52 protein-coding genes and 1 pseudogene (1 of these 53 running past the window's edge) are annotated in these 57,671 nt (G+C 62.7%); 31 read left to right on the forward strand and 22 right to left on the reverse strand.

Translation table 11 applies throughout. The features are described from left to right. Positions 1-120: 120 nt before the first annotated feature. Together EU811_RS09570 and menD are read left to right on the forward strand one after the other, a co-directional pair. Complete coding sequence (locus EU811_RS09570) at positions 121-696, forward strand: SOUL family heme-binding protein (RefSeq protein ID WP_142938237.1); 576 nt, start codon at positions 121-123, stop codon at positions 694-696. Between the two features lie 149 nt (positions 697-845). Beyond that, positions 846-2,555, forward strand: coding sequence for a 2-succinyl-5-enolpyruvyl-6-hydroxy-3-cyclohexene-1-carboxylic-acid synthase (gene menD / locus EU811_RS09575; RefSeq protein WP_142938238.1), 1,710 nt, complete (start codon positions 846-848; stop codon positions 2,553-2,555). Between the two features lie 261 nt (positions 2,556-2,816). On the opposite strand, the gene EU811_RS09580 is transcribed toward menD, so the two are convergent. From EU811_RS09580 to EU811_RS09595, 4 genes are all read right to left on the reverse strand, one after another. After that, positions 2,817-3,611 (reverse strand): amino acid ABC transporter ATP-binding protein, encoded by a 795-nt coding sequence (locus EU811_RS09580; protein WP_142938239.1) that lies wholly within the window; start codon positions 3,609-3,611, stop codon positions 2,817-2,819. An 11-nt stretch (positions 3,612-3,622) separates the two neighbouring features. Next, positions 3,623-4,414 (reverse strand): amino acid ABC transporter permease, encoded by a 792-nt coding sequence (locus tag EU811_RS09585; RefSeq protein WP_142938240.1) that lies wholly within the window; start codon positions 4,412-4,414, stop codon positions 3,623-3,625. A 93-nt stretch (positions 4,415-4,507) separates the two neighbouring features. Further along, positions 4,508-5,305 (reverse strand): ABC transporter substrate-binding protein, encoded by a 798-nt coding sequence (locus tag EU811_RS09590; protein WP_142938241.1) that lies wholly within the window; start codon positions 5,303-5,305, stop codon positions 4,508-4,510. Positions 5,306-5,463: 158 nt separating this feature from the next. Continuing rightward, a complete protein-coding gene (locus EU811_RS09595) occupies positions 5,464-6,819 on the reverse strand; it encodes an isochorismate synthase (RefSeq protein WP_142938242.1) in 1,356 nt (451 codons plus the stop codon). 91 nt (positions 6,820-6,910) lie between these two features. Between EU811_RS09595 and EU811_RS09600 the strand changes: the two genes are divergently transcribed. The 5 genes and pseudogenes from EU811_RS09600 (at position 6,911) to EU811_RS24650 (ending at position 11,576) form a co-directional block, all read left to right on the forward strand. Next, positions 6,911-7,672 carry a demethylmenaquinone methyltransferase gene (locus EU811_RS09600; protein WP_142938243.1) on the forward strand — a complete coding sequence of 254 codons (762 nt, stop codon included), beginning with the start codon at positions 6,911-6,913 and terminating at the stop codon, positions 7,670-7,672. Between the two features lie 27 nt (positions 7,673-7,699). Continuing rightward, a complete protein-coding gene (locus EU811_RS09605) occupies positions 7,700-9,043 on the forward strand; it encodes a geranylgeranyl reductase family protein (protein ID WP_142938244.1) in 1,344 nt (447 codons plus the stop codon). A gap of 9 nt (positions 9,044-9,052) precedes the next feature. Beyond that, positions 9,053-10,156 carry a polyprenyl synthetase family protein gene (locus tag EU811_RS09610; RefSeq protein ID WP_142938245.1) on the forward strand — a complete coding sequence of 368 codons (1,104 nt, stop codon included), beginning with the start codon at positions 9,053-9,055 and terminating at the stop codon, positions 10,154-10,156. A gap of 553 nt (positions 10,157-10,709) precedes the next feature. Then, a pseudogene (locus EU811_RS24645) lies at positions 10,710-10,790 on the forward strand (hypothetical protein); the annotation flags it as partial. A 267-nt stretch (positions 10,791-11,057) separates the two neighbouring features. Beyond that, a complete protein-coding gene (locus EU811_RS24650) occupies positions 11,058-11,576 on the forward strand; it encodes an endonuclease domain-containing protein (RefSeq protein WP_342211719.1) in 519 nt (172 codons plus the stop codon). 183 nt (positions 11,577-11,759) lie between these two features. Here the strand turns inward: EU811_RS24650 and EU811_RS09620 are convergent, their stop codons facing one another. Together EU811_RS09620 and EU811_RS09625 are read right to left on the reverse strand one after the other, a co-directional pair. Further along, a complete protein-coding gene (locus EU811_RS09620) occupies positions 11,760-12,185 on the reverse strand; it encodes a hypothetical protein (protein WP_062073394.1) in 426 nt (141 codons plus the stop codon). A gap of 13 nt (positions 12,186-12,198) precedes the next feature. Then, positions 12,199-12,870 (reverse strand): trimeric intracellular cation channel family protein, encoded by a 672-nt coding sequence (locus EU811_RS09625; protein ID WP_142938247.1) that lies wholly within the window; start codon positions 12,868-12,870, stop codon positions 12,199-12,201. On the opposite strand from EU811_RS09625, the gene EU811_RS09630 reads away from it, so the two are divergent. Next, positions 12,871-13,635: a sirohydrochlorin chelatase gene (locus tag EU811_RS09630; protein WP_142938248.1), complete on the forward strand. Its 765-nt coding sequence runs from the start codon at positions 12,871-12,873 to the stop codon at positions 13,633-13,635. Between the two features lie 9 nt (positions 13,636-13,644). Here the strand turns inward: EU811_RS09630 and EU811_RS09635 are convergent, their stop codons facing one another. From EU811_RS09635 to EU811_RS09650, 4 genes are all read right to left on the reverse strand, one after another. Next, positions 13,645-14,121 (reverse strand): hypothetical protein, encoded by a 477-nt coding sequence (locus EU811_RS09635; protein WP_142938249.1) that lies wholly within the window; start codon positions 14,119-14,121, stop codon positions 13,645-13,647. An 11-nt stretch (positions 14,122-14,132) separates the two neighbouring features. Further along, the gene (locus EU811_RS24175) at positions 14,133-14,333 is read right to left on the reverse strand and encodes a hypothetical protein (protein WP_238703380.1); all 201 of its coding nucleotides are present in this window, start codon (positions 14,331-14,333) and stop codon (positions 14,133-14,135) included. A 271-nt stretch (positions 14,334-14,604) separates the two neighbouring features. Further along, positions 14,605-16,725, reverse strand: coding sequence for a DNA/RNA non-specific endonuclease (locus EU811_RS09645; protein WP_142938251.1), 2,121 nt, complete (start codon positions 16,723-16,725; stop codon positions 14,605-14,607). A gap of 6 nt (positions 16,726-16,731) precedes the next feature. After that, positions 16,732-17,136: a DUF6507 family protein gene (locus EU811_RS09650; protein ID WP_142938252.1), complete on the reverse strand. Its 405-nt coding sequence runs from the start codon at positions 17,134-17,136 to the stop codon at positions 16,732-16,734. 259 nt (positions 17,137-17,395) lie between these two features. Here EU811_RS09650 and EU811_RS09655 point away from each other — a divergent pair, with 259 nt between their 5' ends. From EU811_RS09655 to EU811_RS09695, 9 genes are all read left to right on the forward strand, one after another. Next, positions 17,396-19,132: a nitrite/sulfite reductase gene (locus EU811_RS09655; protein WP_142938253.1), complete on the forward strand. Its 1,737-nt coding sequence runs from the start codon at positions 17,396-17,398 to the stop codon at positions 19,130-19,132. Next, a complete protein-coding gene (locus EU811_RS09660; protein WP_142938254.1) occupies positions 19,129-19,881 on the forward strand; it encodes a phosphoadenylyl-sulfate reductase in 753 nt (250 codons plus the stop codon). The genes EU811_RS09655 and EU811_RS09660 overlap by 4 nt, the downstream gene beginning before the upstream one ends. Beyond that, on the forward strand, positions 19,878-20,837 hold the full coding sequence (gene cysD / locus EU811_RS09665; protein ID WP_142938255.1) for a sulfate adenylyltransferase subunit CysD: 960 nt from the start codon (positions 19,878-19,880) through the stop codon (positions 20,835-20,837). Before EU811_RS09660 ends, cysD begins: the two co-directional genes overlap by 4 nt. Further along, positions 20,838-22,241: a sulfate adenylyltransferase subunit 1 gene (locus tag EU811_RS09670; protein ID WP_142938256.1), complete on the forward strand. Its 1,404-nt coding sequence runs from the start codon at positions 20,838-20,840 to the stop codon at positions 22,239-22,241. Positions 22,242-22,340: 99 nt separating this feature from the next. After that, positions 22,341-23,294, forward strand: a complete 954-nt coding sequence (gene mmuM, locus EU811_RS09675) for a homocysteine S-methyltransferase (protein ID WP_142938257.1) — start codon at positions 22,341-22,343, stop codon at positions 23,292-23,294. A 155-nt stretch (positions 23,295-23,449) separates the two neighbouring features. Then, positions 23,450-24,595 (forward strand): ABC transporter substrate-binding protein, encoded by a 1,146-nt coding sequence (locus EU811_RS09680; RefSeq protein ID WP_142938258.1) that lies wholly within the window; start codon positions 23,450-23,452, stop codon positions 24,593-24,595. Between the two features lie 92 nt (positions 24,596-24,687). Continuing rightward, complete coding sequence (locus EU811_RS09685) at positions 24,688-25,419, forward strand: ABC transporter ATP-binding protein (RefSeq protein WP_142938259.1); 732 nt, start codon at positions 24,688-24,690, stop codon at positions 25,417-25,419. After that, positions 25,409-26,353, forward strand: a complete 945-nt coding sequence (locus tag EU811_RS09690; RefSeq protein WP_011775722.1) for an ABC transporter permease — start codon at positions 25,409-25,411, stop codon at positions 26,351-26,353. Before EU811_RS09685 ends, EU811_RS09690 begins: the two co-directional genes overlap by 11 nt. 144 nt (positions 26,354-26,497) lie before the next feature. Beyond that, complete coding sequence (locus EU811_RS09695; protein WP_142938260.1) at positions 26,498-27,055, forward strand: dihydrofolate reductase family protein; 558 nt, start codon at positions 26,498-26,500, stop codon at positions 27,053-27,055. A gap of 238 nt (positions 27,056-27,293) precedes the next feature. Here the strand turns inward: EU811_RS09695 and EU811_RS09700 are convergent, their stop codons facing one another. From EU811_RS09700 to EU811_RS09710, 3 genes are all read right to left on the reverse strand, one after another. After that, on the reverse strand, positions 27,294-27,905 hold the full coding sequence (locus EU811_RS09700; RefSeq protein WP_142938261.1) for a DUF305 domain-containing protein: 612 nt from the start codon (positions 27,903-27,905) through the stop codon (positions 27,294-27,296). A 158-nt stretch (positions 27,906-28,063) separates the two neighbouring features. Then, a complete protein-coding gene (locus tag EU811_RS09705; RefSeq protein ID WP_142938262.1) occupies positions 28,064-28,612 on the reverse strand; it encodes a hypothetical protein in 549 nt (182 codons plus the stop codon). Between the two features lie 43 nt (positions 28,613-28,655). Next, positions 28,656-30,785, reverse strand: a complete 2,130-nt coding sequence (locus EU811_RS09710; RefSeq protein WP_142938263.1) for a heavy metal translocating P-type ATPase — start codon at positions 30,783-30,785, stop codon at positions 28,656-28,658. 196 nt (positions 30,786-30,981) lie between these two features. On the opposite strand from EU811_RS09710, the gene EU811_RS09715 reads away from it, so the two are divergent. The 6 genes from EU811_RS09715 to EU811_RS09740 all read left to right on the forward strand — a co-directional run bounded on the left by EU811_RS09715 (position 30,982) and on the right by EU811_RS09740 (position 38,290). Further along, positions 30,982-32,025, forward strand: coding sequence for an LLM class flavin-dependent oxidoreductase (locus EU811_RS09715; RefSeq protein WP_142938264.1), 1,044 nt, complete (start codon positions 30,982-30,984; stop codon positions 32,023-32,025). Positions 32,026-32,188: 163 nt separating this feature from the next. Then, positions 32,189-33,100 carry a glutaminase gene (locus EU811_RS09720; protein ID WP_142938265.1) on the forward strand — a complete coding sequence of 304 codons (912 nt, stop codon included), beginning with the start codon at positions 32,189-32,191 and terminating at the stop codon, positions 33,098-33,100. Between the two features lie 15 nt (positions 33,101-33,115). Then, complete coding sequence (locus EU811_RS09725) at positions 33,116-33,967, forward strand: DNA alkylation repair protein (RefSeq protein WP_238703381.1); 852 nt, start codon at positions 33,116-33,118, stop codon at positions 33,965-33,967. Between the two features lie 90 nt (positions 33,968-34,057). Beyond that, positions 34,058-35,335 carry a uroporphyrinogen-III C-methyltransferase gene (gene cobA, locus EU811_RS09730; protein ID WP_142938266.1) on the forward strand — a complete coding sequence of 426 codons (1,278 nt, stop codon included), beginning with the start codon at positions 34,058-34,060 and terminating at the stop codon, positions 35,333-35,335. Positions 35,336-35,355: 20 nt separating this feature from the next. Further along, the gene (locus tag EU811_RS09735; RefSeq protein WP_142938267.1) at positions 35,356-36,822 is read left to right on the forward strand and encodes an FAD-dependent oxidoreductase; all 1,467 of its coding nucleotides are present in this window, start codon (positions 35,356-35,358) and stop codon (positions 36,820-36,822) included. 88 nt (positions 36,823-36,910) lie between these two features. After that, a complete protein-coding gene (locus EU811_RS09740) occupies positions 36,911-38,290 on the forward strand; it encodes an MBL fold metallo-hydrolase (RefSeq protein ID WP_142938268.1) in 1,380 nt (459 codons plus the stop codon). A gap of 97 nt (positions 38,291-38,387) precedes the next feature. Here EU811_RS09740 and EU811_RS09745 read toward each other — a convergent pair whose 3' ends face one another. The 4 genes from EU811_RS09745 to EU811_RS09760 form a co-directional block, all read right to left on the reverse strand. After that, positions 38,388-38,765 carry a hypothetical protein gene (locus EU811_RS09745; RefSeq protein ID WP_142938269.1) on the reverse strand — a complete coding sequence of 126 codons (378 nt, stop codon included), beginning with the start codon at positions 38,763-38,765 and terminating at the stop codon, positions 38,388-38,390. A 103-nt stretch (positions 38,766-38,868) separates the two neighbouring features. Then, positions 38,869-39,549, reverse strand: coding sequence for a FadR/GntR family transcriptional regulator (locus tag EU811_RS09750; RefSeq protein ID WP_142938270.1), 681 nt, complete (start codon positions 39,547-39,549; stop codon positions 38,869-38,871). Next, complete coding sequence (locus tag EU811_RS09755; protein ID WP_142938271.1) at positions 39,546-40,832, reverse strand: MFS transporter; 1,287 nt, start codon at positions 40,830-40,832, stop codon at positions 39,546-39,548. Before EU811_RS09755 ends, EU811_RS09750 begins: the two co-directional genes overlap by 4 nt. A 77-nt stretch (positions 40,833-40,909) precedes the next feature. After that, positions 40,910-42,352 carry a PucR family transcriptional regulator gene (locus tag EU811_RS09760; protein ID WP_142938272.1) on the reverse strand — a complete coding sequence of 481 codons (1,443 nt, stop codon included), beginning with the start codon at positions 42,350-42,352 and terminating at the stop codon, positions 40,910-40,912. Between the two features lie 144 nt (positions 42,353-42,496). Between EU811_RS09760 and EU811_RS09765 the strand changes: the two genes are divergently transcribed. Next, positions 42,497-43,927 carry a gamma-aminobutyraldehyde dehydrogenase gene (locus tag EU811_RS09765; protein WP_142938273.1) on the forward strand — a complete coding sequence of 477 codons (1,431 nt, stop codon included), beginning with the start codon at positions 42,497-42,499 and terminating at the stop codon, positions 43,925-43,927. A gap of 59 nt (positions 43,928-43,986) precedes the next feature. Beyond that, positions 43,987-45,342, forward strand: coding sequence for a 4-aminobutyrate--2-oxoglutarate transaminase (gabT, locus tag EU811_RS09770; protein WP_142938274.1), 1,356 nt, complete (start codon positions 43,987-43,989; stop codon positions 45,340-45,342). 144 nt (positions 45,343-45,486) lie between these two features. Here the strand turns inward: gabT and rarD are convergent, their stop codons facing one another. Next, positions 45,487-46,575: an EamA family transporter RarD gene (gene rarD / locus EU811_RS09775; RefSeq protein ID WP_142938275.1), complete on the reverse strand. Its 1,089-nt coding sequence runs from the start codon at positions 46,573-46,575 to the stop codon at positions 45,487-45,489. An 85-nt stretch (positions 46,576-46,660) separates the two neighbouring features. Between rarD and EU811_RS09780 the strand changes: the two genes are divergently transcribed. The 6 genes from EU811_RS09780 (at position 46,661) to EU811_RS09805 (ending at position 54,502) form a co-directional block, all read left to right on the forward strand. Then, on the forward strand, positions 46,661-48,133 hold the full coding sequence (locus EU811_RS09780) for an FAD-dependent oxidoreductase (protein ID WP_284705278.1): 1,473 nt from the start codon (positions 46,661-46,663) through the stop codon (positions 48,131-48,133). A 150-nt stretch (positions 48,134-48,283) separates the two neighbouring features. Further along, positions 48,284-49,627, forward strand: coding sequence for a GAF domain-containing protein (locus EU811_RS09785; RefSeq protein WP_142938277.1), 1,344 nt, complete (start codon positions 48,284-48,286; stop codon positions 49,625-49,627). Between the two features lie 96 nt (positions 49,628-49,723). After that, a complete protein-coding gene (exaC, locus tag EU811_RS09790; RefSeq protein ID WP_142938278.1) occupies positions 49,724-51,247 on the forward strand; it encodes an acetaldehyde dehydrogenase ExaC in 1,524 nt (507 codons plus the stop codon). 95 nt (positions 51,248-51,342) lie between these two features. Next, positions 51,343-52,365, forward strand: a complete 1,023-nt coding sequence (gene adhP / locus EU811_RS09795) for an alcohol dehydrogenase AdhP (protein WP_187697113.1) — start codon at positions 51,343-51,345, stop codon at positions 52,363-52,365. Further along, positions 52,365-52,781, forward strand: a complete 417-nt coding sequence (locus EU811_RS09800; protein WP_142938279.1) for a DUF779 domain-containing protein — start codon at positions 52,365-52,367, stop codon at positions 52,779-52,781. Before adhP ends, EU811_RS09800 begins: the two co-directional genes overlap by 1 nt. 167 nt (positions 52,782-52,948) lie before the next feature. Next, entirely contained in the window at positions 52,949-54,502 is a 1,554-nt protein-coding gene (locus EU811_RS09805) for an amino acid permease (protein WP_142938280.1), read from the forward strand. Between the two features lie 199 nt (positions 54,503-54,701). On the opposite strand, the gene EU811_RS09810 is transcribed toward EU811_RS09805, so the two are convergent. From EU811_RS09810 to EU811_RS09825, 4 genes are all read right to left on the reverse strand, one after another. After that, positions 54,702-55,337 carry a DUF2461 domain-containing protein gene (locus EU811_RS09810; protein ID WP_142938281.1) on the reverse strand — a complete coding sequence of 212 codons (636 nt, stop codon included), beginning with the start codon at positions 55,335-55,337 and terminating at the stop codon, positions 54,702-54,704. A gap of 130 nt (positions 55,338-55,467) precedes the next feature. Beyond that, positions 55,468-56,949 (reverse strand): catalase, encoded by a 1,482-nt coding sequence (locus EU811_RS09815; protein WP_026539710.1) that lies wholly within the window; start codon positions 56,947-56,949, stop codon positions 55,468-55,470. 14 nt (positions 56,950-56,963) lie between these two features. Further along, complete coding sequence (locus tag EU811_RS09820; RefSeq protein WP_142938282.1) at positions 56,964-57,440, reverse strand: Fur family transcriptional regulator; 477 nt, start codon at positions 57,438-57,440, stop codon at positions 56,964-56,966. A gap of 30 nt (positions 57,441-57,470) precedes the next feature. Next, positions 57,471-57,671 carry the end of a hypothetical protein gene (locus EU811_RS09825; RefSeq protein WP_142938283.1) on the reverse strand. The gene runs 573 nt beyond the window's last position, so 201 of the gene's 774 nt are visible here — the last part of the coding sequence; its start codon lies beyond the right edge, outside the window — the gene reads right to left on this strand; its stop codon occupies positions 57,471-57,473.

Genomic DNA, 57,671 nt, shown 5'->3' on the forward strand with positions numbered 1-57,671 from the left:
CAAAAACTTGACGACCGCACAAACCCTCTATCACGTCCCGCGTGCTTGCGGCGGGACCTTCTCTCACATTCCACTGCTCTCTGGCGGCTAGTGCCGCGGCGGCGTAGGGTCGATTGGACCATGACTGAACAGCAGCCGTACGATCTGGTCCAGCAGTATCCGCACTTCGAGCTTCGTCGCTACCCCGCGCATGTCCTCGCGGAGGTGCAAGTCCACGCGGCGTTCGATCGCGCCGGGAACGAGGCCTTCCGTTACCTTTTCAACTACATCAGCGGCAACAACACCAGCAGGCAGAAGCTGTCCATGACCGCGCCTGTCATTCAAGAAAGCGGAACGTCGGAGGAACTGGTCATGACGGCGCCGGTCCTGCAAAGCGGACCGATCTCTGGGGCTGCAGATGATGACTACGTTGTTGCTTTCGTCCTGCCAGCAGGACTGACAGCAGAGACTGCTCCAAAACCTGAAGAGCCCAGGGTCAAAATCCGTGAGGTACCGGGGGCGTTATCTGCTGTAGCACGATTCACAGGCAATGGCTCAGCCGCGGCCTTTCAACGCCATACTGTAGCGCTGATGGAGGCTCTTCAACTGGCTGATCTGACTCCCATCGGTTCGCCCAGGTTCGCGCGCTTCGACCCACCTTTCAAACCTTGGTTCCTCCGCCACAACGAGGTAGTCCTTGACGTTAAGGAACCCTAACCTGACCGATGTGAGAGATGGTTGGCCGGGAGGGCTCGGGATGTGAGAGACGGTTGGCCGGGAGGGCTCGGGATGTGAGCGATGGTTGGCCGGGAGGGCTCGGGATGTGAGAGAGGGTTTGGGTCCGGACGCCCCAATAGACTGGAACGGTGACTTCCCAGGACTCTCTGACATCCATTGGCGCCGCCCGGATCGCCGTTACGGCACTGCTCGACGGCGGTGTGCGGCACGTGGTGGTGGCGCCTGGTTCGCGTTCGGCGCCCATGGCCTACGCGCTCGCGGAAGCTGAAGCTGAAGGCCGGGTTCGGATCCACGTCCGCATCGATGAGCGGGATGCAGGGTTCACCGCGCTGGGCCTTGCCCTCTCCACAGAGGCTCCCGTGGCGGTGGTGACAACCTCCGGGACGGCGGTCGGCAACCTCCTGCCCTCGGTCATGGAAGCCAATCATTCGGCTGTCCCCGTGGTGGTGATCTCAGCTGACCGTCCCCAGGAACTTCACGGCACCGGGGCGAACCAAACCACCACCCAACTGGACCTTTTCGGCGATCACGTGAGATTCGCCGTCGACGTCCCGGCAGGTGATCACCCCCAAAAGGCGGTTGCCACGGCACTTTACGCCGCCACGGGGGCCCTCGAAGACACCCCGCCCGGCCCTGTCCAGGTGAACCTCGCGTTCCGGGATCCGCTGGTTCCGGACGCAGGCGACGCTCTTCCCGAGACCGCCGGTCGCGGGGTTTTCCATTACGACGCCGGTCCCCTGGCACTGGATCTTCCGGCAGCTTCCCGGCAACTCGCCGAAAGACGAACCGTGGTCCTTGCCGGGCATGACGCCGGCCCCGTAGCTGAAGCCTTTGCCCGCGCCCACGGTCTGCCACTGTTGGCGGAACCTTCGTCCAACGCACGCTTCGGGCCGAACGCTATTGGACCTTACCGGGTCTTGCTGGCCCACTTTGGTCCGGATTCACCCACGCCGATCGAACGCGTTGTCCTGTTCGGACGGGCAACGCTCTCCCGTCCTGTGGCTGCCCTGCTGGCGCGTGAGTCTGTTGAATCCGCCATCTACCAGCCCGTCCCGGTTGCTTGGTATGAAGCAGGGCGGCGCCGCGAAACACCCATCGAGACTCTTCCCGAGCTCGCCGACTTTGCCGGACGTGGGTCTGCCGAATGGCTCGATTCCTGGCTGCTCGCCGGCGCGGCCGCACAGCATGGCCTCGACGGGGTGCTCGCGGGGGAGAGCCTTGCAACCGGTCCCTCGGTTGGCGCTACCGTCTGGGAGCACTCCCGCGGTCAGTTGGTGCTGGGTTCTTCCAACGGCATCCGCGACGTCGACCTTGCGGGAGCACCTCACCCCGAACCCATTGCTACGGTTCACGCCAACCGCGGCCTCGCCGGCATCGATGGAACCATCGCCACAGCCACCGGAATTGCCCTGGGCAGTGGCCGCGAGACCACGGTCCTGCTTGGCGATGTCACCTTCCTTCACGATGCCGGGGGACTCCTTATCGGTCACGGAGAACCCGTGCCGGATCTCCGGATCGTGGTGCTCAACGACTCCGGCGGTGCCATTTTCGGCCTTCTCGAGCACGGTGCTGTGGAGGATTCGGGAGCCTACGGCACCGCCGTCGAGCGCCTTTTCGCTACCCCGCACTCAGTGGACATTGCGGCACTCGCGGCGGCTTACGGCGTCGGGCACCAAGCGGTAAGCACGACGGCGGAACTCGCCGCGGCCCTCAAGTCGCCTGTGAAGGGCCGCACCATTGTTGAAGTGCGCGTGGACCGGGCAGGCCTCCGCCAGCTCCATGCACGGATCAAAGAAGCCATATCGGCTGCGGTGGGCCAAGTCCTGACGGCGGGCTAACCCGCTCCGCCCCACCTCGCTACCGTTACCGCCGATCGCACCCGTAACCGCTGGTGCGAATGGCGCGAAGGGGTGCGCCGCGGGTGAAGGAGTGGTGCGCCGAGCGGGAAGGGGTGCGCCGCCGCCGTCGTACTTCACGCCGCCGTCGTACTTCACTAGGGACAGACACCCACAATTCGACGGTGACGCAAAACGGGAGGGCGACACCCAAATGTGGGTGTCGCCCTCCCGTTTGGGTGGTGTTAACGACTATGCGCGGGGTTAGTCCTCCACCACGTCAATGTGCGTGGGATCGAGGACGCGGCGCAGGAATTCCTTGGTGCGCGGCTGGGTGGGAGCACTGATGACGTTCTCCGCCGGCCCTTCTTCCACCACAACACCGGCGTCCATGAACACCACGCGGTCTGCCACTTCGCGGGCGAAGCCCATCTCGTGGGTGACCACCAACATGGTCATGCCTTCCTGGGCCAGCTTGCGCATGACGGCCAGGACGTCGCCCACGGTTTCGGGGTCAAGAGCGGACGTGGGCTCATCGAAAAGCATGAGCTGCGGGTCCATGGAGAGGGCCCGGGCAATAGCCACACGCTGCTGCTGGCCACCGGAGAGCTGGTCCGGGAAACGGTCGGCAAGGTGACCCAGGCCGACGCGCTCGAGGTTGTGGCGCGCTACGTCGCCGGCCTCGGACTTGGACCGTTTGAGGACCTTCACCTGCGAGATGGTGCAGTTGTCCAGCACGCTCAAGTGCGGGAACAGGTTGAAGTGCTGGAACACCATCCCAACGTTCCGGCGCATCCTGTTGAGGTCCACGTCCGGGTCTGTTGCCTCGAACTCACCCACGTTGATGGTGCCGCCGTTGGGCTGTTCGAGCAGGTTGACGCAGCGCAGGAGGGTGGATTTACCCGAACCCGAAGGCCCAATCAGGCAAACAACCTGGCCTGGTTCAACTGTCAGCGAGATGCCTTTGAGGACCTCGTTGCTGCCGTAGGACTTGCGCAGATCCTTGATGTTTACGCCGGCGGCTTGAACGGTGGCCGTGCTCCCAGTGGAGTTATTCATGACTGTCCTGCCTATCGCTTAGTCCGCGCGGAGCGGCTTTCGAACTTCCGTGCCAGGAGGCTCAACGGGATGGTGATGACCAGGTAGAAAGCACCGGCTACGAGCAGCGGCGTGAGGCCGGCGCCGAGGCTGGAGATGCCGTCACGGCCAAACTTGGTGAGCTCGTACTGGGACGCGGTGAGACCCAGAACGTAGATCAGCGAGGAGTCCTTGGTGAGCAGGATGATCTCGTTGGTCAGCGGCGGCAGGACGATTTTGAATGCCTGGGGGATGACGATTGAGATCATGGCCCGCCAGTGCGGCATGCCCAGTGAGCGGGCTGCTTCCATCTGGCCCTTGGGCACAGCCTGAAGGCCGGCGCGGAGTGTTTCAGCGATATAGGCCGAGGCCACCATGCCCAACGAAACCATGACCACGATGTTGACGTCCCACTGCACGCCGAACGCCAGCGGAACGCCGTAGCCGAACGCGATGAAGACCAGCAGGGCGGGAACGCCGCGGAAAAACTCGATGTAGCCGGTGGCCAGCCAGCGGTACAGAGGGAAGGAGGAGAGCTTCATCAGGGCCAGCAGAAGGCCGCCGGACAAGCCCACTATGAAAGCCAGCGCCGTGTAAATGAGGGTGTTCTTGAGGCCCACCAGGAAGATGTCCGGGAACATCGGCCCGATCTTGGCGAAGTTGAAGACGCTGGTACCAATGGTCTTCCAGTCCACAGCAAGGATCACTGCGACCACGGCCACTACGAAGATTCCGGCCTGGACGTACAAACTGACTTTGGCTCGTTGACGTGCAGTCATTGCCATGGGGTTCTCACATTCATGTTGCGCAGGTGGGGCCCCGAAACAACATGTGGTTTCGGGGCCCGCCTGCGTGGATCTGGGGAGCCGGGGCTCGGACTACTTGCTGGCTTCGCCGAACCAGGTGGTCTCGAACTTCTTCATGGATCCGTCGTCGGTGATGCGCTTGAGGGTGGCGTTCACGGCATCAGCCATGGCGGTGTTCCCCTTCTTGATGGAGATGCCCAGCTTCTCACCCGTTGCAAAGTCTTCAACGCGCTTGAGGTTGGAGTCGTCCTTGATGGCGTAGCCCAGGACGGAGCCGTTACCTACTGCGGCGTCGATGGTGCCGGCCTTGAGGGCCTGAACCAGAAGGCCGGAATCTTCGAACTGCTGGGCGTCGATTCCCTTGTCCTTGGCGTACTGGGCGCCGGTAGTGGCCTGCTGGACGCCTACCTTCTTGCCCTTGGCGCCGTCGAGGTTGTTGATGCCGGAGGAGGACGTGGCCACGAGGGTCAGGTCGTCGTCCAGGTAGGGGTTGGAGAAGTCCATGACGTTCTTGCGGACGTCCGTAATGGAGATCGAGGAGATGGAGACATCGCAGCCGGTCAGTGCGGTGCCGGTCTCGATTGCTTCGAAGGAGCTGTCCACCACGTTGAGTTCGGCCTTGACGTCCTTGGCGATCTCGGCGGCGATGTCCATGTCGAAGCCCACGATCTTGCCATCCTTCTGGAATTCGAAGGGCTCGTAAGGCACGTCCGAGCAAACGGTCAGCTTGCCGGCGTTGATGAGCTTAAGGCCGGAGTCCGAGGACGCAGCCGGGGTGGAGGAACCACCACAGGCGGTGAGGGCCAGGGCGCCGGCGGCGAGCACGGCGGCAATCTTGGTGCCGGACAGAACCGAACGGGAGATCTGCATGTTGTTTACCTTTTGTTGCAGTGGATGCTGAACTGAGTCGGTTTTAGTGTAGCGCCGAACGTGAGATGTGCATCACAGGAAACGAAGTTTCACTATTGGATAACAAGTTTACGCACTAATCAACCACTGCAGAAGTGATGGTGTCTGAAATCCCAGATTCAGCGCTTGATGCCCAGGGCTTCCAGCATCGGCCGGAATTTGGCCCACGTTTCGGCCAGTTCGGCCTCCGGCACGGAGCCTTCCACGATCCCGCAGCCCGCATACAGGCGCACGGTATTGGCGTCCTCAATCACAGCGCCACGGAGTGCGATGCCCCATTCACCATTCCCGGCAGCGTCCAGCCAACCTACGGGTCCGGCGTAAGGGCCGCGGTCCAAATGCTCCAGTTTGCGGATCAGGGCACCGGCTACCAACGTGGGTGTTCCGCAGACTGCGGCGGTCGGATGCAGTGCATTGATCAAGGCCAGGCAGGTAGGAACGTGTCCCTCAATGTCCGCCAGTTCAGCTTTCACGTCCGAGGCCAGATGCCACACATTGGGCAGCTCCAGAATAAAAGGCTCGCTATGGGAATTCATTGCTTCGGAGAACGGCGCAAGCTGCCGCGTCAGTGAGTCAATGGCGATCTCGTGTTCGTGGCGCTGCTTTTCCGAACCGGCCAGGACCCGCTCGGCGTACTCCATGGGGGACCCGTCCATGCCGTCCGCGTCGCGGCGATCCAAGGTTCCAGCCAGCACACGGGCCTGCGCAGTGCGGCCCTCCACCTGAATCAGCATCTCCGGAGTAGCACCCACCAGTCCGTCGACGCCGTACGTCCAGCATTCGCGGTACCTCGCCGCGAGCTGACGAAGAACCTCAGCAGCGTTGACGCCCTCAGGAAGGTTAGCCACGACGTCGCGCGCCAGCACCAGCTTCTCCAGTTTTCCGGCTCGGATCTCCTCCACACCGTTGGAAACGGCCTGCATCCAAGCGGCCTCACTCAGGGACCCGCGGCTGAGGTGACCGGCGGAACCGTCCGCATTAACAGCCTCCGGTGAGAGTCCGACGTCGGGCCCTCCGGTGGCTGGAGCGTCGCCGTTGGGCTCCGGCTGAGTAAGCCAGCGGTCCACGGAGGCGAGGACGCCGGCCTCGGTGAGGGGGCCGTCGTCGAACGTCAACTGGGTGGCCCAGGCGCTACCGTCGCGGATTCCAATCACGAGTTCGGGAAGGATCAGGCGGGAAACGTGGGGTGAGGTTTTGGAGAACCCGAAGGATCCAAAAGCCACCGGACCAGTGCCCGGAACCTCCACCAGATCCGTGATGTCCGCCTCAATAATGAGGTGTCGCCACCAGATATCGGCCTCAAGGAATCGCTCGGGCCCGGTGGCGTTGAAACGGGTCAGCTCGCCATAGCCAACCAGGCCGGCTTCCCTGCGGGACCAGCACAGGACGTCGTCCCGCACCAGAAACGACGGCAGCCCCCCGGAGGATGATTCAACATTCAGGGGGACTGTCAAGGTGCGGAGCGTGCTCGTCATGATGGAACAACAGTACTCCCGTGCCCAGCCAGAATCTGAGCCGACTTCTACAGCGCAGCAAAGTCGGTTGAATGTCTGAGACAATTACAGGGTGAACCGAGCATCCTTGGAAAAGCGTCCGGACGAAGTTGCGACGATGTTTGATGATGTCGCCCCAAAATACGACGTCGTCAATGATGTCCTGTCCATGGGACAGACCCGGCGTTGGCGCCGGATCGTGGTGGACGCCATGGATGTGAAAAAAGGCCAGAAGGTCCTGGACCTCGCCGCCGGAACGGGAACATCCAGCGAACCCTACGCCGATGCCGGTGTGGACGTTGTGGCCTGCGACTTCTCCCTGGGCATGCTCAAAGTAGGCAAGCGCCGCCGCCCGGACATCGACTTCATTGCCGGCGACGCCACTAACCTGCCGTTCGCTGACAACAGCTTCGATGCCTCCACCATCTCCTTCGGCCTCCGCAATGTGGTGGAACCGCGCAAGGCTCTTGAAGAGATGCTGCGCGTCACCAAGCCTGGCGGGCGGCTGGTCATCGCCGAGTTCTCGCACCCCGTGGTTCCCTTGTGGCGCAACCTCTACACCGAGTACCTGATGCGTGCGCTTCCGGCCATCGCCACCAAGGTCTCCTCCAACCCGGACGCCTACGTGTACCTCGCCGAATCCATCCGCGCCTGGCCGGACCAGGACCACCTGGCCCAGTGGCTCAGCGACGCCGGCTGGACGGACGTAACTTACCGGAACCTCAGCGGCGGCATTGTTGCCGTGCACCGTGCGCAGAAGCCCGCCGATCACCGCGAAAGTGTTCCCGTGGCAAAGCTTCGCCGCCAGATCAAGCCGCGCCACCAGGCCGGCTAACCAGCACAGCCCGTTGATTAGGACGTCGTGAAAGTACTGATTGTTGGCGCGGGCCCTGCCGGGTCCACCGCCGCGTATTACCTCGCCCAGCAGGGCATCGATGTCACGGTGCTGGAAAAGACCTCTTTTCCCCGTGAAAAAGTCTGCGGCGATGGGCTCACTCCACGCGCGGTCCGCGAGATCCAGAAGCTTGGGCTGCCCCATGCTGTCTCGGAGGGTTGGCGCCGGAACAAGGGCCTTCGCCTTATTGCCGGTGGCCGCACCATCGAATTGCCGTGGCCCGAGGTTGCCGACTTCCCCACCTACGGCCTGATCCGGACCCGACTCGGTTTTGACGAGGACCTGGCCCGCCACGCCGAGTCCGCGGGCGCCGTCGTGCTTGAACGCCACAGCGTCACCTCCGCGTTGACTGCAGAAGACGGCCGCGTGATCGGCGTCCAGGCTTCCGTCCTTGACGAGTCCGGACGCAAGACGGGCGAAACGCGCGACTTCCACGCCGACGTCGTCCTCGCCGCGGACGGCAACTCAACGCGAACTGCGGTGTCGTTGGGTATGCACAAACGCGACGACCGTCCGCTGGGCGTCGCAGTGCGCACCTATTTCACTTCGCCCAGGCATGACGATGACTGGATGGAGGGCTGGCTGGAACTCCCCGGCAAGTCCGGTAAACCGCTGCCCGGATACGGTTGGGTGTTCGGGGTTGGCGACGGAACCTCCAACGTGGGCCTGGGGATACTGAACTCGTCCAAGGAATTCGGCAAACTCGACTACAAGCAGGTCCTGCGCGAATGGACCGCCGGCATGCCGTCCGATTGGGGCTTCACACCGGAAAACCAGGTGGGGGAGATCCGCGGTGCCGCGCTGCCCATGGGCTTCAACCGCACCCCGCACTACTCACCCGGGCTTCTCCTGTTGGGTGACGCCGGCGGAATGGTGTCCCCGTTCAACGGAGAGGGCATTTCCTACGCCATGGAGTCGGCCCGGTTCGCGGCTGAGTTCCTGATTGACGCGTCGTCGCGCTCGGCATCCGCCGGTTGGACAACGCACGACGCCGATGCTCACCTTTCGCGGTACGCGGACTATGTGCGGGACCAGTGGGGTTCACACTTCACACTGGGCCGCATGTTTGCCTCCCTGATCGGGAAGCCCGCCGTGATGAAGCTGGCACTGCGCACGGGTATGCCCATCCCCGTGCTCATGCGCTTTGTGGTTCGAATGCTCGCGAACCTCACGGATCCGTCCGCGAAGGGCTTCGAAGACCGGGTTATCCGGGTCCTCGAAATGCTGGTTCCGGCCACCTCCAACACTTCGCCTGCCCGCGCCCTTACGCCGGCAGGCTCCAACACCGCGGTTTCCGCAACAACTAGTTAGGGTTAACCCGTGACGAACTCTGCCGAACACAGCTGGACTCATGCCGGGCACGGCTTGCCGCAGGCCGTTGAGCCTGCTCCCAACACCACCGCAATAGCAACGGGACTCCAGCTGCCCGCCGGATTCGCCGCCATTGCCGGCGATGCCGAGCTCGGACCGGCCATCACCACCAACCTTGCCCGGGTTGAGAAAAAGCTCCGCGAAGCCATTTCCAACTCGGACCCCCTGGCTGACGCGACGTCGCGCCACCTGGTGGAAGCCGGCGGCAAGCGCATTCGTCCGCTGTTGACTCTGCTGTGCGCCCACCTTGGCGATGCTTCCCGCCCCGAGGTTGTCCAAGCTGCTGTTGTGGTGGAACTGACACACCTCGCCACGCTGTACCACGACGACGTCATGGACTCCGCACCCTTCCGCCGCGGTGCTCCCACGGCCCACGAAGTATGGGGGAACTCCGTCGCCATCCTCACCGGTGACCTCATCTTTGCCCGTGCCTCCATCCTGGTGTCCGAGCTCGGTTCCCGCGCGTTGGGCATCCAAGCGCGGACCTTCGAGCGCTTGTGCCTTGGCCAGCTCCACGAAACCGTGGGCCCGCGCGAAGACGAAGATCCCGTGGAGCACTACTTGTCCGTCATCGCAGACAAGACCGGCTCACTGGTGGCAGCGTCCGGCCAGCTCGGGGCGATCTTCGCCGGCGCCGATGAGTCCTACGAGGACCTGCTGGTGGAATACGGCGAGAAAGTTGGCGTAGCTTTCCAGCTTGCCGACGACGTCATTGATGTCACCGGAGTGAAGGTCAAGTCCGGTAAGTCCCCGGGCACCGACCTCCGCGAAGGTGTTCCCACTTTGCCTGTCCTGCTGCTTCGCCGGGATGCTGCTGCAGGGGATGGCTCCGCTGCTGCCCTCCTGGAATTGATCGACGGCGACTTGTCCTCGGATGCTGCCCTTGCTGAGGCAGTGGCCGGGCTGCGTGAGCACCCTGTCACCAACGAGTCCTGGAAGATCGCCCGCCAGTGGTCTGCCGAAGCCGTTGCGGCTCTGGACCCGCTGCCGGAGGGCGTCGTGAAGGCGTCGCTGACCAACTTCGCCCATGCTGTGGTGGACCGCAGTAGCTAGGTTTCTCTTCGCTTTGGCAGGCGTCCGGCCCTTGAGAGGCTGGGCGCCTGTTTTGTTGGCTGCCCGTGTACCGCTGCCACCTACTTTGGGTGTAATGAGGACTGCATGGCCCTCGTTTTACGGCAAGTCCGGCTTTCTTGGCTTCAAAGTAAGTGGTGGCCGCACAGCCGTTTCGGCGCAGCCCCTGGTTTAAGAAGGAATGGCCCCGGTTCGTTGCAACGTTACGAGTCATACGCTGCACCGAACCGGGACCACAATCTCCGTTCGCATCAGACCCACCGGAGGCATTTAGTGGATCCGTGAAAAGCTTATGACAATCCTGTCACATATGCAACTTTCCAGGTCAACGGTTTTTTTGTTCACGCAGCGTGATTTACAGGACGGCGTTGGTCCTCCACCACCTACTTTGATCCTGGGAAACCCGGGACACGCCTACTGCGGGGTGTGTCGCAGCCTTCGAGCCCTCAAACTAGGTGGTGGCGGCCCGCGAGAGTTGTCCACATAAGGAACTTCTCAACAACTGCAGGCTCTCCGCCGAAGTCAGCATGGCCTTATGAACATCGAGAACTTCCTCCATAGCCGCCACGGAGCAGCGACCACTCGGACCCTGCTGACCGCAGGCTTTACTCGCCGCGTGCTCGCGAATGCAGTCAGGGACGGCCGAGTGACCCGCCTTCATCGTGGCGTCTACACGTCCAGAAAAGCGGACCCCGACATCGTTGCCGCCTTTCGAGCCGATGGCTTACTTACCTGCGTTTCAGCAGCTCGCTTCTATCGGCTTTGGACTCTTGGCGACCCCGGCTCTCTCCATTTGAGCTGCAGTACGGGCCAAGCGAGACGGGGCGTAGTCCACCACGGAGACTGCCTACACCCGGCACACTCGGATCTACCAGTTGCAGGGGTGGCCGATGTCCTGATCCACTCCCTCAGGTGCCTACCGGAACTCGAAGCACTGGTCATGGTGCAGAGCGCAGTTAGCCAAGCACTCCTGTCTACGGATTTCCTGAGATCCAAGCTTCCCGGCAACCGGAATGGCAAGGTCCGCGGGATCTTGGGTTTGGTTCTCCCTCGTGCCGACTCGCTCTTGGAGGTGCTGGCCCATACACACTTCACCCGGGCAGGTCTCCGAGTCCGTATGCATGTGGACGTACCAGGCGTGGGAGAAGTGGACTGTCTGGTCAATGAATGCCTGATTGTAGAACTCGACGGCGGGACTCACCTTGAGGGAAAACAGGTCAAGAAGGACCAATACAGGAACAACGCGGGCATCCGGGGAGGCCTTTTGACGCTCCACTATTACTACGTGGACGTCGTACACCATCCGGAGAGAATGGTCGCCGAAGTCCTGACAGTCCTGCTCAATAGGGAAGCCGGCCGTTTCGGCCCGTTCCGATACATAGCCGGCCGCCCGCCGTCGTAATCCTTCGCGAGAGGTGTACCGCCACCACCAACTTTGACTCCGAAATGCCCCAACAACGCCCTCCGAAGGTGTGTCGCCGTTGGAGTTGGCTCAAAGTGGGTGGTGGCGGTTTGGGGAGGGGAAACAAAACAGCCCCTTCCCAACCCGGAATGGGTGAGAAGAGGCTGCTCGAAAACTTCAAACTTAGTCTTCGTCGTCGTTGAATGCCCACTCGAACATGTCGAACACGAACTCAGAGAACGTACCTTCTTCGCTCTTCCACTGGCCGCGGGCGTTATTGCGGCGCCAGACGATGGGGTCCGGGATGCTGAGATCCGCGGTGCGGAAGCCCCACGTGAATTGCTCGTCCTCGTCTTCGAGGAACATGAGGAAGCCTTCGTCATCAACTTCGAGTTCCTCAGGGTCCCAGAAGTAGTGGTAAGCCTCCATGAGGTCCTCGCAGCCGCCGATAGCAAGGTAGAACTCGCGCAGAACCAGCGGGATGGTGAAGGAGTGATCGGCCAGAGCGTCGTCCAGCTCGGCCGGCGTGAGGCCGTCTTCTTCCTGCCATTCATCCTCGAGATACTTTGGGACCAGCGCGCGGAACTTCTCGAGGAACATGTCAGTCATGCTCTTATCCTAGCTAATCCCGGGGGCCCGAAATTGCGCCCCCACCGGTGGCTGCTCGATGCCATCCGCGCACAGCCAACGGCACATACCAACTGCGCCGCCACGCGGTCACCCGGAAAGCGAAAACAACGCCAGCGATGACACAAGCGGTAACCCCATTGAACAGGCCAAGGTTCCACAACAACGTGGTCAAGCCGGCACCCGCGAAGGCCGGCAGCGCATAGATGTCGCGGTTGTTGAACAGGGTAGGGATTTCATTCGCGGTGATGTCACGGAGCAGGCCTCCGCCCACGGCTGTGGTGACCCCCAGCAGGATCGCAGCCACCGGATTCATGCCCGCGGCGATTGCCTTCAGCGTGCCTGTGATGCAGAACAAGGCCAGCCCGCCGGCGTCGAACAGGGTCAGCAGAGAAGTGAAGCGCTGCACTGAGGAGAACAAGTAGTAAACCAGCAGCGCAGCCAGCAACGGCGGGGCCAAGTACGCGGGGTTGGTGAAAGCGATGGGGGGACCGGCGTTGATCACGATGTCACGGATTACGCCACCGCCCAGCGCCGCGATGGACGCGAGCAGTATGGAACCCACGAAGTCGAACTGCTTCCGGGCCGCCAACAACGAGCCTGACACAGCAAAAAAGAACACGCCGATGAGGTCAAGCCCAAGAAGAACAACGTCAAAGGAAATCAAGTGGACTGGTTCTTTCTTAACGTGCTTAACAACAGGTGCTGGCTCAACGTTACGCTAGCTCCCATGAACAGCCCCGTTTTGATCGCTTGCGCCCATGGAACCCGCAACGCCGAAGGCCAGGCTGCCATCCGGAGCGTGATGGCAGACATTGAAACTCTCCGCCCCGGTTTGCGTGTTGTTGAGGCGTACGTTGACGTTCAGGAACCGGAGCTGGGCGGCGTGGTGGAGGGCCTGCCGGAGGGGACTGCCGCCGTCGTCGTACCGCTTTTGCTCTCTACCGGCTTCCACATCAAAGTGGACGTGCCCAAAGCCATCAAGAGCCGCCCTGAGGTAATTGCCGCCAGGCCCCTGGGTCCGGACCCTCGGCTGGCAGAGCTGTTGGCCAACCATCTGCGTGCGGCCGGGCTGACTGAGAACGACGGCGTGCTGCTGGCCGCCGCTGGATCGTCCCTTCCGGACGGCTCGGTTGACTCGGAAGAGCAGGGGAGGCTGCTCGGCGAGCTGCTGCCGAACAAAGTGCGCGTCGCCTATGGCGCCAGTGCCCAGCCAACAGTGCCCGACGGCGTCGCCTCCTTGCGTGCCGAACTCGCCGCGGACGGTGGGACAGGCAGGGTCTTCATTGCCTCATACCTGTTGGCTACCGGCTATTTCCACGATCAGTTGGCGAAGGCGGGCGCGGACGTTGTGGCGGCACCTTTGCTGCCTTCTCCTGTGTTGGCGGAGATCGCGCTGGAACGGTATGACGCAGTGGTGGCTAGCCGCTGACTCCAGCGTTTAGGCATCCTCCGGGGTCCAAGTGGAGCCCCGCATTTCTTCCCTGAACCAGTTGGGGATGTGTTCCTCGTCCCGGGGGTAGAGGTAAAGCTCTTGGGCGTAGGTGTCGTTGACGGGTTCGCCGAGTTCCCAGACGGGCTTTTCTGTGTAGTTGTAGCTGGCTTCCCACCCATCTCCTTTGGGAGTGATCTTTAGGGTCGTGGAGAACCAAGTGCCCTGGTCCGGTCGGTACATAACCTCTCGTAGTTTTAGGGCGGCAATTAGGACCGTGTCGTCCGGGTCAAGACGTTTCAGTTCCTCACCCATGTAGTAGACCTTGGCAATCGAACTGCCTAGCCCGCCCGTTTCGTTGTGAACGTATTCGAGTAGGTCCCAAGGCATGTCCAGAGGTCGAACATCCCAAAGTCCTTCCGCAATAATGCGCTCATACTCCCGTGCTTGCTCAAACGGATCCTTGGACGCGGTACTGTCCGTCATTTTCGAATGTCCTAGTCTGAGTCGGGGGTCCAAGTGGAGCCCCGCATTTCTTCCCTGAACCAGTTGGGGATGTGTTCCTCGTCCCGGGGGTAGAGGTAAAGCTCTTGGGCGTAGGTGTCGTTGACGGGTTCGCCGAGTTCCCAGACGGGCTTCTCCATATAGTTGTAGTCGGCTTCCCAGCCATCTCCTTTGGGTGTGACTTTCAGGGTCATGGAGATCCAGGAGCCCTGATTGGGTCGATACATCACGTCTCGAAGATCATCGACTGTGAACAGGATTTCGTTAGCGAATGAGGCTCGTTGTACGAGCTCACCCTTGCTGTAAATCTTCGTGATGGAGCTGCCGCGGCTGCCTATTTGATTGTGGACATAAACGAGGGCATCCCAGGCTCTGTCCGTCGGACGGATTGCCCAAATCCCCTCAGCGATGATGCGCTCATACTCCCTGCTTGCTCAAACGGATCTTTGACTGGGTCTGTGGATGTCATTCACTGCTTCTTCCGAAGAGGTTGTTGAAGGTCTCGTTGATAAATTGCTTCTCGCCTTGCCAGGCCCGTACTAGGAACTTTTCAGGGGTCTTCATCGAAGGTCGTCGCATGATGTCAATCTGCAGATTAATCTTAGGCGGCGGCACTTCGAGCAACTTGTCGCGTAGTTGCATCTCGATCCTGTAGAAGTTCTTCCGGTTAACCGAACTTCGGTTGAGTTCCTTGAGCATGCCGACGGTGTTGATGCGTTCGCCGATTCCGTCGAGGAGTCGCGCGATGAGGTGCCCGCCGTCGTAGTCGGGCGGAACGACGTCGGGGTCCCAGTCGCCTATTTCGGCCGTTGATTCCCTGCCAACGGAACCTTGGATGTACGGGGATCGTTGGCCGTCACCAAGTTCCAGCCCTACCACCGCCACGTGTTTGGTGTGTCCGTTTTTGTCGGTCTTGAATGTCACGTCATCTTTGACGCCCTCAACTTTGTACGTCATGTCCGGCAGCGGGTTGTTCAGGTCGGGATTAAGCGTGTCCTTGAGCTTGGTGATGACGGCTTCTGTGATGGTTCCGTTGGCGTCGGTGATGAAGGTGCCGCGGCCGGGCACCCGGTATTCGGTGTTGGGTGCGAAGCCTTCGGTGACTTTGGTCCAAGGTGTTCTGGGTCCGGCAACCATGGATTCGGGGACACAGACGAGGTGCTGGACCGATGGTTTGGACGGGTTGTGGTGCGGAGTGGAGACCATATCGGTGGTGGCTTGGTGGTGTTCCGCGGCCCTGCCTAGCGTGCCGATCGCCGGGGGCCGGTGGGCGGCCTGGTCCAGGCGTTCTATGCCTTGGAGCAGGTCCTCTGCCAAGCCACCGAGGGGGCCACGGCCCACCCCGGAAAACCCGTCGGCTACGCGGACGGCACCTCCGCTGTCGTCGAGGTGATCCAGAACGTTGGCCATGCCTTGGAGTGCAGGTTTGAGGGCATGTTCCAAGGTGGCGACCTTGACGCTGGCCATGGTGTCGTAGATTTTGGCGCTGGTGACCGGGGCGAGGTCCGCGAGAACCCTTTCGATAAGGGCGCCGGCGCGCACGGCCGTTGTGCCACCGCCGGTGGCCAGCGCTGCGCCGAGGTCGATGGTGTTGCGGGTCAGCGCGTATTCCCATTCGCCCTTCGCCCACGCCTCGGCATGGAGCATGGCGGGCAGGGCCTGGCTGAGCTCGGCGGCAGCTGCGTCCTGGTCCTCTTGTTTGCCGGTGATGGCACGATCCAGCCAGACGCCGGGGGAGATGAAAGTGCCAATGTTCCAGAGGGTCTTGCCGATTCCTTTCAGGGTGTCCTCGCCGCTGGGCGTCTCTTCGAGGCCCAGTTCGGTTACGGAGGGCCTCGCCACGGCGGACATCCAGGACAGCGAGTAAGCCGTACCCGCGGTTTCCCACAGGGTGTCCAGGGCGCCCTGCGCGGCTCCTGCCCAACCGTGCAGTTTTGCCCGTTCAACGGGTGCACCCCAGGGGAGTTTGCCTTCCTCGCCCAAGGCATCCAGGGTGGGGGCGTCCACCGCGTAGACGTTGGAACCATCGGCTCGGGCCGCGGCGTCGGTGGCGCTGACGTAGCGGGTTCCGCCGTACACTCCGCGGATCTTGTTCGCGCAGTCCTGCTCGGCTTCTGCGAACCGGGCTTTGATCTTGTTGAGTTCGGCGAGGAGCCGGTGCTGTTCGTCCACGATCGCCGGGACGGTCCCCCAGTCATCACCTTTGAGGTCGATGCGGCTACTGAGCTTCGAGGCGTCCTCCGTGAGATTCCCGGACAGGGTCTTCACGGCTTGGCAGGCAGTGGCAAATTCGGACAAAGCCGCGGCGGCCACGGACGTGCCGTCGTTGACTGTGCCGGCCATGACTCTCACCGGGGTGAAAGCGGCCAGGAGGTCAGGGAGTTCCGGGGTGTGGAACGGGACGGCCAGAGCGTTCCAGTTCGTTGCGGTTGTGGTGACAGCATCCCGGAGTCCGGCTCCTGCGGCGTGTAGGTCCTTTGCCGCCAAATCGAGTGCGGCGGGATCCGGGACCATCGGCAACGCCGCTAAGTCCAGGCCCGGGACGCCGCCCTGCGGGGCGATACACCTGCCAAAGTTGTCTGCCATGCGTACTCAGCCGCGCTCGGGCGAACGGCGACCGCCCCACGACAGCGAGCCGCCGCCGTCGAGCCCCGAGACACGACCCAACCCTGACCCGTCGGCTGCCAGGGTGGATGCCGAGGCCTGCGCCTGTCGCGCCATGTCGGCGTCGGCCCGTACATAAGCCGTCAACGCGACCGCTGCGCCTTCGATGATGCGGTTGGACCGTCCGGCGATGGCTGTGAGGTGGGGGAGTACGGAGATCTCGGCGTACTCATGAAGGGCCTTGCCCACCAGACCACCGCCCACCACAGTGCCTGCGCCATCGAGCGAGGCGCCCAACCGTGCGGCAGCTTGGTTCTGCCCGTCCGCATCCGCCGCCGCGGTAGCCAGCACAGCCCGCGTACCGGCAGGGTCAATATCCCAGCTGATCGTCACCACATCCCCCCAAAACGGCTCCTCCGGGACCGGAAAAGCAGGACTTGAGAGGATGCTACTAATTCGTAGGGCCGGCATCGCAGCCCAGAAAAAACCCAAAAAAAGCGTCACGACGAGGGCCACCGCGCCACAATATGAACCTGCATAAGAAGCCCGCTGCAACAAGGCCGATGAAGCCTTCGTGACGAAATGTTTCCCTAGGTGACTTCGCGTTTCCGGACCTTTGCTGGCGAAAACTGGCCAGACCTACAGTCGATGTATGACAGATACAGCTGTAGCCGGTGCGTCGACTGAGACCACCAAGCGTCCGGCACGCACCCGCCCTGCCGCCAAGCCCCACGGCCAGTGGAAGGTTGACGGCACCGCGCCCCTCAATGCCAACGAAACTTGGAAGCAGGAAGACAACGGGCTGAACGTCCGTGAGCGCATTGAGTCTGTCTACTCCAAAGAAGGCTTTGATTCGATCGACGGCACGGACCTTCACGGCCGCTTCCGTTGGTGGGGCCTCTACACCCAGCGCAAGCCCGGGATCGACGGCGGCAAGACCGCAACGCTTGAACCGCACGAGCTCGAAGACAAGTACTTCATGCTGCGCGTGCGCATCGACGGCGGCGCGCTGACCACCGAGCAGCTTCGCGTTATTGGCCAGATTTCCGTGGACTTCGCCCGCGGCTCAGCGGACCTCACGGACCGGCAGAACATCCAGCTGCACTGGATCCGTGTTGAGGACGTGCCCGAAATCTGGCGCCGCCTCGAAGGCATTGGTCTGTCCACCACGGAGGCTTGCGGCGACGTTCCCCGCGTCATCCTCGGCTCCCCGGTTGCGGGCATTGCCAAGGACGAGATCATCGATCCCACACCGCTGATCCACGAGCTCGCCGAGCGTTTCATCGGCGACCCCGAGCTGGCTAACCTGCCGCGCAAATACAAGACCGCCATCACGGGCCACCCGTCCCAGGACGTGGTGCATGAGATCAACGACTTCGCCTTGGTGGGCGTCGTCCACCCCGAACTCGGTGCGGGCTACGACCTCTGGGTTGGCGGCGGCCTGTCCACCAACCCGCGTCTGGCCGAACGCCTGGGTGTGTTCGTTTCCGCCGACGTCGCCGCAGAGGTGTGGCTCGGCGTCACCAGCATCTTCCGCGACTACGGCTACCGCCGCATGCGCACCAAGGCCCGCCTGAAGTTCCTCATGAACGACTGGGGACCGGCCAAGTTCCGCCAGATCCTTGAGGACGAATACCTCGGCTTCAAGCTCCCGGACGGCCCTGCAGCTCCCAAGCCCACGGCTCCCGGCGACCACATTGGTGTTCATGAGCAGAAGGACGGCAAGTTCTTCATCGGCGTGACCCCGACTGTGGGACGCACGTCCGGCGAGGCACTCGTTACGCTGGCGGACACTTTGGAGAAGCACGGCAGCTACCGCCTGCGCACTACTCCTCACCAGAAGCTCGTGATCCTGGACGTGGCCAAGGAACAGGTTGAACCGCTCATCGCCGAACTGGACACTTTGGGCCTCTCGGCTCGTCCGTCCGTGTTCCGCCGCGGCACCATCGCCTGCACGGGCATCGAGTTCTGCAAGCTGGCCATCGTGGAAACTAAGGTCACCGCTGCTACGGCCATCGCTGAGCTGGAGCGCCGCTTGGCCGACCTCGTGGAAACCAAGCAGCTCCCGTCGGCACTGTCCCTCCACATCAACGGCTGCCCCAACTCCTGCGCCCGTATCCAGACGGCCGATATCGGCCTGAAGGGCATGATGCTGCCAACGCCCGACGGCGACCCCACCCCGGGTTTCCAGGTCCACCTCGGTGGCGGGCTGGCCAACAACGAGCGCGAGGAAGCCGGTTTGGGACGTACCGTCCGCGGCCTCAAGGTCACGGTGGAAGACCTGCCCGACTATGTGGAGCGCGTGGTCCGTAAGTTCGTCGCTGTTGGCGCCGAGGGCCAGACCTTCGCAGAGTGGGCACACTCGGCAGATGAAGGAGATCTCCAATGACAGATCCCGTCACCATTACCAACCTCGCCAGCGCACCAGCCCGTCCGGCGCTGCGTTCCCATGAGGAACTTAAGGCCCTGGCCGAATCCGGCGCCGCTGAGCTCGGCTGGAACGCTCCTGCTAGGGATGTCATCGCCTGGGTGGCCCGCAACTTCGAGCTGCCTACGGTCACGGTCGCCTGCTCCATGGCCGACGCGGTCCTGCCGGCTTTGGTCGCGGACCAGCTTCCCGGCGTCGATGTCTTGTTCCTGGAAACCGGCTACCACTTCAAGGAAACGTACGAGACGCGCGACGAAGTCGCGGCGAATCTCCGCGTCAACGTGGTGGACGTCCTTCCCGAAACCACTGTGGAACAGCAGGACCGGCTCCTGGGCAAGGACCTGTTCGCCCGCGACCCCGCCCAGTGCTGCGCGCTGCGCAAGGTCCAGCCGTTGCGCCGCTCGCTGGCCGGCTACGAGGTGTGGTTCACCGGTGTCCGCCGAGACGAAGCACCCACCCGCACCAACACGCCCGTGGTCACCTGGGATGAAGGCTTCGGCCTGGTCAAGGTGAACCCGATGGTCGACTGGACCTTCGATCAGCTGATCGAGTACTCCGAGGACAACATCCTTCCCGTCAACCCCCTCCTGAGCCAGGGCTACCCGTCCATCGGCTGCCAGCCCTGCACCCGCAAAGTGGCCCCGGGTGAAGACCCCCGCGCCGGCCGCTGGGCAGGTTCCGACAAGACAGAATGCGGACTACACACATGAGCACGTACACAACAGAGGAGTCCACGGTGGAAGTTGCAGCGGCAGTCGACGCCCCCTCAGCCGAGCGACTCTCCAGCTTGGACACCCTCGAGTCCGAAGCCATTCACATCATCCGCGAAGTTGTTGCCGAGTTTGAGAAGCCTGCGCTGCTGTTCTCCGGCGGCAAGGACTCCGTGGTCATGCTGCACTTGGCCACCAAGGCGTTCTGGCCGGGCAAGGTTCCGTTCCCGGTCCTGCACGTTGACACGGGCCACAACTTCCCGGAGGTCATCGACTTCCGGGACCGCACCGTTGAGCGCCTTGGCTTGAAGTTGGTTGTTGGCTCCGTGCAGGAGTTCATCGACCGCGGCGAGCTTGCCGAGCGCGCCGACGGCACTCGCAACCCGCTGCAGACCGTTCCGCTGTTGGATGCGATCCAGCGCAACAAGTTCGACGCCGTGTTCGGCGGCGGCCGTCGCGACGAGGATAAGGCCCGCGCCAAAGAACGCATCCTGAGCCTCCGTGACGAGTTCGGCCAGTGGGACCCGCGCAACCAGCGCCCCGAACTGTGGAACCTGTACAACGGCCGCCACACCGTGGGCCAGCATGTCCGTGCGTTCCCCATCAGCAACTGGACCGAGCTGGACATCTGGCGCTACATCGAACGCGAGAACATCGAGCTTCCCAGCCTCTACTACGCTCACGAGCGTGAAGTCTTCGCCCGCGACGGCATGTGGCGCGCTGTGGGCGAAGTTTCCCAGCCGCTGCCGCACGAGGAAGTCATCACCAAGCTGGTGCGCTACCGCACGGTGGGCGACATGTCCTGCACAGGTGCTGTCGAGTCCGACGCACGCACCGTGGCCGACGTCGTTGTTGAAGTCGCTGCCTCCACCCTGACCGAACGTGGCGCCACCCGAGCAGATGACCGCATCTCCGAGGCAGCCATGGAAGACCGCAAGAAGGACGGCTACTTCTAAATGACCACCGAAACATTGGCTGCCGGGCTGGAAACAGCCCTGCCCACAACCCTCTTCCGCTTCGCTACCGCCGGCTCGGTGGACGACGGCAAGTCCACTTTGGTGGGCCGCCTCCTCCACGATTCCAAGGCCATTCTTGCTGACACGCTCGACGCCGTTGCCCGCACCTCTGCGGACCGCGGCTTCGGCGGGGAAAAAGGTGGGATTGACCTGGCCCTCCTGACCGACGGCCTGCGTGCCGAGCGCGAGCAGGGCATCACCATCGATGTCGCCTACCGCTACTTCGCTACGGACCGCCGCAGCTTCATCCTGGCGGACTGCCCCGGGCACGTTCAGTACACCAAGAACACGGTGACCGGCGCGTCCACTGCGGATGCCGTCGTCGTACTCATTGACGCCCGCAAGGGTGTGCTGGAGCAGACCCGCCGGCACCTGTCCGTGCTGCAACTGCTTCGGGTTGCCCACGTCATTGTGGCCGTGAACAAGATCGACTTGGTGGACTTCAGCGAGCAGGTGTTCCGCGACATCGAAGCGGACGTGCAGAAGGTTGCCCGAGAACTTGGCCTTGGATCCGACGGAGTCGCTGACCTGCTGGTGGTGCCGGTGTCGGCCCTTGATGGCGACAACGTGGTGGACCGCTCTGAGCGCACCCCTTGGTACACGGGCCCGGCACTGCTGGAGGTCCTCGAAACCCTCCCTGCTGCTGACGAGCTTGAGGCCGAACTGGAGAGCTTCCGTTTCCCGGTCCAGCTGGTGATCCGCCCGCAGGGCGCCCTGGCTCCGGATGCTGTTGCTGGTGGGCTCGATGTGGAGGCGTACCGCGATTACCGCGCCTACGCAGGCCAGATCACCGAAGGCTCCGTGAAGGTTGGCGACGAAGTTTCTGTGATCAGCCCGGGCCACGAACCTCGCACCACCACGGTGATCGGCATCGACTTTGCCGGTCAGTCGCTGGAGGAAGCTGCTGCTCCGCAGTCAGTGGCCGTCCGTTTGGCCGACGAGATCGACATCGCCCGTGGCGACACTATCGCCGCTGCCGGAACTGTCCGCGAAAGCACAGCTGACCTGTATGCCTCGCTCGCATGGCTTTCACCGAAGCCGCTCCGCGAAGGCCAGAAGGTCCTGGTGAAGCACGGTACGCGCACCGTCCAGGCACTGGTTCGCAACGTCACGGGCAAGCTTGACCTGGCCACGTTCAACGTGGAGCCCGCGACCAATCTGGAGCTCAACGACATCGGACACGCACAGCTGCGCCTGTCCGCTCCGTTGCCGCTGGAGAACTACCTGCACCACCGCCGCACCGGCGCTTTCCTGGTGATCGACCCCATCGACGGCAACACCCTTGCCGCTGGTTTGGTGAAGGACCACCCCGGCGACCACGAAGACGAACGTTACGTCATCTAGGGACACACACAGTCACAAAACCGCAGCTTGTTCGCGACTCCTCACGTTGTACGGCGGGAATTTCGAACAGGCTGCGGTTTTCTTTTTGGGGAAGGACCCATGCCACAGAACACCTCGCTCAGCACTCTCCTCAACGCCGGCACGGACCTGGTCCTGGACGGTGCTTTGGCCACGGAACTGGAGGCCCACGGATGCGACCTGGAGGACGCATTGTGGTCGGCCAAGGTCCTGCTGGAGCAGCCGCACCTGATCAAGCAGGTTCACCGGGACTACTTCGACGCCGGGGCCTCCGTGGCCATCACAGCCAGTTACCAGGCGACGCCGCAGGGTTTCGCACGGCGTGGCCTGTCCGTTGAAGAGTCGTTGGAGCTGGTGGCTTTGAGCGTCCGTTTGGCCGACGAAGCACGGCAGGAAGCCTTGGCGGAAGGTTCAGCGAGTGGGCCTTTATTGGTGGCCGGATCCGTTGGCCCGTACGGCGCCTACCTCGCTGATGGCTCTGAATACCGCGGCGATTACACGCTTTCCGCCGCGGAATTCCGGGACTTCCACCGCCCGCGCATCTCTGCGCTCGTGGAGGCCGGTGCGGATTTCCTGGCATGCGAGACCCTGCCGTCGTACGCCGAAGCAGAGGCGCTCTTGGCGCTCGTGGCGGAGTTCGACGTCGAATCCTGGTTTACGTTCACGCTGCGGGACAGCGGCCACATCAGTGACGGAACGCCGATCGCGGACGTGGCTGCGTTGCTCAGCGCGGAACCGCGGGTGGCCGCCGTCGGCGTCAATTGCGTGCCGCTGGAACTGGTGACCGAAGCGCTTGGCAACCTTCAGAAGTCCTCGACCAAGCCGCTGGTGGCGTACCCGAATTCGGGGGAGACCTACGATGCTGTGACCAAGACGTGGGGTCCTTCGGAGGGCGTTCAAGGTAACGGAACTTTGGCGGGCAACGCAGCTTTTTGGCTTGACCGGGGCGCCCATCTCATAGGTGGATGCTGCCGCACAACTCCACGCGACATTGAAGGCCTAGCAGCGAATATGACGCCACGTGAACCTGCGTGAACCTTGATTTCTACGGGATTGAAGCCGAAATATGACAGTCCCTACTGTGAAGGCATGACCTCTCCGGAATGGTCCTTGCTTGCCCTCGACGGGCGATGTCACGGGGCCTGATCTTCGCCCCTCTCGCATCCCACATCTCCTAAGGACCCACCCCCATGGCTAACACACCCGAGTCGCCCAACACGGGCACCACCCGCATCGTCGCCGGTGAATCCGCATCCAAGCCCAAGCGCCGCCGCACATTAGAGATCGGCTTGGCTGTCGGCCTCGTGCTGCTGATCGGTGCAGGCGCTGCAGTTGCTTCCGCTGTCTCGCAAAACAACCAAGCTGCACCGGCACCCACCACCACGCCTGCAGCCGAACTCAAACTCGGATACTTCAGCAACGTCACGCACGGCCCCGCGCTGGTAGGCACCAGCCAGGGCCTCATTGCCAAGGAACTTGGCGAAACCAAGCTCAGCACCCAGGTCTTCAACGCCGGCCCCGCCGCAATCGAAGCCTTGAACGCCGGCGCCATCGACGCCACGTACATCGGCCCGAACCCGGCCATCAACTCCTTCGTCAAGAGCAAGGGCGAGTCCATCAGCATCATCGCCGGTGCCGCTTCAGGCGGTGCCCAGCTGGTGGTCAAGCCGGAGATCACCTCCGCAGCCGACCTCAAAGGCAAGATCCTCAGCTCCCCGCAGCTCGGCGGAACCCAGGATGTGGCCCTCCGAGCCTGGTTGGGCGATCAAGGCTTCAAGACCAACACCGATGGCAGCGGCGACGTGAACATCAACCCCACCGAGAACGCCCAGTCGCTGAAGCTCTTCCAAGACGGAAAGCTCGACGGCGCGTGGTTGCCTGAGCCTTGGGCCTCCCGTCTGGTGCTCGAAGCCGGAGCGAAGGTGTTGGTTGACGAGAAGGACCTCTGGGAGAACGGTGACTTCACTACCACCATCCTGATCGTGAACAAGAAGTTCGCTGCCGAACACCCGGAAACCGTGAAGGCGCTCCTGAAGGGCCACGTTGAATCCGTGAACTGGCTCAACTCGGCCTCGGCTGAGGAGAAGGCGACCACCATCAACGCGGTTCTCAAGGACACGGCAGGCAAGCCGCTTCCCGCGAACGTGATTGAACGCGCTCTGCAGAACATCAAGTTCACCACCGATCCGCTGGCTGGAACCTACAACAAGCTCCTGGAAGACGGCGTCAAAGCCGGAACCACTCAGAAGGCCGATATCAACGGCATCTTCGACCTTCGCACATTGAACGAGGTTGAAGGCAAGAAGACCTCAGCTGCAGGTCTCGGCCAGGACTAAGCAGTAACAGGCTGGTCCGCTTCCCAATAAACGGGGGAGCGGGCCGGCCTTTGGCCGCATCAGCTCTACCAATCAACACGAAGGACGGGACCATGCCAGTCGTACTCGAGAACCTGGGCAAGCGCTTCGGCGACGGCGCCCCGGTGCTGGACGACGTCAACGCCACCATCGCGCAGGGCGAGTTCGTTGCCCTCCTCGGTGCGTCCGGCTGCGGCAAGTCCACCCTGCTGAACATCATGGCGGGACTGGAAAGGCCGACGTCGGGCGCTCTTGAAGTACCCAGCGACGGTGCCGCCTTCATGTTCCAGGACGCGTCCCTGTTCCCTTGGCTGACCGCGCGCGGAAACATTGAGTTGGCGTTGCAGCTTGCAGACAAGTCCAGCACCAAGGGCAGCCGGCGTGCCCGCGCCACGGAACTCTTGGAACTGGTGCATTTGGGCGGCGCGGGGGATAAGCGTCCCCACGAACTGTCAGGCGGCATGAGGCAGCGCGTTGCCTTGGCTCGCTCCTTGGCTCAGGACCGTCAGTTGCTGCTGATGGACGAGCCGTTTGCTGCCCTTGACGCCATCACCCGCGACCTTCTGCACGATGAACTTGAGCGGATTTGGAAGGAAACGGGCCGGACCATCGTGTTCGTTACCCACAACGTCCGCGAGGCCGTTCGCCTGGGCCAACGCGTACTGCTGCTTTCCTCGCGTCCCGGCCGTGTGGTGGCCGAATGGGACGTCACCGAAGAGCACCGCACCGATGCCGGGCGCGCAGGGGAGCTCACCGGAACCATCACGCGCCGCCTTCGCGAGGAGATCCGCCGCCATGCCAAGTAACCCCATCACCACCGAAGAGCGGACCCTTCCCGTGACAGATTCCAAAGAGCACATCACCTCGCCGTCGCTGAAGGGCAACGCCTCGGAACTCCGGGACCTTGAAGCAGGCCTGGACAACCTCCAGTCGGACAGCGGACGTAAAGCCGGCATCGAATGGAAACGGGTACTGCTGCCTGTTGCCGCCTTGGTGGTCCTGATTCTTGCGTGGCAGTTCTACGTATCCCTCGAGTTCAAACGACGTGACCTGGTTCCCGGGCCCCTGGACGTTCTCACCCAGTTCGTCACTATGTGGGGCGAAGGTAAAGTCCAGGAAGCAGTGTGGACATCGCTGCAGCGTGGTGTGATCGGCTTCCTGATTTCGGTGGTCATCGCTACCCCCGTGGGGTTGATCCTGGCTCAAGTGGCTCCCTTGCGCCGTGCGTTCGGGCCGCTCATTTCCGGTTTGCAGGTGCTCCCTTCCGTGGCATGGGTTCCCGCTGCCATCATCTGGTTTGGCCTCACTGACGCCACCGTCTACTTCGTGGTGTTCATGGGCGCTATCCCATCCATCATCAACGGGCTCATCTCCGGTGTGGACCAGATCCCGCCGCAGTACCGCAGTGTGGGCACAGTTCTCGGAGCGAACCGTCTCCAGATGGCACTGCAGATTGTCCTGCCAGCAGCTCTTCCCGGGTACATCGGCGGCTTGAAGCAGGGCTGGGCCTTCTCCTGGCGCTCACTCATGGCCGCAGAGATCATCGCAGTGGGCGGAACGATTGGGTTCGGCCTGGGCTCGCTGCTGGATCAGGGGCGTTTGCTCTCCGACATGACAATCGTGATGTCCGCGATCCTGCTGATCCTGTTTGTGGGAATCCTGATCGAACTGCTTGTGTTCGGGCCCATTGAGAAGCGTTTGCTGCAGCGTCGGGGTTTGCTGGCGGGAAGCAGCCGCTAACCCTCCGGAGTTTTCGTACACATAATGCCCTTAAGAGCACTTCTTAGGGGCATTATGTGTACACAAACTCCTGTTCGCGGGTTCACACCCCATCGGCTTCTGGCTCCCCTTCCTCCGCTCTCTGCGCGCACCTAGAATCGTCGAATGGGCCTTCTAACGTTTAGTATCAACGTCACTCTTGATGGTTGCGTCGACCACCGGGAGGGAATCGCGGACGACGAGACTCATGCCCTCTTCACCCGTCTCCTGGAGCAGGGCGGTGCAATGCTCTGGGGCCGTACTACCTACGAAATGATGGAGAGCTATTGGCCCTTGGTGGCAAGCGGTGAAGTAGACGCACCGCCAGCGTTGCGGGAGTGGGCGCTGACCCTGGAGACAATACCCAAGTACGTCGTATCGTCCACGCGCACCGACTTCCCTTGGACCAATAGCCACCACCTTGTTGGCGATCTGCGCACGGCGGTGCAGGATCTCAAGGACAGGACCCCCGAGGGCGTGCTGGTCGGCAGCGGCAAACTAGCCACAGAACTGGACCGCCTAGATTTAATCGACGAATACAAATTCCTTATCCAACCCATGATCGCTGGCCACGGGCCCACTTTGTATCAGGGCGGGCTGCCCAGCACCCGGCGCCTCAAGCTTGTCTCATCGGAGCCGCTCAGCAACGGCGCGGTCTACATGCACTATCGACGAGCTGATTGAGGGCCGGGCCCGCACCGCGCACCCTTTCCGTTACCCGTGTCCGCCTGTTGGATGGCGGACGCGTGCCCGTTTCCGTCGGACGCACCTTTTTGGCGTGGGGACCGCTCCCTCTCGCGCCTTCCGCGCCAGAGGTTACGGGGGCGCCAGGCGGTAGAGACTGCGGTGCCTGGCGGAAAACCCGACGCGAACGCACGACGGCGACCTGCCGCCGTCGTGCGTTCGCCGTGCAACAGGCCTGCTAGAGGGTGGCCAGCAGGGTTTTCATCTCCTGGATCTCCTTCTCCTGCGAGGTCACGATGTCCTTGCTCAACTGGATGGCCTCCGGGAACTTGCCTTGGTTGATCTCCGTCTTGGCCATGCTGATGGCGCCTTCATGGTGGGCAATCATCTGTGAGAGGAAGAGCTTGGACGCTTCCGTGCCCTGGGCTTCACTGAGTTTCTGGAGTTCGCTTTCGCTGAGCATGCCGTCCATGCCGTGGCCGCCATGGCCTGAGGAACCCATGACCGGCATGTTCCAGCTCTGGAGCCAGCCCGTCATCTTCTCAATTTCGGGTGCCTGAGCCGCTTTGATCTTATTGGCCAACTCCGTTACTGCGGCAGGAATGTTGGCCTTTGCGAGCATGGCATCGGACATCTCCACCGCTTGGGCATGATGGGGAATCATCATCTGGGCAAACATGACGTCCGCCGCGTTGTGATCTGCGGAGCTGCTGCTCGCGGGCGCACTGGCGTTGCCGTGACTCATTCCCGGCATGGAGCCTGGTCCGGGCGGAGTTGCGCTGCAGCCGGCCACAGCGAGTGACAATGCCACGGCTGCTGTAGTAAGGGGGAAGAACTTCTTGGCATTCATGTGTAAGTTTCCTTTGGGGTACCTCGGTGGCGCGGTGATCGTCAGGGGGAACGGCACCGCATGTGCAAATTGGTCATCAGTTGTGGACAGACAGCGCTGGAAGCTCTCTGTTGGCATAGCTAAGCCCCTCCGCCGGAGCGAGGAGCATTTAGCCCGGCCTATGTTCTGCTGATGGACAATTCGCCCGGCGAGGGACTGCGAGGAGAGTGTGTGGGAGGCGCCAGCGCGGCATTTCCTGTTGCCGTGGTCAGTCGTACCAACCACACCGGCCTGCCGGGGTCGGGTGCTGCCATGCTGCTGGCGGCCACATTGGGAATGCAATGGACGCTGACGGAATGCCCTTCCGCGCAATTGCCTGAGCACAAGCATTGCGAGAGATCCATGTCCGATGCTGCCGGAATTTCACCGGGTAACGTAGACGGGCTTCCGGATGCGGGGTCTTTCTCGGCGACGGGCTTCCCGTGATCGGAGTGGTCGTGGGAATTGGCGCCGTAGCTGACGGGCGTGGACGTCGCGGCTCCGTGGCTTACGGCTACGGTCCCACTGGGGTCGGCTCCGGGATTCACGGAAGCGGCGTGCGCTGGATGCGAAGCATGGGCACCGGCCACTATATGCATGCCCAGGATCCCAGTGATGAGGGCCAGCACAGCAGTCACGAGGGCAACCCTGAGCACTGCTGATGCGGTGCCGGATCGTTGTGTCGTCATGACAACCCTCCTCCCTGATGTGCTGGCTTTAAGGCTACTGGCATTAGCGAACCTGTGCAGGGTTGAGTTTTATCCGGCGCAGCATCTGGGCGTTCAGCGCCACCACGATGGTGGATACGGACATCAGAACGGCTCCGGCGGCGGGGGAAAGGACAATCCCCGCGAATGCCAGAACTCCCGCCGCCAATGGAACGGCGATGATGTTATAGCCGGTGGCCCAAACGAGGTTCTGCCACATTTTCCGGTAGCTCGCGCGTGACAGATCAACCATGGAAAGAACGGCCCGGGGGTCGTTTCCAGCCAGGATCACTCCGGCCGACTCCATGGCGACGTCGGTCCCGGCACCGATGGCTATCCCGACCTCGGCCCGGGCTAGCGCGGGAGAATCGTTCACCCCGTCCCCGACCATGGCCACTTTGAGCCCGCGTGCTTGAAGCTCAGCCACTTTCTTATCTTTGTCCGCCGGAAGAACTTCGGCGAAGACTTCATCGATCTGCAGCTCGTTGCCAACAGTGGCGGCGACTTGGGAGGCGTCTCCGGTGATCATTGCCACCTTGATGCCGCGTCGCTGCAGTGCGGACACTGCCTGCCTGGATTCTGCACGGATTGCGTCCTCCATGCTGATCGCCCCCACTATGCGGTTGTCTTCAACAATGTGCAGGACAGCTGCGCCGCGATCCATCCACTCCTGCGTGGAGGCCGCAAGTTCATTCGGTTCCACCAGGGCCAATTCGCGTAACAACGCCGGGCCGCCGACGTATACCGGGCGCCCGTTGACTACTGCGCGTGCTCCCCGGCCTGTCATGGAAACGAAATCCGTTGCAGGCGGGACATCAAGACCCCTGCTGCCTGCGGCCCGCACAATGGCCCGGGCCACGGGGTGCTCGCTGGCTGCCTCGACCGCCGCGGCCAAAGCAAGCAGCTCCTCAGGATCGGTTCCTGCTGCCGCCGCAATGTCGCTCACCTCTGGTTGCCCTTTCGTCAGGGTGCCGGTCTTATCGAACAAGACAACATCCACTCCGCGCATCCGTTCCAACGCGATCCGGTTCTTGATCAAGACACCGGCCCGTGCAGCCTGTTCGGTGGAAATTGCGATGACCAACGGAATAGCCAGACCGAGGGCATGAGGGCACGCAATGACCAGCACTGTAACAGTGTGGGTTACAGCCTCCGGAAGGTTGCCGAGCAGAGTCCAGGCTGCGAAGGTCACGATGGCGGCCGTGGTGGCGAAATAGAACAGGAATGCTGCGGCACGGTCCGCGAGCGCCTGCGCCTTCGAGGACGACGCCTGCGCTTCAGCAACCAGCCGCTGAATGCCTGCCAGGGCTGTCTGGTCGCCGACTGCAGTGAGGGACACCCGGACGGTATTGTCGGTGGCTACGGTCCCGGCCACAACGGGATCATCCGCTCCGCGCAGCACGGTCTTCGATTCGCCCGTAATCATGGATTCATCAAACTCGGCTTGGCCGTCCACGATCGTGCCGTCAGCCGGCATGCGTGCCCCTGACCGGACCAGGACCATGTCTCCTGCTTTGAGGGTGGCTACCGGAACTGTGGTGATTCCGCTGTCTGTGATGAGTTCGGCCTCGTCAGGCAGTAACGCGGCCAGTGCGTCCAATGCGCCTTGCGCGGAACCCAGGGCGCGCATCTCTATCCAGTGGCCCAGCAGCATGATGGCTACCAGCAGCGCCAGTTCCCACCAGAAATCGAGGTCGAAGTTTCCAAGGCGCAGGCTGGTTGCCCAGGATGCCGCAAAAGCCACGGAAATGGCCATGCTGATCAGTAGCATCATCCCGGGTTGCCGGGACTTGAGTTCTTTTAGTCCGCCCTTGAGGAACGGCAGGCCTCCGTAGAAGTAGATCACCGTGCCAAGGACCGGTGGTATCCATGCGGAGCCGGGGAATTCCGGGGGCATGTAACCCAGGAGGTGGGCAAACATTGGGCTGAAATAGACAACAAAAGCGGACAGTACCAAGGTCAGCCAGAACCGGTCCTTGAACATGGCTGTGCTGTGCCCTGCGTGCTGGCCGTGGCTGTGAACGGCGTGGTCGTCGCGGTCCTGGTGTCCCAAGGCGTTGGACGTTTGTGCCGGGGAGTGTTGGTGGACTGCGTGGGTGTGACCACCCGGGCCGGGGCTGTTCTCCTTGAGCGGTGGTTGGTGGTGATGTGCCATTTTGGTCTCCTCCGAAGACGGCCGCGGCTTTGCCGGACGTCGCGGGCCAATGTGGTTGGAACCAGCTTGTGGGCTGGATCCTGACAACACCTTCACTATACCCCCGGGGGGTATCAATTACAACTATTTTCGGCTGAGTAGGGCAAGCAATGAGACCCCATGGAATTCCCTCGCCCCCCGCACGGTTGTCCTGAGCATGCACAAGAAACGGATCGGCTTCCTCTCCTTCGGACACTGGGCGCGTGTACCTGGCTCATTGGTTCCCACGGCCGGGGAGGCCCTGAAGCAGGGGATTGAACTCGCTGTCGCGGCGGAGGAACTGGGCATAGACGGGGCTTTCTTCCGGGTCCACCATTTCGCCCGGCAGCAGGCTTCTCCCTTCCCGCTCCTCAGCGCGATCGCGGCCAGGACCAGCCGGATCGAAATCGGCACAGGCGTGATCGACATGCGCTACGAAAACCCGCTCTACATGGCCGAGGAAGCCGCCGCCACGGACCTCATCAGCGATGGGCGTCTGCAGCTCGGCGTGAGCCGCGGTTCACCCGAGCCTGCCCGGAACGGCGCCGCGAACTTTGGCTACGTCCCAGCCGACGGTGAGGATGGCGGAGACATGGCGAGGCGTCACACGGCGCTGTTCCGAAAAGCCATCGCCGGGCACGGTGTTGCCGAAGCCGATCCACACTACGCTGGCGGAGCCACGGGGCTGCTACCCATCCAACCCCAGTCACCGGGCCTCCCACAGCGGATCTGGTGGGGAGCCGGCACCCGGAAAACTGCCGTGTGGGCCGCAGAGCAGGGCATGAACCTTATGAGCTCCACACTCCTCACCGAGGACACAGGCGTGCCGTTTGATGAGTTGCAGGCCGAACAGATCCACATGTTCCGTGAGGCCTGGGCCGCAGCCGGGCACGACCTTGAGCCGAGGATCTCCGTCAGCCGCAGCGTGATCCCGATCGTGGACGAGGTGGACAACCACTACTTCGGCCTCCGCGCCCAAGCCGACAGCAAGGACCAAGTGGGCGTCCTCGACGGCGCGCTGTCCCGCTTCGGCAAAAGCTACATCGGGGAGCCGGATCAGTTGGCAGAGGAACTTGCCAAGGACGCTGCGGTTCAAGCGGCTGACACCGTGCTGCTCACTGTGCCCAACCAGCTGGGAGTGGATTACAACGCCAAGCTCCTGAGGAACGTAGCAAAGCACGTAGCCCCTGCCATCGGATGGAGTCCACACCTGGCCACATAACCTATGGCTGTGCGTAACGTCCCCGCGTGTACGCCAGCGGTCCACACGGAGCCGCTTTAAGGCAGGTAGTGTTGCTGGCTGTGTGTTGTTGCGCCAAGAGCGCGCGAACACTTGTCAGTCCCTTCAACGGCGAGGGGGCTACGCAGAAAGCAAAGGTTATCCCGTGGACATTCAAAACCTTCTCGAAGACATTGTCGGGGCGGTTCAACCGCACATCGGCCAAGGCAAAGTAGCGGACTATATCCCGCAACTCGGCGCAGTAGACCCGCATCAATTCGGGATCTCGGTAGTCACCCGGGAAGGCGATGTCTTCTCCGCAGGGGACGCCCATGTGGAATTCTCCATTCAAAGCATCTCCAAGGTCTTCGCCCTCGCCCTGGTGTTGGCTGCCGATGGCGACCACATCTGGAAGAGGGTTTTCCGTGAACCGTCGGGCAACCCCTTCAACTCACTGGTTCAGCTCGAGAGCGAGGACGGCATTCCCCGGAACCCGTTCATCAACGCCGGAGCCATTGTGGTGACGGACAGGCTCCTTAGCCTGACGGGCAACGCCGCCCACGCCGTCCGGGACCTGATGCGCCAAGAGACCGGCAACACCGGCGTCGACACGGATCACCGCGTGGCGTCCTCCGAATTGGGCAAAGGGCACCGCAACGCCTCGCTGGCGCATTTCCTGGCGAGCTGCGGCAACTTGGAAAACCCCGTGGAGGAGGTCCTGAACTCCTACGCCGAGCAATGCGCCCTGGCCATGACGTGCGAAGACCTGGCGCTCGCAACCCGGTTCCTTGCATCCAACGGTTTGGGTGCAGACGGGACACTGGTGCTTTCCCCCGCGCAGACCAAAAGAATCAACGCTGTCATGCTCACCTGCGGTACCTACGATGCTGCGGGCGAATTCGCGTACAGGGTGGGGCTGCCGGGCAAGAGTGGCGTCGGCGGAGGGATAGTGGCCGTGGTGCCCAACAAGTGCTCCATCAGTGTGTGGAGTCCCGGCCTGGGAAGGTCGGGCAACTCGGTGGCTGGTGTGGCCGCGCTGGACGAATTCACTACGCGTACTGGCTGGTCGGTCTTTTAGGCGCATTATTGAGGGATGACCCCCAAGTCCGGAAAGACCCCAGACACCGGTAAGAAACTCAACACCGGGAAGACGGCCACCGCTGCCAAGGCCCCCAAGGCAGGCAAGTCCCCAAGAGCCGCGCTGGCGCCTGGCACCCAGCCCACCGCCGTCGAGTTTCTGGCACGGCTGCAAGTGCGGCAGTCCGACGTCGAACAGGCCAAATACCAGCGGTATTTCAAGACGGGCCAGGGAGACTATGCCGAGGGTGACTTTTTCCTGGGCGTCCGCATGGGCGAGGTTTTCACTCTCGGCAAGGAGTTCGCAGCCATGCCCCCGAAGGAGATTGAGGAACTCCTGGAGCAGGACATCCACGAGGCAAGGGCCGGGGCCGTGAAGATCATGGCCCTGCAAATGCAGAAAAAGAAGACCACTGAAGATCGGCGCAGGGAACTTTACGAGCTGTATCTGCGCAGGCACGACCGCATCAACAACTGGGACCTTGTTGACCTGGGTGCCGGACGGGTTGTGGGTGGGTGGCTGATGGATAAGCCGCGCGATCCCCTCTATCACTTGGCCCGTTCGGAGGACATGTGGGAGCGCCGGACAGCGATCGTGGCGACGTCGGCGTTCATCCGCGAAGGCCAGCTGGACGACACTTTCGCCATCGCCGAGATCCTGCTCCATGACACTGAAGACCTCATTAACAAAGCCGTGGGTGGTTGGGTCCGGGATGCCGGGCGCAGTAGCCGCGAGCGCCTCCTGGCTTTCTTGGATGAACACGCTGCCACCATGCCGCGGACGGCGCTTCGTTACGCGATCGAGCACCTCGGCAAGGAGCAGCGGGCCTATTACTTGAGGCTCAGGGACAGTGTTTCTCCGACTTGAGCGGGGAATTATGTGACGTTGGATTACCCAGCGTTACCGGGTGTTTCCGAGCCTTTGAAGCATGTTACGGAGCCGCCCTACAGTTTTTTCATGGCAATACAGGACATTTACCCCACCGCCCTGCGGCTGCTCGGCCGCCCGGTGCTGGTGGTTGGCGGCGGCCCCGTTGCGCAGCGTCGCGCCAAGGGACTGCTCGACGCCGGTGCTGAAGTCACCGTGGTCGCACCCGTTGCCACCGAAACACTTCGCGGTCAGGCAGCATCCGGGCTTCTCACCTGGGAGCCGCGCGAGTACCGCACCTCGGACCTCGACGGCGTCTGGTTCGTCCAGACCGCCACTGGCACAGCCGCTGTGGACACCCAGGTAGCGGCCGACGCCGAAGCTCAGCGCGTCTGGTGTGTCAACGCCTCTGATCACGAAGCATCCGCTGCCTGGACGCCGGCCGTTGCCGTGGTGGACGACGTCAAGATCGCCATCAATGCCGGGGGAGACCCTCGCCGCGCCATGGCCCTTCGCAACGCTGTTGCCACCGCACTGGAAACGGGTGATCTTCCGCTCCGCCGGCACCGTAAGCTGGACGCCGCCGGCAAGGCACCCCTTGGCTCTGTGGCTTTGGTGGGTGGCGGCCCCGGCGACTCGGGACTCATCACCGTCCGCGGCCGACGCCTGCTGGGCCAGGCCGACGTCGTAGTGGCGGACCGTCTTGGCCCCCGTGAGCTGCTGAAAGAACTCGCTCCGGATGTCCGCGTGATCGAGGTAGGCAAGACGCCCGGCCATCATCCCGTGCCGCAGCTGGAGATCAACCGCATCCTGGTGGAGGAAGCCCTGAAGGGCAACCGCGTGGTCCGCCTCAAAGGCGGCGACCCCTACGTCCTGGGGCGCGGAGGCGAGGAAGCAGAATTTTGCCGGCAGAACGGCGTCGAGGTTGAAGTAGTGTCCGGCGTGACGTCGGCAATCTCGGTTCCGGCCGCCGCCGGTATCCCGGTGACGCACCGTGGCCTGGCCAAAGGCTTCAGCGTGGTGACCGGCCACGAAGAGCTGTCCGAAGTCCCCGCACGCCCCGATCACACTGTGGTTTTGCTCATGGGAGTGGCGCAATTGCGTGATTCCGCGGCTGCGCTGGCAGGCTCGGGTCTGCCTTTGGACACGCCAGTAGGTATCGTAGAGAACGGGTATTTGCCGGATCAGCGCGTCACCATCGGCACTCTGGGCACCATTGCGGACCAGGCGGAAGCCGTCGGCGTGGCCAACCCGGCGGTCATTGTGATCGGCGATGTGGTCCGTGTCAGCCCCTTTGCCCCGCAACATTTCAAGACCGCTGACTACAGCACTATTACCCCCAACCGTCCCCGCGTCCGCAGTAACTGAGAAGAAGAAGGAACACAGCCGTGTCAATTAGCACCCCCGTAGGTTCTGCGGACCGTCCGCTTCGCGTCGCCGTCATCGGCTCCGGCCCGGCCGGCGTGTACGCAGCGGACATCCTGACCAAGAGCGAGGCCGTCAAGAGCGGCGAACTCACGGTCAGCATCGACCTCTTCGATCGCTACCCGGCACCGTACGGCCTGATCCGCTACGGCGTCGCACCGGACCACCCCCGCATCAAGGGCATCGTCAACGCCTTGCACAAGGTTCTGGACCGCGGCGACATCCGCTTCTTCGGCAACGTGGACTACGGCACGGACATCTCCATTGAGGACCTCCGCAAGCACTACGACGCCATCATCTTCGCCACCGGCGCCATCAAGGACGCGGACCTGAACATCCCGGGCATCGAACTTGAGGGTTCCTTCGGTGGCGCGGACTTCGTTTCCTGGTTCGATGGACACCCGGACGTTCCCCGCGAATGGCCGCTGGAGGCCACCGAAATCGCTGTCCTCGGCAACGGCAACGTGGCCCTGGACGTAGCGCGTGTTCTTTCCAAGCACGCTGATGACCTGCTGGTCACCGAAATCCCGGACAACGTCTACGCCGGCCTGAAGGCCTCACCCGTTACGGACGTGCACGTCTTCGGCCGCCGCGGCCCGGCACAGGTGAAGTTCACCCCGCTGGAACTCCGCGAACTCTCGCACTCCAAGGACGTAGACATCATCCTCTACGCCGAGGACTTCGAATTCGACGAAGAGTCCGACCGCCAGGTCCAGACGAACAACCAGATCAAGACCATGGTTGGCACGCTCACCAACTGGATCGCCGAGCAGCCCGAGGACCTCTCCGAGCTGAAGGCTTCCCGCCGCCTGCACCTTCACTTCCTGCACAGCCCGGTGGAGATCGTTGACTCCGCCGAGACTCCGGGCAAGGTTGCCGGCATCAAGTTCGAGCGCACCGAACTGGACGGCACGGGCAACGCCCGCGGCACCGGCGAGTTCGTCGACTACCCGGTCCAGGCCGTGTACCGCGCAATCGGCTACTTCGGTTCGGCCCTGCCGGACGTCGAGTTCGACCACAAGAAGGGCGTCATCACCAACGACGGCGGCCGCGTCCTGGACGCCGACGGCCAGCACGTCCCGGGCCTCTACGCCACGGGCTGGATCAAGCGTGGTCCCGTAGGCCTGATCGGCCACACCAAGGGCGACGCCCTGGAAACCGTCACGTACCTGCTGGAAGACCGCGAGAACCTGCCGGTTGCCGAGGTTCCCGCAGCTGATGCAGTGGTTGATCTCCTGGACTCCCGCGGCGTGAAGTTCACCAGCTGGGAAGGCTGGCTGGCACTGGACGCCCACGAGCTCGCCCTCGGCGCCGCAGCAACCGAGGCCGGCACCTCCCACGGTGTTGAGGTCAAGCGTGAGCGCATCAAGGTTGTACCGCGCGAGGACATGGTCAACATTTCCCGTGATGGCGTAGCCGCACAGGTCTAGTCGTTCCTTGCAGGGCGGGGTCACTCATTTGGGTGGCCCCGCTCCTGTTTAAACCCAGCGGTTCTGGGCCTCAGCGGTACCCTGAAGCATGGATGTCGTCGTCATCGAAACTCCTCCGTTGGGCGACCGCAGCTACCTTGTGCACGACGGCGATGTGGCTCTGGTAGTTGATCCCCAACGAGACATTGACCGGGTGGAAGCCGCTGCGCGGGACTCGGGAGTCCGTATTACGCACGTGGCCGAAACCCACCTCCATAACGACTACATCACCGGCGGGTTGGTGCTGGCCGAAAAACACGGGGCTGCCTATCTGGTGAACGCCGAGGACCACGTCACGTTCACCCGTGTCCCCGTTTCCGATGGCCAGGTCCTCCGCGTCGGCCGCCTCTTGGTCACCGTGGTGGCGACTCCCGGGCACACCCATACGCACCTGTCATATGTGGTGCGGGATGTAGCGCACGACGGCGGCCCGGAGGCTGTGTTTTCCGGCGGCAGCTTGCTCTACGGCTCGGTGGGGCGGACGGACCTGGTCTCGCCCCATGACACCGCGACGCTGGCACACCATCAGTATTCATCGGTCCGTCGATTGGTGTCCTCGGCTCATCCAGACGCTCCGCTCTACCCGACCCACGGCTTCGGATCCTTCTGCTCGACCGGGCCTGCCAGCCGCCAGGAATCGTCAACCATTGGCGAGCAAGCTCTCTCCAACCACGCACTGACGGACCCTGACGAGGACCACTTTGTTGCAGAGTTGCTGGAGAATCTCACGGCGTACCCCGCGTATTACGCCCACATGAGCCCTCTCAACGCCGCCGGTCCGGGCGCAGCGGACCTGTCCGTGCCGGATTCCGTGGATGCCGGTGAGCTGGGCCGGCGGTTGAGGGCCGGGGAGTGGGTGGTGGATTTGCGGCACCGCGTAGCCTTCGCGGACAGCCATCTCCAGGGCAGCGTGAGTTTTGAGTACGGCCGCGGAGAGAATTTCACCAGCTACCTCGGCTGGGTGATCCCGTGGAACCAGCCACTGACGTTACTGGGGCCTTTGGCGGAAGTGGAAAAGGCGATCCGCGATCTGGCGAGGATCGGCATCGACAGCCCGGATGCCGCCGTCGGGCCTGACCCAACACCTCTGGAGATTGGGGCGCTGGCGCCGGAGTCTCCCCGTGCCAGATACCCGCACGGGGACTGGACGTTGCTGTTGAGGGAGCGGAACCCTGAGGACGTGGTCCTGGATGTTCGCCGTCCGGATGAGTTCGGGACCTCGCACGTGGCGGGTGCGCTGAACATCCCCGTTTACGAGCTCCTGGGGAGGATCACGGAGGTACCGGATGCCCGGATCTGGGTGCACTGCGCCACTGGATACCGGGCGGGTGTTGCCGCGAGCCTGCTGGACCGGGCCGGGCGCGACGTGGTGCTGGTCAATGCGAGGTTCAGGGACGCGGCCGGGGCGGGGATCGAGGTGGCAACCTGATGCGTTGCGGTCCTGTCCTGACTGGGGCCAGGCTATTCCAAGCCATCAAGGCGGCGCAGCGCACCGATCCGGTGCAGAGGTACCAGCAGGGTACGCCTTATGGCGTTGCCTCATAGGTCCGGATTTTTGTGATCGCTGCGGTCTTTGCGGTGTTCGCGAAACGAAGCACATGGCAGAAGTTCACCACCTGACCGTCTTTGAACAGCGTCACGCCGTCAATGCTTGCTTCCCTGCCGTGGGTGATGACCGAGAGAACACGTAGCTCGACGGCCGGGCTCCTCGGCTCGGCATTGGCAAGAATTGCAGGTAGGCCCCGGGATGCTGCCTTTCCCAGAACGTCCCACTCGGCATCGGGAGAGAGCAGCGATTCCAGTTCTGTTGAATCAGCGCCTGCGAGAGCTACGGCTAAGCGGCGGGCAACCTCATGCCGAGGCGCGTTACCGCAGTTGGGTTCGGTGTGAACGCGGATGACCATACGACCAGTTTGGACTTTTCCTGAGGGCACGTGTCAACCGGACACGCCCTGAGTCGTTCCTCAGCATCACCTTCATCGTCTTCGTCGCCTTCATCGCCGAAAGTTACCGAGGCGCTGAGTCCGAGCAGTAATCCAGATTCCGGTACACGCTCTGCACGGCGGCATCGGGATCATGTGCTTCGAGGGCATCAACCAATTCGTCGTGGCCTTCGCGAGGGATGCCATTGAAGCCACCCTTGCGTTGCTGGCGCAGGAGATCGTTGTGGAAGACGCCGCCGAAGGAAGCGTAGAGCTGGTGCAGTAGCGGATTGCCGGAGGCCAGGGCTACGCGCTCGTGGAATTCCCAGTCGGCGCTGGCCCAGGTGGGGTAGTCCCCGGCCTGCCAGGCATCGTGCCGGAGGGCAAGGAGGCGCCGCATCTCGGCCAGGTCTTCGGTGGTGGCATGCTTGGTGGCCAGACGGGCTGCTTGGGTGTCCAGGCCCAGGCGGACTTCCACGATATGTTCCTGGGTGTGCTCCAGGTACATGCGCTGGGCTGCGCCGGACATCTCGCTGTTGGCCCTGACGTAGGTGCCATCGCCGCGGCGGACTTCCAGCATGCCGGAGTGGGCCAGCGCCTTGATGGCTTCGCGGAGGGTGCCGCGCGAAACGCCCAGTGTGGACATGAGCTCGGGCTCGGCAGGAATTCGCTCCTGGAGCGGCCATTCACCGGACTTGATCATGTCCCGCAGCTTGGCGGTGATCTCCTCGGCAAGGGCCGGGCGATGCGAAGGCGTAAGGGTCATGCTGTCCTCGGTCCGGTCTTGGTGGCAGTGCGCTTACTGGTGAGCATGTGGCAAGTAACCATGAGCGCCACGGCAACCACCGACAGCAGGCTCAGGGGCAACACCCAGCCGCCGGTCGCGCTGTGGAGAAGTCCCATGCCAAAGGGACCAATTGCCGCAATCAAGTATCCCAGCGATTGGGCGATGGTGGAGAGCGCGGTGGTTTCCGCCGTCGAACGTCCGCTGCGGCTGATGATCACCAGAACCAGCGGGAAAATGCCCAAGCCCAACCCGAAAAGAACAGCAGGGACAACGGCCAACGACGTCGGCAGCCAGAGCATGGCGGCAATGGCCACCAGCGTGGAGCTGCTGGCGAGATACAGTGCGGGGCGCAGCATTCCCGGGCGGGAGCCGAAGGCTAACAGGATCATGCCGGCGGCAACGGACACCAGCTGCATCACGCCAAACTGCAGGCCGCTTTCGGAGGCGCTGAGGCCTTGGGACGTGAGGATGTATGCAAACCAGCTCATCACGGCGTAGGCAAGGAACGCCTGGAAGGTGAAGATCGCGGTGATCAGGATGCCCAAGCGGGTGCGCAGGAGAGGCCACATGGAGACCCTTGGGCGATCAGTTTTGGTGGTGTTCCGGTGAGTGTGCAGGACTACCGGCAGGAATCCAAGCAGGGCCGCGACGCCCAGCAAGCCCCAGGCAGCCAGGCCCATGGACGGGGAACCGAGCTCCTGGGCCAAGGGAACGCTGACGACTGCGGCGAAGGTGGCGCCGCCGGACATGGTGAAGGTATAGAGGCCTGTCATCATGGAGGTGCGCTCGGAGTAGTGCTCGCGGATGAAGGACGGCATGGCCACGTTGCACACGGCGAGGCCGGACATCGCCAGGACGGTGCCTCCGAGGAGTGCACCTGTTACCGGAACGCCGCGGACCAGCAGGCCGCCAGCCAGCAGTGCCAGCGCAATTGCGATGGCTTTCTCCACACCCACCCGACGCGTGAGCCATGACGTTCCCATGCCCGCAACCGCAAAGCACAACAGCGGAATGGACGGCAGGATGGAGGCCACCAACGCGCCATAGCCCAGCACTTGCTGCAGATCGTGGAACAGGGCAGCGGCACTGGTGATGCCTGCCCGAAGGTTCAGGCCGATGAGCACCACGGCAATAATGCCGACGACGGCGACGACGCGCGTCTTGGGAGCCGAAGGGTTCGCAAGGACTGCGGGGGCAACCTGGGCGCTGCTCACAGTAGGGATGTTTCCGGTGCTGGGGGTAAGAGGAGTCGTCGCGGCCATACCTAAAGGTTAGACGTTTGACGTCTAATGTCTAGAACTTTGTGGTGAACCTCTCCGCGCTGGTGATTTTCGGGGGACTACCGCGGGTTGCGCGAACCCAGCCGCTGCACGGCAAGGGCAAGCCATAGCTGCACCCGGTCTTGCGTCTGTGAGGGGTCGTAGCCCGTCAGTTCTGTGATTTGCGCCAAACGGTAACGCACCGTATTGCGGTGCAGGGTCAAGGCCTCGGCGACGGCGGCCACTGACCCATTGTGGTTCAGGTAGCTTTCCAGCGTGGTCACCAGTTCGGCGCCGTGGGCGGCATCGAACTTCCGCAGCGGCGTGAGGGACTCGCTGGCCATATCCGCCAAAGGAACATCCTCGCTGGCGAGCAACAGCGACGTCAGGCTCAGCCGTTCAGGTTCGTTGACCGGCAAGCCGTGCGCCACGGCGTCGCGCGCTTCAAAGTAGCTCCAGCGCAGGCCGTTTGGCTTCGTGTAGGCACCGCCGATGCCGATCACGGCGTGGATTCCGGCCTCCTGCAAGTGATCACTGAGGCTTTTGGCCAGAGCGGTGGCCGAGCTGCCGTCGTCGTTGATGACCGTGACCAGGTCCTTCCCGACGACGGCGCTCACGCCGGCTTCCAGCGCCTGGGGCAGGGAAATGCTGACCAGCTGCTTGTGGTGTGCTGTGGACTCCGCCACGAGCACCACGTTCTTCCTGGTGCTGTTGATGCCCACTCCAGCCAGGCGCCGGGCGGCCTCGATGCTCTCCAGGGTGCCGTGGATAACGTCGTCCAGCACTTGCCCGGCCATGGCGCGCTGGGACTGGCGCTGCTTGACCATGTTGTTGAGCTCAACGCTGATGAGGTTCTGCGCGTAGCTGACTATCCCGGAGTCCACAAAAGGCTGCCTAAGCCACAGCGTGCAGGCATCCCTGCGGCCGGTGGGAATCGGATACGAAGCCCAGCCGTCCGCCGTCGGGGCCGGTTTCCCAGCCACGCTGTTGTAAAGCTGCGCGCTGAACTGGGTGAGCACCACGTCGGTGCGGAGCATGCTGCCTAATTGTTTGAGGAGCTCGTTCAGGCCGCCGCCGGTGAGGAGCGAGCGTGCCAGGATCTGGTGCCCGGCAAGGAGTCGCTCCAAGTTGGAGTAGTGGTCAGCCGAATGCGATTCCGCCACCAGTTTGCCGATGGCTATGAAGGGGGTCTCGTAGGGGACTTCCACCAGCGGTAAACCCCAGCGGTTGGCTTCGGCGATGAGGGCTTCCGGAACGGACTCGTGGGTGAGGCCGATGCCGAAGCCGATCCCCACCGCGCCGGCGCGCTGGGCCTGACGAACGAACCGCCGCTGGTCCGCGGCGCTCTTGAGGCGGAGCCCGGTGGTAAGGACCAATTCGCCGCCGCTGAGGAAGCGCTGGGGATCTTCCAGTTCCGTCACGGCAACCCAGCTGATGTCCTGGTTCCAGGTAGTTTCGGCAAGGCCGGCCTGGCGGAGTTTCAGGGAAGGGACAGCGACGAGCGAAGCGAGGGACATTGCCATGCTTTAAAGCCTAACCCGGCACTGGTCAAGCGCACTAAGCGGAGGGTTCTTGTGTGTGCAGCTGGCTATTCCTTGGTCCACCTCCCTGGCATAGGCTCTGATCAGCTAAACCCATGCCCAGACTCCGAAAGAGGGTTGCACACCGTGGTTCAAACCTTGCAGAACTTCATCAACGGCGAATTCGTTACGCCGGCAGGTACGGGTCTTCTGGACATCGTGAACCCCGCCACCGGGGACATCGTTGCCAAGTCGCCGATTTCGGTGCAGGAAGACGTGGACGCCGCCATGACTGCGGCCAACCAGGCCTTCAAGTCCTGGAAGAAGGCCACCCCGGGCCAGCGCCAGCTGATGCTCCTCAAGCTCGCCGACGCCGTGGAGGCCAACAGCGACGAACTGGTCGAAGCCCAGCACCGCAACACCGGACAGGTCCGCTCCCTGATCGCCTCAGAGGAAGTTGCCGCCGGCGCAGACCAGCTCCGCTTCTTCGCCGGCGCTGCCCGCATCATGGAAGGCAAGTCCGCGGGCGAGTACTTCGAGGGCCACACCTCTTACGTACGCCGCGAACCGATCGGCGTGGTGGCCCAGGTTGCTCCGTGGAACTACCCGTTCCTCATGGCTATCTGGAAGATCGGCCCCGCGCTGGCCGCGGGCAACACCGTGGTCCTGAAGCCCTCGGACACCACCCCCGAATCCACCCTCGTGCTTGCGCGGCTCGCCGGGGAGATCTTCCCGGCCGGTGTCCTCAACGTTGTCCTCGGCACCGGCGAAACCGGCGCCATGATGGTTGACCACAAGGTCCCCGGGCTGGTTTCCATCACCGGCTCCGTCCGCGCAGGCATCGCCGTGGCAAGCGGCGCAGCCAAGGGCCTCAAGCGTGCCCACCTGGAACTTGGCGGCAAGGCTCCGGCCATTGTGTTCAAGGACGCAGACATCAAGAAGAGCGCCGCGGCCATCGCCGAGTTCGCTTTCTTCAACGCCGGCCAGGACTGCACGGCCATCACCCGCGTTCTGGTGGAAGACTCCGTTCACGACGACGTCGTGGCAGCCATGGTCGAACACACCAAGACCTTGCACACCGGTTCGCAGAACGACGAAGACAACTACTTCGGCCCGCTCAACAACGTGAACCACTTCAACGCGGTCACGTCCGTGGTGGAGAACCTGCCGGCCAACTGCAAGATCGAGACCGGCGGCCACCGGGCAGGGGAGAAGGGCTTCTTCTTCGAACCCACCATCATCTCCGGCGCCAAGCAGACCGATGACATTGTGCAGAAGGAGACCTTCGGCCCGGTCATCACTGTCCAAAAGTTCAGCTCGGAAGAAGAAGCGCTGGAGCTGGCCAACGACGTCGAATACGCCCTGGCGTCCAGCGTCTGGACCACCGACCACGGCACGGCCATGCGCATGAGCCGCGACCTTGACTTCGGTGCAGTCTGGATCAACACCCACATCCTCCTGACGGCAGAGATGCCGCACGGTGGCTTCAAGCAGTCCGGCTACGGCAAGGACCTCTCCATGTACGGCGTTGAGGACTACACGCGCATCAAGCACGTCATGTCCGCACTCGATGCATAACCCGGCTGCATAGCGCAGCCGCGTAACCCGTACGAATTTCCCAGAAAGGCAACCACCCCATGACCACCACCGCGAACGAGCTCTCGTACCGCATCGAGCAGAAGCGCAACATCAACGGCACCTTCCCCGGCCCCAAGTCGCAGGCACTTGCCGAGCGTCGCGCCGCCGTCGTTGCTGCCGGAGTTGCGTCCGGCGTCCCTGTCTACGTTGAAGACGCCGACGGCGGAATCATCCGCGACGTCGACGGCAACTCCTTCATTGACCTCGGCTCAGGCATCGCCGTGACCAGCGTCGGCGCGTCCGATCCCGCCGTCGTCGCCGCTGTCCAGGAAGCTGCCACGCACTTCACCCACACCTGCTTCATGGTGACCCCGTACGAGGGCTACGTTGCAGTTGCCGAGCAGCTCAACCGCCTCACCCCGGGCGACCACGCCAAGCGCACCGTGCTGTTCAACTCCGGCGCTGAAGCCGTCGAAAACGCCGTCAAGGTTGCCCGCCTGGCCACCGGCCGCGACGCCGTCGTAGCCTTCGACCACGCCTACCACGGCCGCACCAACCTGACCATGGCACTGACTGCCAAGGCCATGCCGTACAAGACCAACTTCGGCCCGTTCGCGCCCGAGGTCTACCGCATGCCCATGAGCTACCCGTTCCGTGAAGAGAACCCGGAAATCACCGGTGCCGAGGCTGCCAAGCGCGCCATCACCATGATCGAGAAGCAGATCGGTGGCGACCAGGTTGCCGCGATCATCATCGAACCCATCCAGGGCGAAGGTGGCTTCATTGTTCCGGCCGAAGGCTTCCTCCCGGCACTGTCCGCATGGGCCAAGGAAAAGGGCATCGTCTTCATCGCTGACGAGGTCCAGTCCGGCTTCTGCCGCACGGGCGAGTGGTTCGCCGTTGACCACGAAGGTGTTGTCCCGGACATCATCACCATGGCCAAGGGCATCGCCGGCGGCCTTCCGCTCTCGGCCATCACCGGCCGCGCCGACCTCCTCGACGCCGTTCACCCCGGCGGCCTCGGCGGCACCTACGGTGGCAACCCGGTTGCCTGCGCCGCAGCACTGGCAGCCATCGACACCATGGAACAGCACGACCTCAACGGTCGCGCCCGCCACATCGAAGAGCTCGCCCTGGGCAAGCTCCGCGAACTGGCTGAAGAAGTTTCCGTGGTTGGCGACATCCGTGGCCGCGGCGCCATGCTGGCCATCGAGCTCGTTCAGTCCGGCTCCAAGGAACCGAACGCCGAGCTCACCAAGGCTGTTGCGGCTGCTTGCCTCAAAGAAGGCGTCGTGATCCTGACTTGCGGTACCTACGGCAACGTGATCCGCCTGCTCCCGCCGCTGGTCATCAGCGACGAACTGCTGATTGACGGCCTGGAGGTTCTCGCGAACGCCATCAAGGCTCACGCGTAAGTTTCACCCACAAGCAGGGCCGGATTCATTCGTGGATCCGGCCCTGCTTTTTGGTTTCCGCTGAGTTCGCGGGAAAGCTGCGGGTTCGCTGGTCGGCTCGGGGTGGTCTCGCACCTTTCCCGCGGTCTCGACGGCGGCTCCGGGCTACGCGGCGGCCGTTGCCTCGCGTCGGGCCTGCTTTTTCATGACGGAGTTCTTGCGCGTGGTCCGGAGCATGTCCACTGTCAGCAAAACCAGGGCCAACCACACCACGCAGAAACCGATCCAGCGGGCCGTGGTCATGGTTTCATGGAACACCGTCAGCGCCACAATGAACTGGAGGACCGGGGCAAAATACTGCAGCAGCCCGATGGTGGTCATGGGCAGGCGGCGTGCGGAGGCACCGAAGAAGAGCAGCGGAACGGCGGTGATCACGCCCGAGGCCACCAGCAACCAGAAGTGGCCGGCGCCTTGGGTGGTGAGCGTTGCAGCGCCCGTCACGCCCAGGACAACCATGGTGATACCGGCGAGGGGAGCCAACACCACGGTCTCGACGCTAAGGCTGGTGAGGGCGTCAACCTTGGGTCCTACGCGCTTCTTGACGAAGCCGTAGAGGCCAAAGCTGAACGCGAGGATCAAGGCGATCCAGGGAAGCTGCCCGTAGGAGAACGTCAGCACCCCAACGGCTACGAACCCGATGCCCACAGCTGCCCACTGCAGGGGACGCAGCTTCTCCTTCAGGACGAAAACGCCGAGCAACACCGAAACCAACGGGTTGATGAAATAGCCCAGAGACGTCTCAACGGCGTGCCCGGTGGTGACACCAAAGGTATATGTAAGCCAGTTGATGGCAATCAGCACAGCAGCCAAGGCTAACGGGCCGAACACAGTGCGGTCCTTAACCGCAGCGCCGAAAACCCGCCAGGCCCGGGTGATGGTGATGAGCAGGGCACAGAAGATCAAGGACCACACGATCCGGTTGGCTACGATCTCGATGGCGCTGGCCGGCATCAGGACAAAGAAGTACAGCGGAAGCAGGCCCCACAGGCCGTAAGCGCCGATGCCGAACAGGATTCCCGCGGTCGACTCGCTCCTCATGGGCTTGCCGCCCGCTTTACCGGAACCGCCGGTACCACCAACGCCGCCGCCGACGGTCGCCGTCGTTGGCTGGTTTGAAGAGGGTGGGTTGGCAGCTATCTGATCCGGAGTCGACACAATGTCGCCAACGCCACCTCCCCCCGCAATATTCCGCAATCTTTACTAATTTCTGTGACTCCTGCCATATAGGCGGCCCGGTGTGGGGTGGACATCTAGAATTGGAATCTGCGCGCCCCACACAATGGCGTGGCTCACTGCTTCGGAAGGGCTAACGGTGTCCAACTCAGCCGCAACAACCCCCAATCGTCCGCTTCGCGTCGCGATCGTCGGCGCGGGACCCGCAGGTGTGTACGCCGCGGACATCCTGACCAAATCCAATGAGGTCAAGGACGGGCAGGTGGAGGTCAGCATTGATCTCTTCGAGGCATATCCGGCGCCCTACGGGCTGATCCGCTACGGGGTGGCCCCGGACCACCCCCGGATCAAGGGCATCGTCAACGCACTGCACAAGGTCCTGGACCGCGGCGACATCCGTTTCCTGGGTAACGTGACCTACGGCAAGGACCTCACGCTCCACGATTTCCGTGCTTTCTACGACGCCGTGATTTTCTCTACCGGTGCCATCAAGGACGCAGACCTGAACATCCCGGGCGTCGGTATGGAGGGTTCTTTCGGGGGCGCTGACTTCGTGTCCTGGTACGACGGACACCCGGACGTTCCCCGCGACTGGCCGCTTGATGCCAAGGAGATCGCCGTGATCGGCAATGGCAACGTGGCTTTGGATGTGGCCCGGATGCTGGTCAAGCACCCTGAGGAACTCCTGGTCACGGAGATCCCGGACAATGTCTACGCCGGGCTGAAAAAGTCGCCGGTTACCGACGTCCATGTGTTCGGCCGTCGCGGCCCGGCCCAGGTGAAGTTCACGCCGTTGGAGCTTCGGGAGTTGTCCCACTGCAAGGACGTGGACATTGTCCTGTACCCGGAGGACTTCGAATTTGATGAGGCCTCCGATGAAGCGATCAAGACCAACAACCAAATCAAGACCATGGTCAACACCATGACCAACTGGCTGGTGGAGGAGCACGCAGAATCGGAGCAGCCTTCCTCCCGCCGCCTGCACTTGCACTTCCTGCACAGTCCCGTGGAGATTCTCGACTCACCTGAGACGCCCGGCAAGGTCTCCGGGATCAAGTTCGAACGCATGCAGCTGGATGGCACGGGTAACGTCAAGGGAACCGGGGAGTTCATTCAATACCCTGTCCAATCGGTCTACCGGGCAATCGGCTACCACGGTTCGCCGTTGGAAGAGCTGGAGTACGACTCCCGCCGCGGCGTCATACCGAACGACGGCGGTCGCGTCCTGGACTCCGATGGCAACCCGGTGCCGGGAATCTACGCCACGGGCTGGATCAAGCGCGGACCGGTGGGGCTGATCGGACACACCAAGGGCGATGCTTTGGAGACCATCGGCTTCCTCCTGGAGGACAGGCTCAATCTGCCCCCGGCGGAAAACCCGGACCCGCAAGCGATCATCGACCTCCTTGAAGAACGCGGGGTGGAGTACACCACGTGGGAGGGCTGGAACAGGCTGGATGCCCACGAGGCCGCCCTGGGTGCTGCGTGGACCGGCAGTGACGGAGATGGCAATGGCGTAGTCCGTGAGCGCATCAAGGTTGTTCCCCGCGAGGAAATGATCCGGATCTCCCGCGGCTGACGAGGGAGTTTTTGTACAGCTGATGCCCTCATTCGACCACTTTGGGGGCCTTAGCTGTACAAAAACTCCAGCCCCCGAACTAGACTGCTGGGTACTGTCCCGCCCACCACACGTGCAGCGCACTGTTGTTGCGGACTATCAGGGAGTTCGATGAGGAATCCAGTCCATCCGCCCGTTCCAGGCAGCGATGCCGCGGAGCTGCTGCAGAAGCATGCCCTGGTTGGCCATGAACGCTTGGACTCCCTGCGCCTTGGGGCACCGGAGGACATTGTTGGATTACGCCGCTTGGTTCGTGAATCCTGGCAGCGTTCGGCAAACCTGCAGGCCAATCCGGACGTCCCCGAGGCGCCCCTCGCGATGGACCAGGATGAGCTGGAGGAGTACCGCCGGCAGCATCCCTTGGCCACCATCATGCCCGTCATTAAGAAGCTCCTGGTTCAGCCCAGCCATGACAGTGGCCTGCTGGTGGCGGTGGGTGACGACGTCGGCCGGCTTCTGTGGGTGGATGGTGATCCGGTGATGCAGCGCCGCGCTGAGGGCATGATGTTCGTGGCCGGTGCTGACTGGTCCGAGGCCTCCGTGGGCACCAGCGCACCCGGCACCGCACTTGCTTTGGACCGCAGTATCCAGATTTCGGGCGCGGAGCACTTCAAGCGCTCCGTTCATCCGTGGAGTTGCACTGCTGTTCCCTTCCACGATCCCGATTCGGGCGCTGTGCTGGGCGTTGTGGACATCACGGGCACTGAGACTGCCGTGGCGGCGCACACCCTTTCCCTGGTGGAGGCGACAGTTGCTGCCGCTCAGGCACAGCTGCGGATCGAGCGTCTTCAGCTTGCCGCAGCGGTCAAGGACAAACCTCGACGCCGGAGCGCGGCTGCCGCCTCCAGCCACGCGCTGTACCGGAACAGCCTGCAGCTGTTGGGCCGTGACCAGGCCTTGCTCAGCATCGATGGGCGGACGGTTTCCCTCTCTGCCCGGCACAGCGAAATCCTGGCCATCCTCAGCAGCCAGCCCGCCGGACTCAGTGCTGAAGACCTCTGCACGCAGCTGTATCCGGGGGATGGCTCTGCGGTGACCCTTCGCGCGGAGATGGTGCGGCTTCGCAAGGTCATCCAAGAGCTCAGCCCGGACGCGGTCCCCGGGTCCCGTCCTTACCGTCTGCCGGTTGAGCTCTTGCCCGATTCCGGCCAGGTGCTTAGCTGCCTTCAGCGCGGCGCCCACCGCATCGCCTTGGAAATCTACAAAGGTGCGCTCTTGCCACGTTCGGAGGCGCCCGGCGTCGTGCAGTTGCGCGAGCGGGTTTCGCACCTGCTGCGCGAAGCGCTGCTCAGCGACGGCAGCGTTGATTCGCTCCTCAAGTACGCTGAGCTGCCCGAGGCGAAGTACGACGTCGACCTCCGCCTTGCGCTCCTGAAGCTGCTGCCGCCTCGCTCGCCCAAGCGGGCCGCCGTCGTGGCAGACCTTGAGCGGATCGAAACGGAACTGAAGGCGTGAGCTGACTCACATGGTTGCAACGTAGCTGCAACCTCCCCGCTCCTAGGCTCGGATCAATGGCGACAGCCACCGTGATTCGCAGCAAAGGAGCTAGCAATGACTGTTTACGCACAGCCGGGTGCCGAGGGTTCGAAGGTCACGTTCAAGGACCGTTACGAGAATTGGATCGGCGGCGAGTGGGTGGCCCCTGTCAAGGGCGGCTACTTCGAGAACATCACCCCTGTTACGGGCAAGGCTTTCTGCGAAGTTGCCCGCGGCACTTCCGAGGACATCGAGCTGGCACTGGACGCCGCCCACAAGGTTGCACCCTCGTGGGGCAAGACGTCCGCCACGGAACGCGCAGCCATCCTGAACAAGATCGCGGACCGCATCGATGAGAATGTGGAGCTCCTCGCGGTCGCTGAAACGTGGGACAACGGCAAGCCCGTCCGTGAAACCCTCAACGCTGACATCCCGTTGGCGGCGGACCACTTCCGCTACTTCGCCTCTGCCGTTCGTGCGCAGGAAGGCCACCTCTCCCAGCTGGACGAGGACACCACGGCCTACCACTTCAAGGAGCCGCTGGGTGTGGTTGGCCAGATCATCCCGTGGAACTTCCCCATCCTCATGGCAGTCTGGAAGCTGGCGCCGGCGCTGGCAGCGGGCAACGCCGTGGTGCTCAAGCCAGCTGAGCAGACGCCCACGTCCATCCTGGTTCTCATGGAACTCATCGGTGATCTGCTTCCGGCAGGCGTGGTGAACGTGGTGAACGGTTTCGGCGTTGAAGCCGGCAAGCCGCTCGCCTCCAGCTCGCGGATCCGTAAGATCGCCTTCACCGGTGAGACCACCACGGGCCGGCTGATCAGCCAGTACGCCTCCAACAACCTCATCCCGGTCACCCTGGAACTGGGCGGCAAGAGCCCTAACATCTTCTTCGACGACGTCGCTGACCAGAACGATGCTTTCTACGACAAAGCCCAGGAAGGCTTCACGCTTTTTGCCTTCAACCAAGGTGAAGTCTGCACCTGCCCCTCACGGGCACTGGTCCAGGAGGGCATCTACGATTCCTTCATGACGGACGTCGTGGCCCGGACCAACAAGATCATCCAGGGCAACCCGTTGGACACCGAGACCCAGGTTGGAGCCCAAGCATCCAATGACCAGCTGGAGAAGATCCTGTCCTACATCGATATCGGAAAGCAGGAAGGTGCCAAGCTGCTCACCGGTGGCGCCCGGGCGGAGCTGTCAGGCGACCTGGCCGGCGGCTACTACGTCCAGCCCACCATTTTCGAAGGCCATAACCGGATGCGGATCTTCCAGGAGGAGATCTTCGGCCCGGTAGTGTCCGTCACCAAGTTCAGCGACTACAACGACGCAATCGGCATCGCCAACGACACCCTTTACGGCCTGGGCGCCGGTGTCTGGTCGCGCAACGGAAACGTGGCCTACCGCGCAGGCCGGGAAATCCAGGCCGGCCGTGTGTGGGTCAACAACTACCACGCCTACCCGGCAGGTGCCGCTTTCGGCGGCTACAAGTCCTCAGGTATTGGCCGTGAGAACCACGCCATGATGCTGGACCACTACCAGCAGACCAAGAACCTCCTGGTCAGCTACAACGAGAACAAGCTGGGCTTCTTCTAAGAGTTTTTGTACAGCAGATGCCCTTATTGAGCGTTCTTAGGGGCATCAGCTGTACAAAAACTTCCACTATTCGTATAGATCAAAGGAGATCGTCAATGACTACAACCATGCGAGCTGCAGTAGTTACGGAATTCGGAACCGACCTTACGGTCAAGGATGTTGAACGCCCGACGCCGGGGCCAGGCCAGGCGCTGGTCCGTCTCATAACGTCGGGGGTATGTCATACCGACCTGCACGCCGCCGAAGGCGACTGGCCGGTCAAGCCGACGCCACCGTTTATCCCAGGCCATGAAGGTGTGGGAGAAGTAGTGGCCCTCGGGGAAGGCGTCACGGATGTCGCCGTGGGCGACCTCGTAGGGAATGCCTGGTTGTGGTCTGCCTGCGGGGACTGCCAGTACTGCCGGACCGGCTGGGAAACCCTGTGCGAGTCCCAGCAGAACGGCGGCTACAGCGTGGACGGCTCGTTCGGGGAGTACATGCTGGTGGATACACGCTTTGCGGCGCGGATTCCCGAGGGCTCGGACCCCGTTGAAGTTGCTCCGGTGCTGTGTGCTGGAGTCACTGTGTACAAGGGCCTGAAGATGACAGAGACCAGGCCCGGCCAGTGGGTCACCATCTCCGGCATCGGCGGTCTGGGACACATCGCCGTGCAGTACGCGGTGGCCATGGGCCTGCGGGTAGCCGCGGTGGACATTGCCGATGACAAGCTGGCTCTGGCACGTGAGCACGGCGCCGAACTGACGGTCAATGCCTTGCACGAGGATCCGGCGGAAGTCATCCAGCGCGAAACAGGCGGCTGCCACGGTGTCTTGGTGACCGCAGTCCACCCCTCTGCATTCGGCCAGGCGATCGGCATGGCACGGCGTGGTGGAACCATCGTCTTCAACGGCTTGCCTCCGGGAGACTTCCCTGCGCCGATCTTCGAGATCGTCCTCAAGGGACTGACCGTCCGGGGCTCCATTGTGGGCACGCGGCAGGACCTTGAAGAAGCATTGGAGTTCTATGCCCAGGGAAAGATCAAGCCCACAGTCTCAACAAGGGAACTCTCCGAGGTCAACGCTGTGTTTGACGAGATGAAGCACGCCAAGATCGACGGCCGCGTGGTGCTGAAGTTCTGATGAACAACATCAGCGTAGAAGCCGCGGTGACGCTACCCGGGGAAAATTTCTCCCGGGTGGCGCTCACCGCGGTGTCCGTGGACCTGCTCCGCAAGCTCTGGAAGCAGCACGGGCCGCTCATGTTCCATCAGTCCGGTGGCTGCTGCGATGGATCCGCCCCTATGTGCTTTCCGGCGGGGGAGTTCGTGACAGGCGATTCCGACGTTCTCCTCGGCAGGTTCGATATCGGCACCGGAGGAGAGCCGCAGCCGCTCGAGTTTTGGATGTCCAAGGAACAGTTCAATTACTGGTCCCACACCCACCTGACCGTGGATGTCGTCAACGGCCGAGGCAGTGGTTTCTCGGTTGAGTCACCCGAGGGCAAGCGATTCCTGATTCGTTCCACCCTCATGGACTGGGATGTGCCTAGCATCTAGGGCCAGATAGCTGGTGTGACGGGGGTTACCGGACCTCCGTCACATCAATCCCACCGGCCTCGCCTTTCACAAGCCGTCTCACTATCTGGGATAAATATGGTCGTCCATTGGCCGGACACTATTCTTGATGAGTCCTATACCACTCCCATCCAGAATGTGGCATTTTTATGAACATTTTCAGGACCAAGTCGATCGAGCAGTCGATCGCCGATGCCGATGAGCCCGGGCGTAAGCTGAAGCGCAGCCTCAGTACCTGGGACCTGATGATCATGGGCGTCGCCGTTGCTGTCGGCGCCGGTATCTTCTCCGTCGGTGCCAAGGCTGCTGCAAACTTTGCCGGCCCGGCCGTCACCATCTCGTTTGCCATTGCCGCTGTCACGTGTGCTTTGGCCATCATGTGCTACGCCGAGTTCGCCACGGCGATCCCCGTTGCAGGCTCCGCCTACGTCTTCACTTATGCCACCATGGGCGAGGTCCTGGCTTGGATCATCGGCTGGAACCTCATCCTTGAACTCTTCACCGCCGCTGCCGTGATCGCCAAGTACTGGGGCATCTACCTCAGTACGGTCTTCGGCCTGATGGGCGTGGAGATGCCGCCGTCATTCCAAGTGGCTGGTGTTGACCTCTACTGGGGTGCCTTCCTGATTGTTGCGATCTTCACGGTCCTGCTGGTGCTGGGGACAAAGTTGTCCGCCCGTGTTGGCAACATCTTCACCCTGATCAAGATCGCCGTGGTGCTCTTCGTGATCGTTGTTGGCTTCAGCTACGTGAAGTTCTCCAACTACACGCCGTTCATTCCTGCCTCGGAGCCCACCGAATCCGGCGCCGCTGACGTCATGAAGCAGTCCTTCTTCGGCTTCCTCACCGGCGCTGCTCCCGCCCAATATGGAACCCTCGGCGTCTTCGCCGGTGCAGCCCTGGTGTTCTTTGCCTTCATCGGCTTTGACGTGGTGGCAACCTCGGCGGAAGAAGTCAAGAACCCGCAGAAGACCCTTCCCCGCGGCATCTTCGGTGGCCTCGCAGTGGTCACGCTTCTCTACATTTTGGTCTCCCTGGCGCTGACGGGAATGGTTTCCTACACGCAATTGGCCGAGGTGAAGAACCCCACCCTGACCACGGCTTTTGAGGCCGTGGGTAACACTGATGCTGCCAAGATCATCGCATTTGGCTCCCTGGTGGGCCTGACCACCGTGATTATGGTGCTGCTCATGGGCCTGTCCCGTGTGGTCCTTGCCATGAGCCGCGACGGACTCCTGCCGCGTTCTCTTTCCAAGACCAGCGACAAACGCTCCACGCCGGCCCGCCTGCAGATCATCTGTGGCGCAGCAGTGGCCATTGTGGCAGGCGTAACCAAGGTGGACTTGCTCGAGGAAATGATCAACATCGGGACGCTCTCTGCGTTCGTGATGGTGAGCCTGGGCATCCTGGTGCTCCGCAAGAAGCGCCCGGACCTGAAGCCTGCCTTCCGTGTCCCGTTCGGCAAGGTCCTGCCGTGGGTCTCCGCAGTACTCTGCTTCTACCTCATGACCAACCTCGCCGTTGAAACCTGGATCTTCTTCGCCATCTGGCTGGTCATCGGCATGGGCATCTACTTCGCTTACGGCCAGCGCCACTCGCGGCTGAACGAGAAGTTCGCTGTAGCCAGGGCCTCTGTCAACAGCAGCCCGGAAGGCCGTCAGGGCAAGGGCGGCGAGGACGAGGATACCTTCACCAAGGTATAGACCAATGTGAGCAGCTTGTCAGACAGCTGCCTGACACAGCTGTACCAGTCGTCTAAATAGCTCTCTAGGCGCCCGGGAACCATCGGTTTACGAACCATCGGTTTCCGGGCGCTTTTGCGTGGCGGCTGAAGCGGCACCAGCCTCGGCTCGCGCCGGCATCGGTTCGCGCCGGCATCGGTTCGCGCCAGCCTCGCCTCGGCTACGGCGCTGCATGCTCACCCACCCATTCAACCAGCGGCCTCAGCACTTCCCACCGGGCAGTAATCTCTTGACGGGCTGCGGACGTGGACACCCACTCCGGTTGGCCCACCTCTACGCCCGCTGACAAGGACTTGTGCTTGAGAAGCTCGGCCCGTGGATGGTCCTTATCGAAACCTCGCGGAACGGTCTTGAGTCTCTCACCTTCAATGGCGAAACCTGCCGCCGCCACCGCATCCACAATCTTCTGGAGCTCCAATCCGCTCTCAGGGGCGTCCACTGCAGCCCGGAAACGTGCCAGTTGCGCCGGTGTGTGGGAGTGGTAGCCGCCGCCGATCAGCAGGCCGTCGGCGCTGATTTGCAGATAGAAGCCCACGCCCTCCTGCCCGGCAGCAAAAGCCCCTTGAGCTGTCTTGTACGGGGACTTGTCCGGGGAAAACCTGACGTCCCTGTTCGGCCGAAAGATCTTTGCCGGCCCGAACTCCGGCTCCAGCTCCGAAAGGAGCGATACCAGCGGTTGCTTCACCTCGGCGTCGTACGTTGTTTTGTGTTCCAGCCACCACTCACGGTTGTTGTTCTCTTCAAGCTCGGCGTAGAAACGGAATGCGGCGGTAGGGATGCCTTCGAATGTGCTCATAGAAGGATCCTAGGGACGGCGATACAGGCTCAGCCATAGCCGGGGAGGGCTATGTGGAAAACAAAAGGAACACCCCGCTGCGGAGAAGCCGCAACGGGGTGTTCCTGGAAATGCAGTGAGGCAATGACGCTTAGAGCTTGTTGGCTGCTTCGGCGTCGGACTCGGTCTGGCCTGCACCGAGGTTGGCGCGGAGCTTGGCGCCAAGCTCGGAGTCAACGTTGGTCCAGTACTGGATGGCGCGTTCCTTGATGTCGGCGTTCTTCACGCCGCCAACGGCACCGGTGATGGTGTCCAGGAGGCGGGCCTTTGCGGCGTCGTCGTAGACCTCGCGGTACAGGGTCCCGGCCTGGCCGAAGTCGTCGTCCTCAGCGTGCAGGGTGTGGGCGGAGAGGGTGAGCTCGCCGTCGTTCTCCCAGCCGCCAGCCGGTGAAGTCGGCTCAACAGCAGCCGGGCCACCCACCGAGTTCGGTGCGTACACCGGGGTGGAGGGGGAATTGAACAGGAAACGACCCTGGCCGTCCTGGCTGTAGTTGTTGACCTGGTTCTTCGGCTGGTTCACCGGGATCTGTGCGTGGTTGGTGCCCACGCGGTAACGGTGTGCGTCGGCGTAGGAGAAGATGCGGGCCTGCAGCATCTTGTCCGGGGAAGCGGCAATGCCCGGTACGAAGTTCGACGGCGCGAAGGTGGCCTGCTCGATCTGCGCGAAGTAGTTCTCCGGGTTCTTGTTCAGCTCCATGGTGCCCACGTGGATCAGCGGGTAGTCAGAGTGCGGCCAGACCTTGGTGAGGTCGAACGGGTTGAAGCGGTACGTCTTGGCATCCTCGTAAGGCATGACCTGGACGTGCAGTTCCCAGGAGGGGAAGTTGCCATCGGCAATGTTCTCCTGGAGGTCGCGGATGTAGAAGTCCGCGTCCGAGCCGGCAAGCTGCTCAGCCTGGTCACCGGTGATGGTCTTGACGCCCTGGTTGGACTTGAAGTGGTACTTGACCCAGAAGCGCTCACCGGCGGCGTTGATCCACTGGTAGGTGTGCGAGCCGTAGCCCTGCATTTCACGCCAGGAAGCCGGGAGGCCGCGGTCGCCCATAAGCCAGGTGACCTGGTGGGCGGACTCGGGGGAGAGGGTCCAGAAGTCCCACTGCATGTCAGCGTCACGCAGGTGGCTGCCCGGGAGGCGCTTCTGGGAGTGGATGAAGTCCGGGAACTTGATGCCGTCGCGGATGAAGAAGACGGGGGTGTTGTTGCCAACGAGGTCGTAGTTGCCCTCGGAGGTGTAGAACTTCACGGCGAAACCGCGGGGGTCGCGCCAGGTATCGGGAGAACCGTTCTCGCCTGCGACGGAGGAGAAACGGATCAGCATGTCCGTCTCGACGCCCGGCTGAAGGAAAGCTGCCTTGGTGTACGCCGAAACGTCCGAGGTGGTCTTGAACGTACCGAATGCGCCGCCACCCTTGGCGTGCACTACGCGCTCCGGCACCCGCTCGCGGTTGAACTGCGCAAGCTTTTCCACCAGGTAGTGGTCGGTGAGGATGATGGCACCGTCAGCGCCGACGGACTTCGAGTGCGCGTCGGACGTAACGGGGGCACCTGACTGAGTCGTTGAAATGGCAGTCATTGTTCTCCTTTTTCTTATTTCTGAGTTACGGAAGTTACGGGAAGCTGTTGTTTGGACTGGCAGTCCTGGCAGATGCCTTGGTACAGGACATCTGCGATCTGAATGGTCATGGGCTTGGAATTCTCATCCCAATGCGGTGTGAGGCACGGGGCGTGGCCCACGGCGCAATCCACGTCCTCCACCTTGCCGCAGCTGATACAGACGGCGTGATGGTGGTTGTCGCCCACGCGGGTTTCGTACAGCGCAGGGGAGTGCGGCGGTTCAAAGCGGCGCAGCATCTGCAGGTCCGTGAGGTCGCTGAGCACAACATAAACGGACTGCGCCGTCAGTTCAGGAAGCTCTGTGCGGGCAGCGGCAAGAATGCCTTCTGCCGGGGAGTGCGGATGGTGCTGGACTGCGGCGAGCACTGCCAGCCGCTGTTTTGTCACACGCCGGCCGTGGGCATGCAGGGCGGCTGCCCATTCTGCTTGCTCGGCTGTGTGATCTGTCATGCACTCATTGAAACACTTATTTTGAGGAGTTCACAATAAGGCAAGGCTAACTTCCGGTGAACTCATCAGCGCTTCCAGCGGATTGGCTTCCTCTGCCGCGGATCGGCCCAGCGCATGGACCCGCAGCGGACTACCTGCTGTCTCCGATTCCAGTGCCAGGCAGCTGAATCCGCTCAGACCCCCGCTCAAGGGAAGCTCAGCCAAGGCGGCCGCCATGGCCAGCAACTCCGC

It is taken from the genome of Arthrobacter sp. TS-15 (genome assembly GCF_006964045.1).
Lineage (GTDB): Bacteria > Actinomycetota > Actinomycetes > Actinomycetales > Micrococcaceae > Arthrobacter.

Bases quoted from the DNA above. Each gene is read 5' to 3' on its own strand.
- EU811_RS09750 (WP_142938270.1), bottom strand. From the start codon at position 39,549: ATGACCCTTACGCCTTCGCATCGCCCGGCCCTTGCCGAGGAGATCACC.
- EU811_RS09670 (WP_142938256.1), top strand. From the start codon at position 20,838: ATGACCACCGAAACATTGGCTGCCGGGCTGGAAACAGCCCTGCCCACA.
- EU811_RS09635 (WP_142938249.1), bottom strand. From the start codon at position 14,121: ATGACGGACAGTACCGCGTCCAAGGATCCGTTTGAGCAAGCACGGGAG.
- exaC (WP_142938278.1), top strand. From the start codon at position 49,724: ATGACTGTTTACGCACAGCCGGGTGCCGAGGGTTCGAAGGTCACGTTC.
- EU811_RS09815 (WP_026539710.1), bottom strand. From the start codon at position 56,949: ATGACTGCCATTTCAACGACTCAGTCAGGTGCCCCCGTTACGTCCGAC.
- EU811_RS09810 (WP_142938281.1), bottom strand. From the start codon at position 55,337: ATGAGCACATTCGAAGGCATCCCTACCGCCGCATTCCGTTTCTACGCC.
- EU811_RS09700 (WP_142938261.1), bottom strand. From the start codon at position 27,905: ATGAATGCCAAGAAGTTCTTCCCCCTTACTACAGCAGCCGTGGCATTG.
- EU811_RS09590 (WP_142938241.1), bottom strand. From the start codon at position 5,305: ATGCAGATCTCCCGTTCGGTTCTGTCCGGCACCAAGATTGCCGCCGTG.
- EU811_RS09800 (WP_142938279.1), top strand. From the start codon at position 52,365: ATGAACAACATCAGCGTAGAAGCCGCGGTGACGCTACCCGGGGAAAAT.
- EU811_RS09660 (WP_142938254.1), top strand. From the start codon at position 19,129: ATGACAGATCCCGTCACCATTACCAACCTCGCCAGCGCACCAGCCCGT.
- adhP (WP_187697113.1), top strand. From the start codon at position 51,343: ATGACTACAACCATGCGAGCTGCAGTAGTTACGGAATTCGGAACCGAC.
- gabT (WP_142938274.1), top strand. From the start codon at position 43,987: ATGACCACCACCGCGAACGAGCTCTCGTACCGCATCGAGCAGAAGCGC.
- EU811_RS09780 (WP_284705278.1), top strand. From the start codon at position 46,661: ATGGCGTGGCTCACTGCTTCGGAAGGGCTAACGGTGTCCAACTCAGCC.
- EU811_RS09725 (WP_238703381.1), top strand. From the start codon at position 33,116: ATGACCCCCAAGTCCGGAAAGACCCCAGACACCGGTAAGAAACTCAAC.
- EU811_RS09745 (WP_142938269.1), bottom strand. From the start codon at position 38,765: ATGGTCATCCGCGTTCACACCGAACCCAACTGCGGTAACGCGCCTCGG.
- EU811_RS09715 (WP_142938264.1), top strand. From the start codon at position 30,982: ATGCACAAGAAACGGATCGGCTTCCTCTCCTTCGGACACTGGGCGCGT.
- EU811_RS09585 (WP_142938240.1), bottom strand. From the start codon at position 4,414: ATGGCAATGACTGCACGTCAACGAGCCAAAGTCAGTTTGTACGTCCAG.
- EU811_RS09755 (WP_142938271.1), bottom strand. From the start codon at position 40,832: ATGGCCGCGACGACTCCTCTTACCCCCAGCACCGGAAACATCCCTACT.
- EU811_RS09570 (WP_142938237.1), top strand. From the start codon at position 121: ATGACTGAACAGCAGCCGTACGATCTGGTCCAGCAGTATCCGCACTTC.
- cobA (WP_142938266.1), top strand. From the start codon at position 34,058: ATGGCAATACAGGACATTTACCCCACCGCCCTGCGGCTGCTCGGCCGC.
- EU811_RS09685 (WP_142938259.1), top strand. From the start codon at position 24,688: ATGCCAGTCGTACTCGAGAACCTGGGCAAGCGCTTCGGCGACGGCGCC.
- EU811_RS09705 (WP_142938262.1), bottom strand. From the start codon at position 28,612: ATGACGACACAACGATCCGGCACCGCATCAGCAGTGCTCAGGGTTGCC.
- EU811_RS09820 (WP_142938282.1), bottom strand. From the start codon at position 57,440: ATGACAGATCACACAGCCGAGCAAGCAGAATGGGCAGCCGCCCTGCAT.
- EU811_RS09690 (WP_011775722.1), top strand. From the start codon at position 25,409: ATGCCAAGTAACCCCATCACCACCGAAGAGCGGACCCTTCCCGTGACA.
- cysD (WP_142938255.1), top strand. From the start codon at position 19,878: ATGAGCACGTACACAACAGAGGAGTCCACGGTGGAAGTTGCAGCGGCA.
- EU811_RS09760 (WP_142938272.1), bottom strand. From the start codon at position 42,352: ATGGCAATGTCCCTCGCTTCGCTCGTCGCTGTCCCTTCCCTGAAACTC.
- EU811_RS09710 (WP_142938263.1), bottom strand. From the start codon at position 30,785: ATGGCACATCACCACCAACCACCGCTCAAGGAGAACAGCCCCGGCCCG.
- EU811_RS09645 (WP_142938251.1), bottom strand. From the start codon at position 16,725: ATGGCAGACAACTTTGGCAGGTGTATCGCCCCGCAGGGCGGCGTCCCG.
- EU811_RS09655 (WP_142938253.1), top strand. From the start codon at position 17,396: ATGACAGATACAGCTGTAGCCGGTGCGTCGACTGAGACCACCAAGCGT.
- EU811_RS09695 (WP_142938260.1), top strand. From the start codon at position 26,498: ATGGGCCTTCTAACGTTTAGTATCAACGTCACTCTTGATGGTTGCGTC.
- EU811_RS09595 (WP_142938242.1), bottom strand. From the start codon at position 6,819: ATGACGAGCACGCTCCGCACCTTGACAGTCCCCCTGAATGTTGAATCA.
- EU811_RS09785 (WP_142938277.1), top strand. From the start codon at position 48,284: ATGAGGAATCCAGTCCATCCGCCCGTTCCAGGCAGCGATGCCGCGGAG.
- EU811_RS09740 (WP_142938268.1), top strand. From the start codon at position 36,911: ATGGATGTCGTCGTCATCGAAACTCCTCCGTTGGGCGACCGCAGCTAC.
- EU811_RS09680 (WP_142938258.1), top strand. From the start codon at position 23,450: ATGGCTAACACACCCGAGTCGCCCAACACGGGCACCACCCGCATCGTC.
- mmuM (WP_142938257.1), top strand. From the start codon at position 22,341: ATGCCACAGAACACCTCGCTCAGCACTCTCCTCAACGCCGGCACGGAC.
- EU811_RS24175 (WP_238703380.1), bottom strand. From the start codon at position 14,333: ATGACCCTGAAAGTCACACCCAAAGGAGATGGCTGGGAAGCCGACTAC.
- EU811_RS09580 (WP_142938239.1), bottom strand. From the start codon at position 3,611: ATGAATAACTCCACTGGGAGCACGGCCACCGTTCAAGCCGCCGGCGTA.
- EU811_RS09620 (WP_062073394.1), bottom strand. From the start codon at position 12,185: ATGACTGACATGTTCCTCGAGAAGTTCCGCGCGCTGGTCCCAAAGTAT.
- EU811_RS09805 (WP_142938280.1), top strand. From the start codon at position 52,949: ATGAACATTTTCAGGACCAAGTCGATCGAGCAGTCGATCGCCGATGCC.